Here is a 44684-nt window from a genome sequence, read left to right on the forward strand (position 1 = left end):
GGCCCCGGGGCCGACCGGGCGGTCGCCGAGTGGGCCGCGGCAGCGACCGGCACCACCGTCACCCTGATCGAGGAGAACGGCACCGCCCACACCTACCCCGGCCCCGCCGGCGAGAGCGGCCCGCACATCCGGCTCCGCCGCCGCGGCGGCGACTTCGTCCCGCTGGTCCCACGCACCCCGGCAACCGGTCCGGCAACTTCGCGGACCGCGCCGGAGGCGGGGTCGCGGACCGACGGCACCGGGCGGGGTGTCTCGACGGTGGAGGTCTTGTCGTCGGCGGATGTGGTTCCGGCGGTTGTGGAGGATGCGTCGTTGTTGTCGGTGCAGGACGCGGCGTCCGTGCCGCTGCCGCCGTCTCCGACCGCCGGCGATGTGTCGGGCGTCGTGGTCGAGGAGGACAGTTCTGGGCAGGATGTCTCGACGGTGGAGGTCTTGTCGTCGGCGGATGTGGTTCCGGCGGTTGTGGAGGATGCGTCGTTGTTGTCGGTGCAGGACGCGGCGTCCGTGCCGCTGCCGCCGTCTCCGACCGCCGGCGATGTGTCGGGCGTCGTGGTCGAGGAGGACAGTTCTGGGCAGGATGTCTCGACGGGGCTGGTCTCGTCCTCGGCGGATGTGGTTCCGGCGGTTGTGGAGGATGCGTCGTTGTTGTCGGTGCAGGACGCGGCGTCCGTGCCGCTGCCGCCGTCTCCGACCGCCGACGACCTGCCGGGCCTCCCGGGCGAGGAGGAGGCGTACGAGCTGAGCACGCTCTCCGGCCGGCCGCATCCCTCGCGGTCCGAGGCCGAGGCGCTGGCGCAGTTCCGGTTCACCGACGACACCGGCGACTCCGACAGCGAATCCGACTCCGCCGGTGACGACGGCACCCCTGGCACCGCGCACGAGGCATGGCTCGACCTGCTCTTCGGGCCCGCCGCCCGGCACGACTACTCGCCCGAGATGCTCGTCGGCACGGCGGCCTCGCTGCGGGAACTCGCCCAGGGGAACCCGGAGCCGTCGTCCGTGGACACCGGCGCCCGCGACGCACTCCACGACCTGACCAGGCGGGTACTGAACCGCGGTCCCGGCGACGCGGTGAGTGAGCGGCACCTTCTGCTCCTCGGGTCGCTGGCTCTCAGCGCGTCCCCGGCCGACCTGGCCGACGAGGACGCTCTCGCCTCGTACCTGAGGCGGCACGACACCGCCCTGGACAGGAGGACCGCGCTGGTGTCGGAGAACGGCACCGTGCGGAACTGGACCGGAACCGGGGACCAGGTGCCGCCCCTGGACTCGTACGCGGTGGAGGGGGAGGACGGCCGGGTGAGCACCTGGCCCGCGCCGTGGTCGGACCCGTACGTGGTCTTCGCACAGGAGAGCGGGGACTCGGTCCTGCTGAACACCCCCCGCGGAACGTTGACCCTGGACGACCTCGGGGAGTTCGTCCGGCTCGTCGCACGGGACCCCGCGCGGCCCGCGAACGCCGACCTCGTCCTGGCCTTCCCCCACCAGGACATCGCTGATCTGGCCCAGCACGTCGCCGACCTGACCGGCGTCAGGGTCTGGTACTCCGAGCACGCCCCCCGCCCGTCCACGGACTGGCGGACCGGCACCGACCGCATCACGGCAGGACCCGTCGGGGACGGTGTCGGCAGGGTGTGGACCTCCATCGGGCCGGGCCAGGACGCCCCCGTCCCAGGCGAGTTCGACGACCTCATCGGCCTGTACGAGCATGACTCCGACTCCGGCTCCGACGCCGGCTCCGACGCCGGCTCCGACAACGGCGACGCGCTGGCGGCACGCAGGCCCGACCCGTTGACGACGACGGACTACGGCGTCATGGACGACAGCGGCGAGGGCGTGCTGTTCCGCAAGCCCGGCGGATACGGGGGCGCCTGGCAGACTCCGAGGGCTCTGACCGGGTCGGAGGGCGCTCCCGAAATCGCCATGTCCGCGCAGGAGTACAGCAAGACGCTCGTCAACGAGTGGCCAGCCCTGCGGATCTCCCCCGACCGCACGCTCGCGGTCGAGGACGGCGCGTACGGGCAGCAGGTCTTCGCCACACCGGAGGCCGTCGCGAGCGCCTCCGTCAAGCTGGCGCGCGCGGGCCTCGCGGTGCGGCTGCGGGCCGACGAGGACCTGAGCATCATCCTGCCCACGCCCGACGGGGGCAGCAGGCGGCTGTTCCGCGTCACCCCTGCCTTCCTGACCCGGTCCGGCCGGTCCACGGAGGAGATCTGCCGGGACTTCGCCGACATGCTGGCCGACAACTCCCGCACGTCGCACATGGTCTTCCGTACCCGGGAAGGCGGCCCGGCCGTCACGGCACCGGTCAACGCCTCCGACGGGGCCGAGGTCACCGGCACCCACCACCTCGCCGACACGCTGGGCCACGTCGCGGACGGTGACGTACGGCCTGAATCGGCGGATCCGGCCTGGGCGGCCTCCCTCGTCCGCCAGGACGACCGGCCCACCGGCGGCGACGGCGGGCCGCTGCCCGGCCGTGCGTACGGCAGCGCGCTGAGTCTCCACCAGCCGGACGACCCACGCCGCGACGCCCTGTCGGAGGCCGCACGCCGGATCGGGGTCAACGAGCACGCGTGGGCCGATGTCGGCGAGGGCTACGTCGTCCAGTCCGTCGCTGCAGCCGGTGCCCAGGGCGGGCCGAGCCTGGAGCAGAACTACGCCAAGCCGCAAAGTGCCGTCGGCGGCTCGCACTTCGGCTATCACTTCGCCACCGTCGTCCTGGCCAGTGAGGACGGCAGCCACCAGATCTCCCTGGAGAACCACGCGCGCGCCTCGGTACGCAACAACCGGCACCGCCGAGCGGTCACTGCCAACCTCGACCATCTCGAGCTGGACGAGTTGCGGGAGAACGCGTCGCGACTGGGCCGGGAGATCGAGCGGCGCCAGGAGGCCGGTGACGACGAGCATCTCGCGGAACTGCGTGGCCACCGCGACCTGACCCTGGCCCTGGTCAGAGCCCACCAGGCCCGGACGGAGAAGCTGGCGGCTCCGGCCGGCTCTCCGGAGCGAGCCGCGGCCGAGCGCACGCTGGAGGGTGCCGTCCGCGCCGCCACACTGCGCGTCGGACAGCTCGAAGCGGTCATCCCCGGCAAGGACCAGTGGTACATGCGGATGTACGCGCAGCGCCCGGGCGAGTCGGCCCATGACACCAACGCGGAACTGCTGGGCGACAGGCACTCCGCCGAGGCCAATCCACTCACCGCCGTGGTGCTCCGCGGCCAGACGGCGCTGCCGGTGACGGTTTCCTTCGCCAAGGACACCCAGCGGACACCCGAGGGTGCGAAGCACCCCGTCCGCCATCTGGCCGGGATCGTGGCCAGGACAGGGCTGTGGAACGCCGCGAACGGGCTGCCCCTGCCGGACATCAGGATCAGCGGGCTGCGCGACGCCCGCCTGCTCGGCCGGGACCTCACCAAGGCGCGTTCCGAGGCGGTCGCGGCCTCGTTCCGGCAGGAGCTCGCCGAGGCCCTCGCGGAGTATCAGGAGGGCACCCCGCGGCCGCACCTCACCGTCGACCACTTCACCGTCGAACCGGTCGCGGTGCGTGGCCGCCGCCCCTCCACCGCGGGCAGCGCCACCGTGGACATCACGGTCGACGACCACCGGGGCGGACCCCGGCACATCGCCACCCGTGGTCTGCGCGGAGCCGCCCTGCCGGGAGGTCTGCCAGGCGGTTCGCGCGACGACGGTCTCGACCCGGTGGCGGAACAGTGGCCGATCGGCCGCCCGGTCACCGTGATGCGGCCCCGCTTCGGCGGCGTCGACCCCGCCTTCGTCGTGCCCGCGGCCGACGCACCCGGGGGCGCCCTGCCCGCGGCCGGCGTATCCGCTGGTGTTCCCGCGACCGGCGCACCCCCCGCCGGCGAACCCATGGACACCGGGACCGGCAAGGGCAAGGCCCCGGCCGCCGGCACCGCGGACGGCCCACCGGCCTCCGCGGACGCGCGGCCGAACCAGTGGTTCACGTACACGCGCTCCGCCGAGTCCCGCTCGGAACCCCTCCGTTACGAGGTCGCCGACACCGGGCACATCAGGCTCCCCGGAGGGGAGGAGATCCCGCCGGCCGGATGGGCAGGGTTCGGCCACGACTTCGTCCACGGGACGACGGGCGCGATCCTGCGGGGCGACAGCGGCTGGATCGGCCGCGTGGACAACATGGACACCCTCGCCCTTCTGATGGCGGACCTGGACGACGGCTCCGAGCCCTATCGAGTCGTGGCGGACTCCTCGGGCCTGTACCTGGTGCCGGAGGACGACGGCGAGACGGCCCTGCGCATCCCGCTGCGGGAGTCCACCGCAGCTGAGTCCACACCGCCGCTCCGCGCACCCCGCGCCCGCCTCGACGACCGGCCACGCGTCGTCGTGCGGTCGGCCTTCGACGTGCGGCGCTTCACCCACGGCGGCGAGACCGTCACCGACCTGACCGTCCGACTCGCGTTCCGCCAAGGAGCCGGGCAGGCCGGCACCGACACCGTCATGGCGCGGGTCCTTCAGGGCGTGGAGGAGTTCTACAACGGCCCGAGGCACGAACTGCCCGACGGAGACCGGCTGCACGTCACCGTCGAGCCGGTCCAGGCTGACGGGAACCCCCATCTGACGGTCGATCTCGTCGGCCGGGACCAGCGGATGAACCAGCGGGCGTGGTGGGCAGACGCCGACCCGGTGGAGTTCGCGCACGAGCTGGCACACCAGCTGTTCCTGCGGGACGAGACGCGCGACGCGAGCAACCCCGAACGGCTCCACGCGCCGGGCAGCCTGCTCGGAGTGTTCGACGAGCAGGCCCCGGACGGCCTCGCACAGAGCGGTCTGCGGCCGCGCCACCTCCAGTTGTGGGCGGCGGTGGCCGGAGACCTCGCACCGCACACCCCGCCGGAGGGGGCGAGCTGGGACGACGCGCGCGCGAACGCGACGGCGGAGCGCCGGGAGCCGGTGTGGGTCGACCCGGTGTCGCTCCCCGCGGCGTCCCCGCAGACCGGTCCGGACGGTACGGTGCCGCCCCCGCTGCCCCCCGGCCGCGCCCTGCCCCCGCTGGTGGAGGCGGCCGACGAGTCGGAGGCCGGCTCGGACTCCGAGGACGCGGACGAGCGCCCGCTCTGGGCCGAACCGGCTTGGCTGGACTCGGTGTTCGGCTCCCATCGGGACGGCATTCCGCGCGCCCGCCTCCGCGAGACCTCCGAGGCGCTCTACACCCTCGTCCGGGCGGACGCGGACGCGCACCCGATGTCGCAGACGTTGCGCGACGGCCTGAAGCGCGTCACCCGGCGGGTCCTGCACATGGGCAACGGGACCCGGCCAGGCCCCGCGGACTTCCTGCTGCTCGGCTCGCTGGCGCTCGACGCCTCGTCGGACGACCTCGCGAGCGCCGACGACCTCGCCATGTACTTCGTCGAGCGGCAGATCGAGACCGGGCGCGGCGCCCTGGACGAGAGCACGCTGCTGCGCGACGACGAAGGCAACGCCGTCGGACGCGACTTCAGCGGGCCGGGGAGGCCCACGGGACCGGGGGAGTCCGACGGACCGCGGCAGGCCGCCCCCGAGCTGGAGTCCTACGCCGTGCGGGGCCGCGGCCGGGTCGTTCCACGGCCCGCTCCCTGGCAGAACCCGTACCTCGTCGTGGCCGGACCGGCCGGCCGCGCAGTCGAGGTGTCCGCACCGGGGCTGACCTTCTACCTGGACAGCCCCGAAGAGCTGGCCATGCTCATCTCGTACGACTCCCGGCGGCCCCGTGGCGCGGACATCGTCCTGGCACTTCCCGCGGAGCATGCCGCGACCGTGGCCTCCCTCGTCGCGGGGACGACGGGCCGGCGCGTCTGGTACCCCGAGGCGCCGGTAGGCGTGGCCACGCATCCGACGGCCGGGACCCGCCACCTGATGCTCGACCTGAACGATGGCAGCACCGGAGCGGGATGGGTTTCGGCCGAGCCGCCCGCGGACGGCGGACTGCCCGGAGCAGGCGACACCGGCAGCGACACCGGCAGCGACACCGGCAGCGTGTCCGGCCAGGACAGCGACGACGACAGGTCCAGCGGCGACGGGGACGCGGAGTTCGACCGCATGGTCGACCAGGCCGTCCTCGAACGGCAGATCGACGGGCGCCGCCCCCGCCCGCTGACGACTCGCGACTACGGCGTCATCGACACGCACGGTACCGGGGTCCTGTTCACTCAGCCGCTCCCTCGGGCCGTCGGAGAGGTCCCGGTCGGAGACGTCACCGGCCCCGACGGGCCCGCCCTGTTCCTGCCGCGCCAGGAGCACGGAACCGTCCGCATGGCCGACCGGCCGCCGCTGCACATCTCCGAAGACCGGACGCTGGCGATGCTCGCCGCCGAGGACGGCACGACCGGATGCGGCCGGCAGGTGTACGCCACGCGTACGGCGATCGAGCGCTCGTCGGCGCGGCTGGCCGCTGCCGGGGCGGGGATCCGGCTGAAGAGCGACGTCTCGACGGGCGTGCTGCTGCCGAGGGAGGACGGGTCGTACGGCGAGCCGCTGTTCCGGGTGGAGCCCGAGTTCCTGACGGCTTCCGGCCGTTCGGAGCACGCCTTCACGCGTGACTTCGCCCAGATGGTGGCCGGCGCGGCGACCGCACCCCTGTCCCACATCGCCTTCCGGGACCCCACCGGCCAGGTCCTCTCCACCGCCCCGGTGAACGGGCTGCACGGCCGGGAGGTCACCGGAACCCACCACCTCGCCCAGGCACTGACAGAGGTGGCCGAGGGCACCCGCTCCGCCGACGACGTCACCCCCCGCTGGGCAGCCCGCCGGACCGGCCGGGACAACCGCTTCACCGGCGGTGTGGTGGGCGCACCCACCCCGGGCGAGCGTTACGGCCGTGCCCTGAGCTACCAGCCGCAGGACAACCCGCAGCGCACCTCGCTGGCCTCGGCCGCACGGCGCATCGGCGTCAACGAGTACGCATGGGCGGGGGTCGGCGAGGGATACCTGATCCAGTCGGTCAGCACCACGAACGACAGCGGCGCGCAGCTGTTCACGCACAACCACGCCAAGCCGGGCGACCGGGTGGGCCCGCACGCCCCGTACCACGTCGCGCAGGTGGTGCTGGCCGCAGAGGACGGCACCCACCAGATCACGCTGGAGAACGAGACCCACTCCTGGAGCGAGATCCCGGACGCGCTCCTCGACGACGTCGTCGAAGAGAACCTCGACCGCTACGGCGAGGACGAACTCACCGGGCTGGCCGGCGGAGCCGAGCAGCGTGCCGCCGAGGCGCGCCGGAGCGGCGCAGGCGAGGCGGAGACCGACCGCCTGGAGAGCTTCGCCCGGGTGGCCAGGGCCCTCGCCGACGTCCATCGGGCCGAGCAACTGCCGTGGTACTTCGACGAGGACCGCCCCGAGCACGCGCTGGCGCTCCGCGAGGCCGCTCAGGCACGCTCCCGCGCGAAGGAGCTGATCCGGGCCGCCGCGCCAGTGATGGACAGCAAGGACCTGTGGTCCTTCCGGGCGTACAGCAAGCGGCCGGGCGAGTCGGCGCACGAGATCAACGCGGCACTGCTTTCGGAGTCGTCGCCCGCAGTGGCCAACCCCCTGACGACGGTGGTGCTGCACGGCCACACACCGCGTGCCCACCAGCGGACGATCCGCTTCGACGAGCGGCAGCACACCCTCTCCGACGCGGACGGCACGATCGACGGGCTGGCCCAGTCGCTGGCCCGCGCGGGGCTCTGGAACCGGACCCACGGTCTGCCGATGCCGGCCGTCACCCTCACCGGTCATGGCAACCGCTCGCGCACCAGCGGCCAGGAGCGGGCGGACGCCGTGGCGAAGGCGCTCGCCGCCCGGCTGGCCCAGGTCCTGGACGCCTTCCAGACCGGGATGAGCGGGCCGCGTGTCGGAGTGCGGGACTTCAACCTCAGTAAGTTCGCCAAGCGGGTGCGCAGCGCCACCGACCCGGCTCAGGGGCGTGTGGTGACGATCGAGATCGATGACCACCGCGTGGTGCCTCCGGGGCCGGCGGGGTACGCCACACCTGTCGAGGAACCGGCCCGGCCGGTGGAGCCCGCACCCACCGGGCCCACGACGGCCACCGAGCTCACGGCCGGCGGACCGACGGCGGCCACCGGGCCGGCGGTGGCGCCTTCCGTGACCGACGGGCCCGCGCCCGCAGGGTCCCGACGCACCACCGGGCGTGCCAGGTCCCGGCCCCCGGGCCGTTCCGCACAGCCGAGCCCGGAGCGCAGGAACAGCGAGGCACCCCCGTGGGTCCTGGCACGCATCCGGTACGCCGAGGAGTCCGTCGCCTTCGACAGGCGGCTGGGCGAGTACCTGGCCGAGCACGACGCGGTGACCGCCGAGTTCCGGAAGATGGCGAGTGCCGCGTGGGCGGCGGCGCGCCAGCGGTATCCGCGCGCGCTGGGGACGTTCGGTGACACCAGCAAGTTCAAGGCGGGTGTCGTCGGCACGTCCCGCGAGGCGCTCCAGCGGGTGGTGCGCAGCGGCAACCTGCGGGAACTCGTGGCCTTCCTGTACGAGGGGATCTCCAACGATCTCGTACCGGAGATGCTCGGCGGTGCCGAGGAACAGCATCCGGAGATCGCCGCGGAGCGGCCGAGCCGTCGGCAGCGGGAGGTCTACGCCGAGTACATGCGGCGGGCCATGGAGATCCAGGCGTCGGAGATGTCCCTTGCGGAGAAGGAGGCAGCGGTCGCGGAGTTGCCGCAGCCCGTGGCGAACCCGGCGAGTCCGGACGGCGCGCGTCCGCCGTTGAGCGCGGCGGAGCGGCGGTTCGGGGTCGACGGGGCCGGGCTGACCTGGATGCCGGCGACATCGGTGTACGACATCGCGATGAGCGCCGACTTCCAGGGGCGCTCCGAGGACTCAGGCGGTCTGGTGGCGACCGGCACCGCCGGGTCCACGTACCGCTTCGTGCTGCACGCCGTCCGGATGCGGGAGCAGTGGGGCGTCGACCTGGACCTCGGACTGATCCGGGCCGGGATGATGGCCATCTCGCTGACGGTCGGTCACCACACCGCCCACGAGGTGATGCGCGGCGCCCAGCTGGCGCTCAACGACGTACCCGGACACGACCCCGCCCTCGACTACACCGACAACTGGGGCCGGTACTGGAACATCCATCCGTTCGGCGAGCAGGAGCTGCGGGAGAACGTCGCGCGGAACGGGCTCTTCCCCGACGAGCACGCGCGGGCCCTGCTGGACGAGCTGGAGCCGAATGCAGCCGTGGGCACCGTCACGCGTGAGGGCGGCTCCCGCACCGGTCTCCCGCACCGGCCGGGACCGTCCCGCCGCCCGATCCACACCCGGCCCGTCGCGGCCCGCTCGAACCACCCAGTTCCCCAGATGCCGAACCCTTCCGGCGCTCCCGCCACGCACCGGGGCACCGCCTCCACACCCCAGGGGGTCTCGCCCCAGGAAGTGTCGCCCCACGAGGCGGAGAGCCACCGCGATGCGGTCCTCGACGCGCTGTACGGCCTGGGCGCCCTGAACGGCGTCGACCGGACGCGGGCCGCCAAGGCGCTGGAGCGGCTCGACCGGCTCCGGGTGGCGGACCCGGAGCTGCGCGGCGGCTTCCTGGACCTGGACGCGCTGGTCCGCCGGGTGCTGCTGCTCGACCCCTCCGACACGGTCAGTGCCTCGGCGCGCGGCGCCCTGGTACGGCTGGTGACTGCCCCGTTCACCGCCGGTGCAGGCACTCCAGCCGCGCTGTCCGCCCACTACCTGGCCCAACGCGGCGCGTTCCAAACGGACTTCCGGCTCACCGACGCCCAGGGCCGTCCGCGCGGGTGGAACTGGCTCGGCCGACCCCTGCCCGCCGACTTCGATCCGGGCACCACCGGCCGGATCTCGCGCGCCCCCGACGGCACGACCGGCCACAGCGCGCCCGAGACCGCGCCGTGGCTTCCCACCCCGGGCCACCCCGACCCTTACCTCCTGCTGCTCACCGGCGGGTCCGACGGGGTCGTGGTACGTGGGCTCGGCGGGTTCACACGCTCCGTGCCGGCCGTGGTCTTCCACGAACTGATGGCCCTCGACCGGAACCTGACGGGCAGGCAGGGTCCGCTGCTGCTCCACGTCGCCCGGTCCGCCGCCGCGTCACTGGACCTGCCGCGCGGGCTCTCCGACCGGCTCGGCCGAGAGGTGTGGGCCACCACCGGACGGTCGGTCATCGGGCGTCTCCCCGGGGTCCCGGACCGCTCGGTGGTCCTGCTGCTGGACGAGGATCGGCAGGCGCCCCGGGGCCAGTGGTTCGCCAACACGCCCGCCACCCCCGCCGCGGCGCCCACCGCACCCGCTGAAGCGCTGGACGACCAGATCAGCGCACTCTCCATCGCTCACCACGGCCACCGGTCGACGGGCTACATCTCGATGGACCTCGCCGATTCGGACGACGGCGGCTGGTCGCGCACGCTGACGCACAGCCGCCTGGGCACGGTCACGACCTACACGCACCAGCGCACCGCCTACGACGCCCCGGGCTCCGCCTCCCTGGTGCCCTGGGCCGAACTCAACCTGCCCGCCCCGTACTTCCCCAACAACCACGGTCTGCCGGGCACCGTCACATGGCACACCCCGGACGGGGAGCGGACGGACGACGGGCCGCAGTTCGCCCGCAGGCTCGCCCGCCGCCGCAGCCTGGCCTCGCTCGCCCCCGAACACCCCGTGGTGCTGCTCGTCTGCTACGCGGCCGCGTCCCCCGGTATCGGCGAGATGCCCGGGCTCCACATAGACGGCCCCCCGCCCTTCACACCCGACCCGCTCGCGGCCGTCGCGGTCGGCCAGCACACCGCCAACGAGACCGGCCGCACGGTGTTCGCGACCACTCTGATGAACGCCGCCGTGCAGTCACGGCAGGGCGGCCAGGAGGCATACATCAGCCTCCACACCGACGCGCGGGGCCGCGCCTACCCGTGGGTCATGTTCCGGCCGGAGCCCACCGGGGACGCACTGGACGGGCGGGCCCGCGACGCCGGGCTGCACCACGGCCCCGGACCCGCGCCCGAGGCGGTACAGGAGCGGACCCTGCGGCTGGTCCGGGCGCTGCGCCGGATCTTCGGCTCCACGGTCGACGAGACCCCCGGGTATCCGGTGCTGCTGCGCGGCATCGGCGCGCTCGACCTGATGCGCGAGACCGATCCGCACCTGAACCGCGACGGCGCGCGCACGTTCACCCTGGACCTGTACGAGCAGCTCCTGACCCGGTACCACGGGGGCGGTCTCCTCCCGCCGGGGCAGGCCCCGCAGGTCACGCCGGACAGCCACCGGAGGCTGCTGGCGGAGGCGGCCCATCGCTGGGACACGGGGCCACGCGGCCCCCTGACCGACTGGATCGCGCTGCCGCACCTCGTCCACATGCTGACGGACCTCGCAGCCACTGCCCACCGCGAGAACGTCGCCCGGCAGGTCCTGGGGCTGGATCTCTCGGCGCCGGTGGGTGAGACCGAGTGGTCGCGGCTGCTGTGGGCGTCGTTCAAGGTCGCCTTGACGACTGCCCATGTGGATCCCGGTGCGTTCGCCGCCGCCGTGCTGCACCTGCCCGCCCCCGACCCGGCGCGGTTCGGCGAAGCCGTCCTCGTGGCACGGCAGGCGGCGGCCGTCGGCCGCGACCCGTGGCAACTGAGTGAGGTGGCCGCCCACCACCTGGAGCAGCAGGGCGCGCTGGAGTCCGACCGGCTCCTGACGGACGACGACGGAGAGGCATGGGGCAGGGCGCTGGACGGTACCTCCTGGCCGCAGGGCACGTTCGACCACAGCGTCGTGACCCTGCTGGGGCACTTGCCCGACGGCTCGCTCGTACCCGTCGGCACCGAGCCCGCCCCCTGGGCGGCCGACCCGCACCGCCCGAGGCCCTTCGTCTACGTCGCCGACGGTGACGTAGACGGGCTGCGGATGCGGGGACCGGTGCCGCCCGGCGAGTTCGGCGAACTGGTCTTCCGCGACCCGGAACTGCTGGCCGAGGACGGGTACGCGGAGGTCATCGCGGTGGTACCGCACGGCAGGCCGTCCGGCGCGCGGCCGGCCGAGGGCAGCATCCCGGGCGAGGGCGCCCGGAACTCGGCCCGCAACTGGTGGGCCACCCACGGCGCCACCACGCTCCACCACGACGCGGCGACCGGGACCTACACCGTCGCCGTGCTGCCGGGCCCGGACGGGCAGCCGGCCACGGCGGGTGGCTGGGGGCGGATCACGACCCCCGAAGGCGACAGCTCCGCCACCACGGCGACGGCGACCAACGCGCACTCGTCCCGTGCGGCCCTGGCCGACGGCGCCACCACGGAACTCGACACCGCCTGGCGGGACCACGCACGGGCGCTGACCGCGCTGGACGGGACCGCCGCCGAAGCCGCGACGACGGAGCGGAGCAGCGGGTACGAGACGGTGGTGGCGCACGCCTGGGCCGGGGTCGACGAGGCGCGTCGCCGGCTGGAGGACGCCGAGGCGCGGCTGTGGACCCTGGGCGTCGCTCCGGACGCGCTGGGCACTGCGCGCGGAACACACCGGAGCGACGGCTCCGGCACCGGTGACGCGGCCCCGGCCGTCCGGAGGGACGCCGCTGAACGCCGGTGGATCGCGGAACAGGTGACCGAGGCCGACCTGCCACCCGTTCCGCTGCGGCCCGCCGAGGGCGAGACCGTCGGCTCGCGGGAACTGGAGGCCGCGGGCATCACGCTCTCCGTCGGCCTGCGGACCGAGATGATGCTGCGCGGCGACGACCGGCTGCCCGCGGACGCGCTGTACCCGCTGGACCTGGTCCGAGTGTGGATGGCCCGGCCCGGCGCCTGGACGGACAGGATGGACGCGGTGGCCGCGAGCGCGTCGCGGCGGCTGTGGGCGCAGGCGTACACGCGCTTCGCTGACTCGGCACCCGAGGGCGCGGACGGGGCGGGCACCGCTCGTGCCTGGGACGCCGCCGTCTCCCTGGTGCTGCCGGCGGAGCCGCACGACGTCCTCGCCGACTCCCGTTACGCCGGTGACGGCTTCCGCGACGCGGTGCGCCGGGTCGCGGGCCATCTACTGAATGCGGGCACCGACACCGGGGCCGCACCGGCCTCCGCCACGGAGCTGGCCGACACGCTCCGCTCCGGCCTGGGCCTGCGGCAGCGCTGGACGGCGCCCGTCGCGGAGACGGTGCCGGTGGCGCAGTCGGGGACCGACGCCGACATGCCCGACGCCGACATGCCCGACGCCGACATGACTGACCGCCACATGGCGATGCCGGACGACCCAGCGCTGGGCACCTTCGACTTCGGCGATCCCGGCGATCTCGGTGACTTCGACCTGTCGGACTGGGACGGCCTCGACATCGGCGGGTTCGACTTCGACCTGACCGGAACAGACATTGCCGACCCGGACACGACTGGTCCGGACGCGACCGACTTCGACATGACCGATCCCGATCCCGAGCCGACCGGCCCGGAGCCCACCGGCCTGGACATGACCGCGCTGGACACGAGCGGTGGGCAGCCGGTGTTCGCCGCCCCGGTGTCCGCCGCATCGGCCCGGCCGCTCTCCCCCCTGCCCCGGCTGACGCTCGTGACGTTCGCCGAGGGGGAGACCCGCCCCTCGGCCGACGCGCAGGAGAGCGTCGGACACCTGGCGTTCCAGGTGGCGAAGGCCGGTCTGCGCAACCTCCGCACGCGGGTACCGCTGCCGAGGATCGACATCGCCGGGTACGGCGCCGACGCCCGCGGGGCCGGCACCGCGCAGCAGCGGGAACTGGCCGCCCGGCAGCGGGGCGACCAGCGCGCGCGGACCGCGCGCGATCTGCTCGTCCGGAAGCTCGACGAAGCGCTGCGTACCCTCCGGGGTGACCTGCCGGCAGGAGGGCCGCGACTGACTGCGGAAGACTTCAAGATCACGGCGCGCGGCCGGTCGCGCATGTCCGGCCAGGGCGGCACCGCGAGCGTGTCCGGTCCGGTGAGCCGCGCGGACCTGGGCCGGCAGGCCACCATCGCTCTGACCTCGCCCGGGCGCGCGGCGGCGGTGGAGACCCTGGACGCGCTGCGCCGTGACGACCGCGCCCTGCGCGCCGGGGCGTTCGATGCGGACACGGTCGCCCGGCGCATCCTCCACCTCGAACCCTTCGTGGTCGTCGACCCGGAGACGCGCAGGGACCTGTACGCGATGGTCGAGCGGGCACTCGTGGCCGGGCGGGCGACGAGTTCGGCCGCCCTGGCGGCCTTCGCCCTCGCGGAGCAGGGCGTTCTCGCCGCGGACCGCAGCCGGTACGTCACCCTGGGTGGAGACCGGGTGGCCGGCCTGAACTGGGCCGGATCCGACACCGTCGAACTGGACAGCATGTTCATCGACGACCTCCAGGCCGATCCGGCCGGAGGTTTCACCGCGACGGGAATGCCGGGCTTCGCCCCGTGGACGTGGACCGAGACCCCGTACGCGGTCCTGGCCGACGGGCGCCACGACACGGTGACGGCGCGGCTTCCCGACGGCACGACGCGGGACCTCGGCCCCGACGTGTTCGCCGAACTCGTCGCGGCGGACCCAGTGTTGCAGGGCTTGCCGTCAGGGGTTCCGATCGTGCTGGCCGTCCCGTTCGCAGGTGACCGGTACCTGGAACTGCCGCGCACGCTCGCGGAGCGCACCGGACGCACCGTATGGGCACACAGCGGTCTGGCGCGGCGCAACCCGGACCCCGCAGCGCAGAGCACCATCGCCGTGATCCGGCAGGCCGGACTGCCGCGCGGTTCCTGGGTCCAGGTCAGGCCCGGCCTCGCACCCGACGCGGACGACGGCGCCCCGGACTGGCACCGTGACGTGCTGACCCAGCCCGTCGTCAGTGCCCTGACAGGGCAGCAGATCGGCCGCAGCCTGCACGAACCCGGCGAGCTGGCCGATGCGCGCGAGGACCACTTCAGCCGTCTCGACCGGATGACGATGTACGTCCACTTCAACAGCGCCACCGGCACGTACTCCGCCAAGCTCCCACTGGCGGACCCCGGACCGAAGGACAGGGCGTACCACTTGGCGGGCCACGGCCTGCCCGGACGCCTGATGCTGCCCCTGACCGGCGGCGGGTCGAGGACGGCCGGCCGGCAGGAGGCGGGGGAGTGGCTGCGGCGGCGCAAGAGCCTGTCGAGCCTGCCACGGGACCACTGGATCGACATGGTGGTCTGCTACTCCTCCGCTCCGCAGGACAGCGCCGTGCAGGACCTCTCGCAGGCCGGCGACTCCTTTCCCGTACCGTTCGCCGCCGATCCGCTCTCGGACGACGCCCTCTCCCTGGGGCAGCACCTGGCGAACGTCACCGGACGCGTGGTCCGCCTGTCCCACGCGCTGCAGGGGGCTTTCACCCATCAGGGAGACCCCGTACGCGTGCTGTTCACCGACGCGCGGGGCCGCCGGTGGTGGTGGGAGACCAGCCGCCCGGAGCCCGGCGAGGCCGAACTGGACCGACTCGCGGAACATGCCGGATTCGAGAACGAGCCCTCGCCGCGCAGCCGGGCCGAGCTGCTGCGTCTGGTGCGGGCACTGAAGCTGCTCCTCGGGCAGGACGTGCAGGACGACGCCGAATTCGCGACCCTGGTCCGTGGAGCCGGCGCGCTCGCCGACATGTGGCGCGCCGATCAGGACCTCGGCCGGACCGGCCCGTTCTCGCTGGACTTGCTGCGCCGGGTGGTAGCGGCGCGCCCCGAGGCCGTGTCGGGCGTGGACCGGCAGGTCATTCGCCGGGTACTGGCCTCCGCCGTTCAGGCGTGGCAGCAGTCAGGGGCCTCGCTGCCCGTCAGCCGGTTCGTTGCCCTGCCGGTGCTGCACTCGGCAGCCCGCTGGCTGAAGGACACGGCGGCGGTGGACGATGCGGCCGTCGCCGCGCTGACGCTGTCCGGCCCGGGCGAGGTGAGCGCGGCCGAGCGGGCCCGGATGTTCTGGGCGCGGGTCAAGGCCGAGGAGACACAGGCCGGCCCGGCCGCGGACGCCCTCACCGCGAGGGTGCGGCACCTCGACCCCGACGACGAAGTGAACGACGCGCTGCGCGGCGAGGCTCTCACGGTGCTCACCCGGGGGTTCGCGGTGGGCCGGGACATGAGCGACCCGGACGTCGCCGCCGCGTACGGTCTGGAGGCGCGCGGAGCTTTCCGCTGGTCCGTGCCGACCACGACGATGGGGTCTGCCACGGGCGGCGGCCGCGACTGGACGGACGGGTCCGTCATGCGGCCCGCACTGGGCACGTTCTGGACGCCGAGTGGGCTCGCCGACGCTCCGTGGGCCGGGCAGGACGTGTACGGAAAGGACAGGCCCGTCCCGCACCTGGTGCTGGCGTACGTGGACTTGCAGGACACCGACCGCCTCCACTTGAGCTTCGGCGGTGCCTCCTATGAGGTGTCCGCCGCGGAGTTCGCTGAACTCCTCGCAGCCGACCCGGTGTTGAGCCGCATGGATCTGACGGCCCCCGTCCTCCTGGTGCTGACCGGGATCGACGGGCCGGCGCCCGGCCTCGCGGACGTGGTCGCCCAGCGGCTGGGCCGGAGTGTGTGGTGGAGTCCGTTCCCGGCGGACCTGTCCGGGACGGACGGCACGGGCAGGCCGGTGCCCGCTCTCGTCGACTCGCTGCTCACCATGACCAGCCCGACGGCCGCCGACTGGCAGGAGGCACGGCCCGTAGACCCGACCGCGGCCGAGGAAGGCCCGCGCCCCGTCGAGCCGCCGCTGCCCGCGGGACAGCGGCCCGACCCGGTGCGCACGGCAGATGACAGCCCCGCGCCTGGGGACGCTGCTACGCCCGGGAATGGCCCTGACTGGGCCTTCGCCCCGGCGACCGCCGCGACCGCCGCGACGGCCGGGACGGCCGGGACCGCCGCGACCGATCAGACCGAGGCGACCGTCGCGACGGATACGGCCGGTGCGCCGGCCTTGCCCGTCTCCTCCCCGGCCACGTCCGAGTCGCGGTCGACCGCTTCTTCACCTCCGCCCGCTTCACTTCCCTCCGACCCACTTCCGTCCGAGGACGGCCTCGATGCCGCATCGGACCCGCTGCTGTCCGGCTCCACGCTGATGACCGACGCCCAGGGCACGCCGCACGGCCGGGACTGGACCGGCTCCGGCATCACGCACGTCGAAGCCTCGCGGATCCGGCTCCACGAGCAGCGGGGCGGCAAGCTGCACACGGTCGCCGAAGGGGCGTCGCCGTGGGGGGACACGGCCTACGTGGTGGCGGCCGAGGGCGGTTACGACGAGGGTCTGTTCGCCGTCGGCCGGGAGCTGGGCCCGCAGGCTGTGGCGGACCTGCTCGCAGCCGACCCCCTGCTGCGGTCGCTGTCGCGTGACGTACCGGTGGTGCTGGTGAGCCCGTACGCGGGTGCCCGGTACGGGCAGTTGGCGCGGGCCGTGGCGGAGCGGCTTGGCCGCAGAGTCTGGGCACCCAGCGGCGACGCACGCCTCGTCGGCCCCACGAGCGAGGACACTGCGATCGAGGCCACCGCCGACTTCACCGCCGCCGAGGCTGCTGCCGCCGGTCCTGTCCCGTACGTGCCGTCGCTCATCGACTCCGACCCTGACGACGCGTACGGCGACTGGGTTCCGTTCGATCCTGCGTCGGACGGGGCAGGGCGGATCCCGGGCCGCGAGTGAGTCACGGTGGACGGAATCCCGTTCCGGGACAGCGACGTGGACACCCGCCCGCTGGTCGGGTTCGACCACCGATTCGAGGGCCGCGAGTCGATGCCGGACGACGGACGCAGGCGGCTGCGGGAGCGACGCCTGAGGCTCTATCGAGGCATGCGGGAGCGTGCGCATGTGCTCCGTCTCGGCGACACGTTCCATACGGTCGGTGCCGAGGAGACCACCCCGGACCCGGAGGCGCCGGTCTGCACCGAACTCCTCAGGCGATACGAGCGGGAGCGCGCCGAACTCGTCGCAGGGAGCTGGATCCCGAGGGCGAGGCGCAGTAGATGGAGGCGATGCTGCGGACCCCGCTGCGGCCCCATGAGCCGGTACTGGGACGTTCATCCGCTCACCGAGCAGGAGCTACGAACCTTTGTCGCCCGCGAAGGACTGTTCCCGGACGAGCACGCCCGGGCGCTGCTTGCCGAGTTGGCGGCCGCACGGGCGTACGGGTCCGGGAAGGCCGCCGGAGCGGGGGGCAACGACGAGGGGCCCCGACGGCGATGAGATGTTTTCGTGTCTACCCCACGAGCCGGGCATCCGCGCGCGGCATGACTGTCTGGAGTGACCGCATGCCGCCTTCTGGAAGCCACCCGGACGACGCCCGCGGGCCGATGCCTGCCCTCGGAGCGATGTCCGCCTCCCGCACGGCACCCGCCTACGTGTCCACGCGTCCTCCCGTGATCCTCCCGCGAGAGGATCCGGACTCTCCGGTTCCGCCCGAGGACATCGCCGCAGCGGCCCGTACCGTCCCCGACCTCCGGCTGTCGGTGACCGACCGGCACTGGCTCGGCGAGACGGACGGCGAGCCCGCACCGCCCTGGGCCGTACTCGGCCGCTGGCGCGGCGAGATCGTCGCGTGGCAGACCAACCCCGACTACCGACCCTCGCCTGCCGCGTTCGGCTGGGCCGCACCGGTCACCGACGCCGACGCCGCGGTGCATCTGGGCGCCGGTTACGGTGTGGTCCGTGGGCGTGGCAGAGGTGCTCGCGGAGGCAGGAACGGTAGCTGTCCGTGTGGCCGAGGACGGGGAGCCGGTGTGGACGCGGGCAGTTGGTGGTGCGCTCGCGATGCCCGTTTTCCTGGTGTCGACGTAGGAGTCGGTGAACTGGTTGCCTGTGTATGTGACGGTGTCGCTCCTACCTCCTCGACCGGTTGTCCCGGCCGGGACGTGTTGTTCCTCAGTAGCTCGCCCCGTTGTCCTGCCCGTTCCGGTGGACGGTCTGCGGGCATGGTGGGCGGATATGACGGGTGAATCCGTTCCGGGTGAATCCGTTCCGGGTGAACCCGACCGGGCAGGCCCAGCACCAACCCTGGTACCAGTAAGTGAGGACGAGATGAGCGAGACCGGAGCCGAAAGCCCCGCCGCCCCCCGAAACCCCGTACCACCCGAGGAGTTCGTCCGGGCCGCCAGGCTGGCACCCGACCACTGGCTCTACCTGGCCGATCCCGCCTGGCAGGGGGAGGGCCCGCCGCCGGCGTGGGCCGTTGTCGGCCAGTGGCGCTCCGACTCCGAGGGCGAGATCGTCGAGTGGGAGGACAACGAGGACTACAAACCGTCGCCCGAGGCGATGGGGTGGCCCGAGCCGGCCGACGACGTGGACCGCGCGATCCAGCTCGCCACCACCGGGTACGGCCGGGCGGAGGACGTCACCGCAGCCCTGGCTCGGGCCGAGGTCGCGGTTCTGCTCACGGCGCAGGGTGAGCCGGTGAGCGCGTCGGCGCCCGACGGAACGGCGGTGGTGCCTGTCTACACTTCCCCCCGCTTTCTCCGGGCCGTCGGACAGCTGGGGTTCGAACGGCTGCCGGTCGCGGACCTGCTCGCCCGGATTCCTCCGGGCTGCAGCCTGTGCGTCAACAGTTCGGCCACGGTCAGCATGGTGCTGCCCACGGAGGGACTCGCCGATGTGCTCGGTCCTGCCCCGGCAGCTGAACGGTCCCGGTCCGGCATGGAGGGTGTCGCGTGATCCGGTCTGACCGGGTCGCGGGGCTGTCAACACCCGCTCGGTCACGTAGTCACTCGTCGGGCAGCGACGGGGACACCGGAGGTGCGGTTTGGAATCAGACCTGCCGGACCGGGACGGCGTGACCTTCGCCGGCCGTCCCGCCGAAGAATCGGACAAGTCCGTCGTACAGGTGGTGTGCCCACTCCAGCGTGCGTGCCTCTTCCCGGTCGGAGCGCGTCGCTGGGCTCCGGTTCGGTGGCCTCTCACCCTTCCGGACGCCCTCCAAGTGGTTCCACGCCCAGATGTGATCCCGGTCGATCTGCTCCGACTTTGCCGCCGTCAGTGCCCTTCGTGCGGCGGCTGCGCTTCTGTTGGTATGACGGCACGGCCGGCGTTCACCCTTGTACGCGGGGACATCACCGAGCAGCACGCCGACGTCCTGGTCAACGCCGCCAACTCCTTTCCTTCTCGGTGGTGGTGGGGTGGACGGCGCGATCCACCGGCGCGGTGGACCCGAGATCCTTGCCGCCTGCCGCGACCTGCGGGCCTCGCACTACGGCAAGGGACTGCCGACCGGGCAGGCGGTGGCGACGACGGCCGGCCGGCTGCACGCGGAGCACGTCGTCCACACGGTGGGCCCGGTCTGGTCGCGTACGGGGGATTGTTCCGTGTTGCTGGCCTCCTGCTACCGGGAATCCCTGCGGGTGGCCTCGGAGCTGGGAGCCCGGACGGTTGCCTTTCCGGCGATCTCGACGGGCATCTACGGCTGGCCGCTCGAGGCGGGGCGCGGATCGCTGTGCGTACGGTCCGCGAGGCCGCGTTCCCTCCGGTCGCCGAGGTCCGGTTCGTGTGTTCTTCGACGAGGAGGCGTACGCCTGCTTCGACGAGGCACTGACGGCGTGGACAGGGATCCGTATTCCCAGCCGGGCGTGCACGGGGATGACTACGGTGTCGTCCATTCATCAGCGCCGGCCCCGAATCAGGTCTTGCGGGTGGTCGTCTGGACGGGCCGAGCGGCAGATGACTGGGTCCCAGTTCACCGGCAATGGATCTGGACCCTGCGGGCAGGGAGGGAGCCTTCGCCGGTGAGTGCGGCGGCCGCTGGGTCGCGCGGTGAACCCGTATCGTCCTCACAGTCTCGCGCCACCTGGACCGGGGCGGCTACCGCTGAGTGCGGTGTCGCGCGATCCACTCCGCCAGGGACAGCAGGGTGGCCTCCGCACTGCTTGCCATGTGGTCCCGCAAAGCATGGAGGTCCGCGGGTGCGTTGCCCAGGAGCGGGTCGGTGCGCAACAGGCGCCAGGACTGCTGGACGATGCTGCCAACGCCCTGCTCGTAGAGGTGCCAGTTCCAGCGAACGATGCCTTGCTCGGCTCCGCCGACGACGAAGGCGAACGCGGAACCTGGATCAGCCTGGACCACCTCGGAGTGGGTGACCCATTCGCGCCCGTCACGGCGGTTGCGTCCGCTGAACCGTGCGCCGACCCATGGGCCGTCTCCCGGCTCATAGCTCACGGCGCTGGCGCTAGGGCTCCACGTCTCGATCAGGGACACGTCGCTGATCAGCTGATACACGGAGTCCGGCGTCGAGTCGACCCAGCACCGCCTGGTGAAGGTGAAGGGTGTCAGATCGAGGCCGGCCAGCGGATCTCGCCGGTTGGGGGCGGTGCTCTCGAACGTCGTAGTGCTCACAGGGCATCCCAACAGATGAAGACGACAGAAGGGGGGTGTGGGCCTCATCATGAGGGCCGGTGCGGGGAGCAGCCAGACCCTGCGGATCCGTACCCCAGCAGGGTGAGGCGCGGCTCAGGATCTGCCGCGCATACTCGGTTCATGGACAAGCACGGGCAGCTCGCCGCATTCCTCAAGGCACGCCGGGGCCTTCTGCGTCCCGAGGATGTGGGGCTGCAGACCTACGGCGAGCGGCGCCGGGTGCCGGGGCTGCGGAGGGAGGAGCTGGCGATGCTCGCGGGCATCAGCGCGCCGTACTACACCCGGCTCGAGCAGGGCCAGTCACGCAACGCCTCGCGCGAGGTACTCGATGCCATCGCGACCGCCCTATGCCTGGATGAGTCCGAGCGGGCCCATCTGTACGAACTCGCCCGTGCACCGAAGCGGGGCAAAGCCGCACCCCGGCCCCGTCCCGAGCGCGTCACCCCGGCTCACGGCGCGCTGCTCGCCGCACTCGAAGGCACCCCCGCCATCGTCATGGGCCGCCGCAGTGACGTTCTGGCCTGGAACACGCAGGGTCACGCGTTGTTTGCCGGCCATCTCGACCGGGGCAGCCCCGCTGAACCGGGCTGTCGGCCGAACATGGCCAAACTGGTGTTCCTCGACGCTCACACCCGCGACCTCTATACCGATTGGCCCGCCAAGGCCAAGGCCGTGGTCGGCAACCTGCGCCTCACCGCCGGCCGGTACCCGGAGGATCCTCTGCTGGCCGGGCTCGTCGGCGAGCTGATCATCCGCAGCCCGGAGTTTGCCACCATGTGGGCCGATCACCGGATCCTGGCCTGCGATGCCGCCGACTACGAGATACACCACCCCGCGGTCGGGAACCTGACCGTCACCCAGCAGACACTCCAGAGTCCGCGAGGAAGCGGACCGGCCGTGGTGATCGCCACGGCCGCCCAGGGGTCCCCGTCCGCGACGGCCCTGGCTCTCCTCGCCCACGTCGGCGGGCCGAGCGAGGCAGCCCTGCCCCGCAAGGGCGCCGAATCCCGTCACTCCTGACCCAAGAAGCCCCGCTTCGGGCCCTGCTGCGGCCCAGGACGCCCGAAACGATGGGGTTCGCGCTCCCTCACGGTCGGCTAAACCTTGCACGTCCGGTGGCGCGGGGTCCGGGGACGGTCGCCGTCTGCCCCTGAGGGCCGGTGGCGGTGCGCTGGGGAGCGTGGCCTCGTTCGACGTGCCAGCGTCTTTCAGCTGCAGCGAGGCGATGACCTCGTCGAGGGTGGGGAACTGGATGTCCTGGCCGGTCCGCCAGGACCAGGGGCCCAGGGAGGCGTGTTCGATCACGATCAGCAGCCCGCCGGGAGCTACGGCCTGGGCGGCCCGGCGCAGTACGTGTGCGCGGGAGATGGCGATCAGGGTGTGGAAGTAGGTGGCGGTGACCAGGTCGTAGGCGCCGTCGGGGAAGGTCGCGGCCAGGTCGTGTCGCCAGGTGTGGACCCGGTTGGTGACGCCGGTGGCCGCGGCGCCCGCGCTCACGCGGCCGAGGGCGGTTTGTGAAACGTCGACAGCCGTGACGTCCCAGCCTTCGGCGGCGAGCCGGAGGGCGTCGCCGCCATGGCCGCCGGCCTGATCAAGTACAACGGTGACATCAGCCGCATCCGCCCGGTCCGCTGCGACCGCCTGCGGTCCCAGGCCGGCGAACATCGCTGCCAGGCGGCGCTCACGTTTCCAGCGGCCGGATGCGGCTCTGCCGCGGTACGAGGTGAAACACCGACCGCCTCGGGACGCGTGGTTCCACAGGCGCGGCCCAAACCGTCGGCGCACACTGGAGTGAATGCGGGACCCTCTCCGTGAGGTGATGCCTATGAGCCGCGTCCTCTGCTCGGGCTCGGCCTTCCTGCTGGCGGCGGCCGTTGCCGTGGCAGGGCTCAGTGGCTGTGGCTCCGAGGGCGACGAGACGCCGCAGGGGGCCACTCCGACGGTCACTCGGACGCAGACCCGGACCGAGACCCAGGCCCTCACCCCTGAGCCAACGCCCTCCCCGGCACCGCCCAAGGCCACTCCCACCCCGCCTCCGCCCCCAGCCCCGACCACGCCGGAGCCGCCCGCCCCCACCGGCGCAGCCTCCACCGTCGAGGCGTACTTCGATGCCATCAACGCGCGCGACTACCGACGGGCGTGGGACCTCGGGGGCAAGAACCTCGGCGACCCTTCCTACTCGTCCTTCGCAGCGGGGTTCGCCGATGTTGAACGCGACACCGTTCACATTCTTGATGTCACGGGAGGGAGCGTGACTGTCACGATCGATGTACTGCGGCCGGATGGGACCCAGCAGTCGTACGAGGGTACTTACACAGTCAGGGGCGGGATCATCGTTGACGCCGCCATACGCCTCGTCGAGGCTCCGGCGCCGCCGGACGAATCCGAGAGCACCTACCCGCCCGGTCCGCCCGCGGGTGAGCCCGACGTCGACTGCGAGGACCTTTCCGGTCCCGTTTGGGTCGGCCCGTCCGACCCGCACAACCTCGACCGCGATGGTGACGGCATCGGTTGCGAGGCCAACTGAGGGGATGCGTCGCCGGTGCCCGAGCGGCGGGCCGTCACGCTGGGATCGGGAGCACGACCGGATCTCGCCGCGCGCCCGCGCCTGGAGCGCGAGGTGAATCAATGGCGACCGCAGATCCGGGCGAAGGCACGACATACGGCCGCGACCTCCGACGGCATCGTCATCGGCACCCGCGCCCGCATGGGCCACGACGCGCGGATCGGCTCGACGCGTTCGGACGACGTACCCGGCTGACGGCCAGCCCCGGGGTGTCCCGGGCAACTCGCCGCGATGAGGCATCCGGTGGTTCCAGCGGGGCCGGCGCAGCTCGGTGCTGCCCAGGTCACAACGAGATCATGCGGGCGATGAAGAACGCGGCGACGATGACGGCGCCGATGATGATCAGCCACACCCAGATGCCCGGATGTTCCCACAGGCCGCCGTCGGCACGTTCTTCGTGCGCCTCAGCAGTGGAGCCTTCGGCAGGCGGTGTCTCCTCGGGAGGCACGAGTGGATCAGTCATACCCCCAGCTTCGCGGCAGTCGCCGCATCACGCATCTGCTGCTCGTTTGTCCGCGGCGACACGTGCTGCGAGCCGGTGGGATGAAGCTGTGGGCGTCCGGCGGCGGCGTACACCTCGATCTCCATCCCCCGTCCGGGACTGGGGACGCCCGACACACGGAGGTGCGATCTCTCGGTTTGGTGTTGGTAAGAGTCGGTGCTGATCGTTCTGAGCGGGGTTCTTGGGGCTGGTCAGTGGTCGTGTGTGGGCGAGGGTGTCGCTGTACAGACCCCATTCCGGCCGACCGCCTGCCGGCTATGCAGCAGACCCTTGAGCGACCCCCGACCGGGTCCCTATGGCCGGGCCGGGGCGGCCCCTTACTTCCCGTCAGGGTGCCGCGGGGCGGTCAGGGTGCGGCAGGGGCGAAGGACAGTATGCGGGCCTCCCGCCAGGGCTTCCGCTTCTCGTCCCCGCTCACGATCGTCGACGTCAGGACGAGCCTTCCGTCGACGTATGCCGTGTGCCCCATGGACATCTCGTACTCGTACGGGGCGGTCGCCACCGGGTGCTTCACGACGTCCTTCTCCGTGCCGGCACCGCGCGGGCCCATGACGAAGGTCCGGCCGGGGCGGCTCGAAGTGGCACCCTCGTAGATGAGCATCGACTTGCCGTCCTCCGCGCGGAGCGGATACAGCCTGCGCAGCTCATCGGACTTGACGCCCCACAGGAACTTCCCGGTCTTCAGGTCGTACGCGCCGACCTGGTCGGTGGCACCCAGCATGATGAGGCCCTTTCCGACGCCGGAGCCCCGGCAGGGCTGGATGTTTCCGCCTGCGTCTCCGGCGCACTGCTCGAAGCCCTTGTCCCGGGCGTCGAAGGTGGTGCGGTGCTTGCCTCCGGGGTCCAGGACCGTTATCCGCCAGTCGCTCGCGCTGTCCTCGTTGTTGTAGGTGGTGAAGACGACCGGGTCCATGGAGATCAGACTGCCGAAGCTCCAGCCGGTCTTCATCCGGTAGCGCCACAGGACCTTTCCGGAACGCGGGTCGAGCTCGCGCACCTGGCCGTAGTTCTTGCTCCGGTCGATGGCGATCATGCAGTCGGAGCTGACCAGCAGCCGGGCAACGCCGCCCGCCACGTCATCGGGGACGCACTTGTTCTTGTTCTCCCGGGGGATCTCGTAGAGCTTGCTCCCGTCGTCCATCCGGTAGGTGATGGCCACCATGTTCCGGGCGACGGCCAGGGTGTCGCCGCTGATGGCGCTGTTGACGATGAACGTGTTGTCCCGGTCACCGGGCTCGTCGAGCTCTTTGCGCCATCCCTGCTCCCCGGTCTTCAGATCGATCATCCGCATCTGGTTGCACTGGTTGCCCCGATTGTTGTCCGGCCTCTCGTGGTGGAAGACCACGACCCTGCCGTCGGGCGTCGGGTTGGCCGGTGTCTCGCACACGGAGGAGGGCAGCGTCACGTTCCAGACCTCGGCGCCGTCCGAGAGCCGGTAGGCCGTGACCTTCCGGTGCAGGGCCTGGACGGCGGTGTCACCGACGATCCACAGGTCGTGGACCTTGTTGATCTGCTTGGGCAGGTCGGTCTTGTCGTCGACGATCCACGCCGCCGACTCGCCCGGTTTCCGGGCGGCGGCGACCTCCTTCGTCGTCGGAATGTGGCTCAGCTCCGGGCCGCCTGCCGCGGGGGAGCCGGACGGGGACGCCGATCCGGAGGGGCCGGGCGACTCCTTCGCCACGGGCTTCGCGGGCTCGTCCCGCCAATGGTCGGAGAGCGCGTACGCCCCTCCCGCCACGACCACCAGCACCAGCGCGACGACCGCGGCGACGACCGGCCCCCGGCCGAACCGGTGACGCGGCGGAGGTGTGGGTACGGTCGGCGGCCCGAACCCCTGGGGCCCGCCCTCCGAGGCATATGGGTTGCCGGGAACGGGCTGGTGCGGCGGGCCCTGGGCGTACCAGGGCTGCTGCGGGTCGGGCATGGTCTTCCCCCTGAGACGTCACTCGGCTCGAAGACTTCTCCTCGGGCATCGGTCACTGGTGGTGGACGCGCCGCGCACCGATCCAGTTCCCGCCGCAGTGCCCCGGGACCTCGCAACGGATGACGCCACGTCACGGGACCGGACCCGCCGCTTCCCCTGCACGGAACGGCCGCCCGCTCTCAGCCCTGCCGCGTGGCGTAATCCTGCGCCTTGCGCAGCGCCTCGGGGGTGCAGCGCCTGCGCCTCCCCGGCAGCCAGCAGCGCGGAACAGGGTGCGTTGGGCCGTCAGGCCCCGAACTGCAGGGCGGCGGTGACCTCGTGTCGGGCCGGTGAACGATCTCGACAGGGTCCCCGGAGCGCACAGCGCCCGGTTCGATCACCCGCAGATACGCGCCGGTGGCGCCCTGCTGGGTGAACCGCCGGACCACCCCGGCTCCCCGAGATGATGGGCGAAGGTCGGCTGCGATCTCTCGGTTTTGGGACGGTGGGGTGGGAGACAGCGGGGTCTGGGTGTGTTGTTGCTGCTCATGGGTTGTTTCGGGGTGTGGGGTCACTGTCCTGGGCGTGAGAGATCCATGGGACATCGCTGTCGTGGAGTGTTATCGCGTGAGGGGTGATGCTGTCTCAGTTTCGTGAGTTCTGATCCGCTGGTCGATGGGTGTTGGTGTGCTCGGGGGTGTGGATCAGACATGGCAGGGTCCGACTCCGGAAGGGGCGGGTGGTGATTCGAGTGGGGCTTTGCCGGCTGTGTCGGTTCGGGCGTTGCGGGGGCCTGTGGTGCGCCGTCTGCTGGCCCTGCGGCGGGAGGGGAAGCTCACCACTGGGCAGGTGAGGTCGGCGGCGGGCGTGCTGGGGGTGCGGGAGCGTGCGGTGTGGCGGTGGCTGGCGGCCGCCGAGCGGGACGAGGCCGCGGCCACCTCCCACCACTGGTGCTGCGCAAGGACGGCGCGGTGGAGGAAGTGCACATAGGCGGGACACTGGTCGGCGCCCTGCCCGACCCGGACTTCCACCAGACGGAGATCCGGCTGGCGGCCGGCGAACTACTGCTGTTGTACAGCGACGGTGTGACCGAGGCGAGCGGCGGGCCGACGGAGCAGGAGATGTACGGCGAACGACGGTTGATGCGCGACCTGGCCGCCTGCCTCGGCATGCCGGCCGGCGCGGTCGCCGAGCGTATCGACCTGCGCAGCGGGCAGTGGCTGGCCGGAGGCGACCATGACGACCTCGCCGTTCTGGCCGTGCAGGCTGCGGCCCCTGCGGCGCCGACGGACGGGGGGCAGTCGCAGTGACCGCCGAGCGCTCCGACGCCATCGAGAGTGTCCGCACGGCCTTCGACGACCACCTGGCCCGAGCGGACGAGACCGCCGCCGTGGCACTCGTCCTGGAACTTCTCGCCAGCGGCGTCAGCGCCGAGGACGTGCTGCTCGGCCTGATCGCACCCGCCCAGGCAGCGGTTGGCGAGCACTGGGTGACCAACGAGTGGAGTGTGGCCCAGGAACACGCGGCCACCCATGTCAGCAACCGGGCAGTCTCCGCACTCGCCGCCGCGACAGCGGTCCCCGACCATCCTCTCGGGAGCGTCGTGGTGGCCTGTCCGGACGGCGAATGGCACACCCTGCCCGCCCACATTGTTGCGGAGGTGCTGCGACTGCGCGGCTTCACGGTGCGGTTCCTCGGTGCCGGGGTACCCACGGCACACCTGATCTCGTATCTCCATCAGAACGGCTCTGATCTGATCGTCCTGTCGTGCATGCTGGCGGTGCGCCTGCCCCGGGTGTACCACACGATCGAGGCGTGCCGACTGGCGCGTGTCCCGGTCATGGTCGGTGGCGCCGGCTTCGGACCGGACGGCATCTGGGCCCGTGCGCTGGGTGCCGACCTCTACGCGCGCACCGCGGTGGACGCCGCGGACCTGCTGGTGGGACAGTGGCCGCCGCCGCTGTCCGGGGAGCCCGCACTGGACCACCTGGCTGACGGGGAGTACACCCAACTCGTCAGCCGTCGCGGTGAGCTTCTGCGGCACCTGGCCGACCACCTGCGCCGGCACTTCCCGCCGATGGGCCGGTGCGCCGACGACCGGTACGAGGCCGCTGTCGAGGACCTGGGGTTCCTGGTGGATTTCCTCGCCGCGGGTGTCTTCGTCGACGACCCGCGCGTGTTCACCGACTTCCTGCTGTTCCTCGCCGGTGTGCTGGCCCACCGCGGTATACCGCCGGCCGGCCTGGACCTGGCGGTCCAGGCCCTCTGCGAGCCGTTGAGTGATCTTCCCCGCGCCCTGACCCATCTGGCCGCGGGCCGAGGACGACTGGAGCGGGCCGGACACACCTGGGCGGACGCCTGATCCCTGCGGCAGATTCGGGACACGCACGCGTACCGGGCGATCGGCTCATCCGGTGATCACCGGCGGTGGTGCCGCTCGGGCTGGCGCTTGCCGGACGCGAGCGCACCTCCTTCCGGGACTGTGCCGAGGCACCGGACCGTGCGCTAGCTGTCCTGTCCCGGGAGGTTGTGGACAGTGGCGATGATCATCTTCGGGGGGCCTTCGGCAGAGGGCAACAGTCATGCCGGGCCCAGAGGCCAGCGGTCGCGTTGCAGGACCGCGAAAGAGTTAACGGGCCACATCAGCACCGCAGGGGATGGGGGGCGAACTCGCTCTCGGCGCGCGGACCGTCCCGGAGAGCGGCGGGTGCGGCGGCGGGTGCGGCGGTTCGTTGTGCCACTCGTGTGGCTTTTGGCGGGGCAGCGACGTGATTGCCGTCATCCCCACCCGGACGGGACGACCATGCAGACGTACTGCGGCGCCGACCCTCGGGAGGAATTTTGAGAAGAGAGGACGGCACACCGGTGGCCACCGGTGTCACCGCCGAACGCCTCGCCGGGCTCCGTGCGTGGAACGTGGGGCTCACGCTGCTGCACCTGGTCCAGGCCCTGGCGATCCTCTTCCTCGCCGGCAGCTTCTCGATCACCGTCACCTCCTCTCTGCCCGAGGGGCCCCCAGGGACGAAGGCGCCTGCCCCCGAAGCACTGTTCGACGTGCCGATCGGCTGGGCCGTCGCCGTCTTCCTCACCCTCGCGGCACTGGACCACCTGCTGACGGCGACGGTGTGCCGCGGCACCTACGAACGCGACCTCAGACGCGGCATCAACCGATTCAGGTGGCTGGAGTACGCGCTGAGCGCGACCCTGATGGTGCTCCTCATCGGCTTCTACTCGGGCATCACCAGCCTCAACGCCGTCATCGCCGTGATCGGCGCCAACGTCGGGATGATTCTCTTCGGCTGGATCGAGGAGGAGATGAACCCGCCGGGACGGGTGGTGACCACGATGCTCCCGTTCTGGTTCGGGACGCTGGTCGGTGTGACGCCGTGGCTCTCGATCACGTACAACATCGTCGCGACCGGGGCCATCCCCGGCTTCGTGTACGGGATCGTTCTCGTCCAGGCCGCCCTCTTCTTCAGCTTCGGTCTCAACCAGTGGCTCCAGTACCGCGGAGTCGGCCGGTGGTCCGACTACGCATACGGGGAGAAGGCCTACCTGGTTCTCAGCCTCGTGGCGAAGTCACTTCTGGCCTGGCAGATCTTCACCGGCTCGCTGGCCGGCTGAACCTCCTTCGTCCGGGGTGGTTCCCCGGCCCCCACGCCACGCGACCGCCTTTCCACGCGTCGCTGTTCCGCCAGGGAGGACTCCTGACGCGGTGTCGCGGGTTCGAATCCTGCCGGAGGCTTGGAGAAGCAGCGGGCCCTGACCCCGTCTGCTGCTTTCTGCGGTGCGGGTTCACTGTCGCGGGGTGAGAGATCGGGATAGGTGCACTGTTCTGGGTGGTATCGCATGACGGGTGACGTTGTCTCAGGCTTACTTCACCCTCCGACCCCTCGCCCGCTACGGCACGGAACGCCTGAAGCGCCACTCGGTCGTCTTCAGCTGACAGGGCCCCGTATCCGTGGTCCGCGTCAGGCATGTTCCGGTCCGGTTGCCGGTCGTACCTCCTCATGGGAACGTGAGATGGGGGTTGACTGCTTGGTCGAGGTACGTCGAGGTACTGCCCATGGATGCCAAGATCGTCGAACGCAAGGGCCTCCAACTGGCGGAGGATCCCCGTCTCCTCTCCCCGCCCCGCGTGGACCAGCCGGTCTATCAGTGCGCCACCTCCGTGGTCGTCTTCGACTACGTCCCCGGTGCCGACGTCGAGGTCGAGGTCGACGGCGTCGGCGCACCGGTGGTCAACGGTGGCTGTCCCTGGCCCCTCGGCGTCACCGTGCCCCTGCCTGGCGCTCTGGCGGCGACCCAGGAGGTGCGGGCGCGGCAGACGACTGCGACGGCGCAGAGCGACTGGTCCGCCCCGGTGACGGTCCGTGACCACACCGTGGACTTCCCCGCGGGTCCCCCGCGGCCGCAGATCAATCCCGCTCCGGTCCATGCCTGCGGCGTCCGCACGGGTGTCACCAATCTGCTGACCGGCGGGAACGTCTGGATCACCGCTAACGGCACCGAGGTCGGCCGGCAGGATGGCTGCGGGCCGGTACAGGGTGTGGACGTGAGCCCGGCGTACGCCCTCGCGCAGCAGGCACGCGCCTGGTTCGAGTTGTGCGGGGACCCGAGTCCGCCGTCCGTCGGGCACAACGCGCTGTTCCCGCCGCAACCGCTGCCCGCGCCGACCGTCGACTCGGTCTACGGGAGCGACCCCCAGCAGGTGGTCGTGCACGGCGTCGTGAACGGTGCGAAAGTCACCGTCTACCGTGGGGGCACGCCACTGGGTACCTGGGGCTGTTGGGGCGGGACGCTGGCCGTCGGCGGACTGGGCCCGTTCACGACTGCGGAACCGCCAAGCGCGACGCAGGCGATGTGCCCGGAGGACCCGCCCAGCCTGCCGGGTATCGGGACGGTGCTGCCATGTTCCAGTCTGCCGCCGCCTCAGGTCGGCCCGGTGCAGGCCGGGGACGCGCACATCACGCTCTCCGCGTTCGTCCCCGGTGCGGTCGTCCGCGCGTGGCTCGACGGAACGCTCGTGGGCGTCGGCGGCGGACCGATGGTGACGCTGACCAAGACCGTGGCCCATGGTGACACCCTGCACGTGGTCCAAGACCTCGGCGGCTGTTACGGCCTGTACGCCGTGGAGATCCGCGTGGCCTGCGTGGACCCGCCGAGCGCGGGAAACCCGTCCTGGCTCGACCTGTTCCCGGTGGGCCGGCTCGAATACGGCGTCGGCGGCAACAAGGGCAGCGTCTACTATCCGGCTCAGGACGACGGCGTGAACCAGCCGTTCAACCAGCGGCTGTCGGCGCTGGGGCGGGTGCCGATTGTCTTCATGGCGCACGGCATGCACTCGGCCTCTGACCCGAGCTACCTCGGTTACGACTACTTCCAGCACGACCTCGCGAAGATGGGCGTCATCGCCGTGTCCATCGACTGCAACGCCCTGAACAACGGTGCCAGCGGGTTCGCCAATATCGAGGACCGGGCGGACCTGATCATCGAGAACATCAAGCACTTTCAGGCGGTCGACGCCGATCCGGGTTCAATGTTCCACCACAGCATCGACTTCGGCCGGGTGGGATTGATGGGCCACTCCCGGGCCGGGGAGGCGGTGGTGATCGTCCCCAGCCTCGTCTCCCTCCCCGGCGTCACCATCAGGTCGGCCCTCTCGCTGGCCCCCACCAACTGGGCGAACTACGACGGTCTGCCGAGCGTCCAGCCCGCTCCCAGCCACGCGTTCATGACTCTGCTGCCGGCGGGCGACGGCGACGTATCGTCCAACAACGGCGCGCAGTTCTACGACCTGGCCGCGCCCGGGCCGTTCAAGTCCCAGCAGTACGTCGACTTCACCAACCACAACTTCTTCAACCGGCAGTGGCTCGATGACGACAGTCTGTGGACGCCGCCTCAGCCCGCGGTGATCGACCGGGCGGACCACGAGCGCATCCTGGCGGCGTACGGCTGTGCCCTGTACCGGTCCACCCTGCTGGGGCACGGCAGTGCCACCGCGTATCTCGACGGTTCGGTGCTGCCCGCAGGAGTACTCACCCACTACGTCCACCTGGCCTTCGCGCGACAGGACGTGCTGACGGTCGACAACCATCAGGACGGGAACACCATCGAGAAGAACTCCCTGGGACGGCCGACCGCGCAGTTGTCCGGTCTGAGCGCGGACGAGTTCCCCTTCCAGCAGGTCCCCGGGGCCTTCAACGACTCCTTCTACGGTGAGACAACCGGCATGGTGGCTCTGGCGGGCGCCGGTGGCCGGACCTTCCGGTCCGAACTCACCGAGCCCACCGATCTGGTGGGCACCGAGCTGTGGATCCGTGCCGCCGAGGTGACGGACGGATCGCAAGTTCCCCCGGGTGCCACCGGGTTCGAATTGGGCGTCGAGGACACGAACGGCAACCGGGCCTGGTTGGACTCCGACGTGGTGGGCGGACTTCCGCGTCCGTATCCGCGCAACCCGGGTCTGATCAAGTCGATGCCGACGACGCTGCGCTTCCATGCAGGATGCTTCGGCAGGGAGGAGCGGCTGCGGCTGGACGAGATCGTGGCCGTCCTCATCCGCTGCAACCGCGAGGACGAGCGAGACCTCGCCTTCGACGATCTCCAGATCGTCAAGTAGCCGAGCCCGCGCCCCGGGACGGAGAGGAGGCGGAACATGTCAGTCGATGCCGGTTCCGAACTGCCGGGTCGTTCCCGGCCGGACTGGAACCTCCCCGACGTGCTGGACATCCGGTTTCTCGGACGCCGGCTCTACGAGAGGCGCCCGCCGCGCAACTTCCGGTCCGCCCTGGCTGACCGCACCGAAGCGGTCGAGTTCCTGGTCACCTTGAGTGGCCCGGTCCCTGCCCGCGCCCTCGGCCCCGCCCTGTTCATCGGAGACGTCCGCGTCGTCGAGTGCTCCCCGGCGACCGAACCCGGAGCCGGGGCTGAAGGCGAATACCGGCTCCGCTTCCAGTACACGGATCCCGACCGCCTTGCCGAACTGGCCTCCGGCACCCCGATCACCTGGGGCTGGGCGGACACCCCGGACCCCGACCGTCGCACCACTGGCTTCCGCTACACCACCGAACCGGACGCCTGACTTGGAGCACGGCCACGGGCCGGGAGGTCGTTGACCAGAGCCAGGGCTGCCGTCAGACCGGTGGCAGATCGTCCGGATCCGCATCCCGTGCAGGCATCAGCTCGAACCCTGGTCTGCCCGCGCTTTGTGCCCGGCGGGCTTCAGGACCGGCGGGGCCGCTTGCCAAACCTACCTATCGATAGGTAGGTTTTAGGTATGGGCAATGTCGCCACCTCATCCATCCGTGCCGTCGGGCTCGGCCGGGACTTCGGAGCATCCGGCTCGCCCGCCCCGGCGCCGACGGCGAGACGCTCACCCTGGCCTCCGCCGGCCTCCGCCGGCCTCCGCCGGCCTGGCCGCCGCGGTCGGCCTCCACACCGGCAACAGCTCGGCGGTCGGCTCCGTGACCCTCGTCTTCTTCCCACTCTCCTTCTTCACCGCCACCTTCGTCCCGCGTGACCAGCTCGGCGGCTGGATGGCCCACGCCGCCGACATCAACCCGCTCACCCCGCCGCTGGAAGCCATGCGCAGCCTGCTCACCGCACCCTGGAACGAGCAGAACCTGCTGCCGGGCGCCCTCGTCGCTCTCGCCATCCTGGTGGCGGGCGCCGCCGCGGCCCACCTCACCCTGACCCGCCGTACCCGTACAGGAGTCTGACCACCATGCCCCGCCAGAGCGACACCCGCGCCCGTGCCCGCGACGAGTTCGCCCGCCGACTCGCCGACTACGGCTACCTCGGCGTCTCCCTCGACGACATCGCCAAAGCCGTCGACGTGAAGAAGGCCAGCCTCTACCACCACTTCCCCGGCGGAAAACCCGCCCTGTTCATGGAGGTGGCCGACCACTACACCAAGGAAGCCTCGGCCCTCCTCCAGAGCGCACTCGCCACCCCCGGCACCCTGCGCGACAAGCTCCTCGCCCTCGCCGCCTCCTACGCCCGGGGCACCTACAACTCCGCGCTCAGCAACCAGATCTACTACGCGACCCGCCACCTCGAAGAGGACCAGCGCGCCGAGGTCTCCCACGCCTACGTGCGCGGCCTCATCCAGCCCGTCACCGACCTCATGGTCCAGGCGGTGGCCACGGGCGAACTGCGCGAAGCCGACCCGGGCTTCCTCGCCACCGCCTTCATGGAGCTCGCCGCCACCGTCCACCCCCCACAGGACGACTGCACCCCGGCCACCACCGACCGCCTGGCCCAGGACGTCGTCGACCTCTTTCTGCGCGGAGCCGGCCCGGACACCCCCTGACCCGAGCCCTCAGCCCTCAAGCACCCGGCCATGACACCCTTTTATGGATCATGCGCGGCGTCCGTGCGCCACCAGTTTCGTGAAGATCCACCCGGATGTGCGGATGCGGGGTGCATGTTCGGGCGTGGCGGTTCTGTAACCGCTGACACTGCCATGCACGGGGAGGGTGTCGACGGAAGCGCGGATCGGCGTCGATCCGCTCTGGCTCCACCGCGGCTCCGGCCAAGGCGAGAAGCGACTGCGCCGGCAGGTCCGCAAGCCCAAAGAGGTGCGGGCCGCCGACGGCCGAGGAGATCGCCCAGCTGAAGACCGGCGTCGAGGTGCTGGTCGGCGCCCTGCACCAGTCGATGACGGAGAACCGTCTGCTGCGCCGGCAGCTCGCCGACCGCACTGGCGTGGTCCGCACGCTGCCCACGCAATCCCGCATCGGACACACCACACATCCGCTGTATCCGACCTCATGCCCTCCTCGGACTGCTGATCGTCTCCCGCGCCGGGAACGCGGTCGGCATCGGCTGTCCGCCGCCTATGGCGCGCTGCCTACTCCTGATGACCCAGCCTCACGATCACGGTCGGGTCGCCCCCGCTGAGCGCCTTCGGTGATCCGTCAACCGTTTACTCAGAGGGGAAGTTCGGTGATGCTGAGGGCGAAGTCCAGGTTTCCCACCCCGTGGTTGGCGAGGCCTACCGTGACCACCCCCGCTCCTTCCAGCCAGTGCGCCATTTTCAGGCCGCCGACGTCCAGCGGGCGCAGCCCGAGGCTCTCGACGAACGCCTCCACACTTGCCTTGGCCTGCGCATTGTCGCCGGCGATGAAGACGTCGGGCCGCCCCTTCTCCAGGACATGGCGGAAGACGGTGTTGAACGCCTTCACCACGCTGGCGCCGGCCGGGGCCGCTTTGGCGACTTCCTGCGCGATCGAGGTCTCCTCCCGGTGGGCCAGCCCGTCGAACGTGGAGTTGAAGGGATTGCTGATGTCGACGATGACCTTGTTCGCGAGAGCGTCTCCGTACTGGGTGACGGCCGGCATGACCCCGCTGTGCAACAGGGCCACGATGACGATGTCCCCGGCCGGGGCGGTGCCCCATTCTCCGGTCGTGGCGCCGTCGCCGAGCGCCTTGGCCAGGCCGGCGGCCTTGGACTGATCGCGGCCCATGACCTCGACGGTGTTGCCGCCCGCTGTGGCCCGCGCGCCGATGGTGCGGGCCATGTTCCCGGTGCCGATGATGCTGATGCTGCTCATGAGATGTCCTGCCCTGGTTGTGTGTTGTCCGGTTCAGATGGCGGTGGTGCCGCCGTCGGCGACGAGTTCCATGCCGTTGACGTAGCTGGAGTCGTCGGAGGCGAGGAAGAGGGCGGCGGTGGCGATTTCGTCGGGGCGGCCCATCTGGCCGCGGGGGATGAGGGACTCGAACTGGCGCTTGGTGGCCTCGTCGAAGAGTTCTTCCTGCTTGGCGGTGGCGACCTGACCGGGGGTCAGGACGTTGACGCGGATGCGGCGGTCCTTGAGCTCGTTGAGCCAAATGCGGGCCCAGGCCTGCTGGACGGCCTTGCTGCCGGCGTAGACGCTCCACCCGGGGAAGGCGCCGAGGGAGGCGTTGGAGCCGGTCATGAGGATGGAGCCGCCGTCGTTGAAGAGCGGGAGGGCCTTTTGGACGGTGAACAGGGTGCCGCGGGCGTTGAGCCCGAACCAGGTGTCGAACTGGGCCTCGGTGATCTCGCCGAGCGGGGCGGGCTCGCCCCCGCCGGCGCTGGCCCACAGCACGTCGAGGCTGCCCTTCTCCCGCTTGACGGTGTCGTACAGGCGGTCCAGGTCGTCCAGGTCGGCGGCGTCGCCCTGGACGCCGGTGACGTTGCGGCCGATCTGCTTCACGGCCTCGTCCAGGGCGTCCTGGCGGCGGCCGGTGATGAAGACGTGCGCTCCCTCGTCGACGAACAGCTTCGCGCCGGCCAGCGCCATGCCGGTGGTGCCGCCGGTGATGACCGCGACCTTGCCGTCGAGCTTTCCCATGGTCATTCCCTGGGTTGGTGGTGCCGTGTGTGCCTGAGGCGACGGTGCTAAGTACACCGCTCTGTGTGCTTAACGTGCGCGGCGGGTGGTCAGGGCGCAAGCTATGTACACCGGTCGTTACCTAGCCGCGGTACGATGGAGCCATGACGGAGTTGGAGAAGGGCCCCACGGGCCGCCGCCGCGGCCGGGGCGCCCGCGAGCGCATCATCAGCGCGTCCCAGCAACTGTTCCGCGAGCAGGGCATCAACCGCACCGGCATGGACCAGCTCTGCGCGGCGGCCCAGGTGTCCAAGCGCACGGCCTACCAGCACTTCACCGGCAAGGACGAACTCGTCGCCGAGTACCTGCGCCGGTTCGACCCCTCCGTTCTGTCCGGCGTGTTCGACCGCACCGACCTCACGCCCCGCGAACGGCTCCTCGCCGCCTTCGACATCCCCCCCACCACGCCCCTGTGCCCCTACATCGCCGCCGCCGTCGAACTCCACGATCCCCAGCACCCCGCATCCCAGTACGCACGCGACTACAAGAAGGCCGTCGCCGCGCGGCTCGCCGACACCGCCCGCGAGGCCGGCGCCGCCGACCCTGAACAGCTCGGCGAGCAGCTCGCGCTGCTCATCGACGGCGCCGCTGCCCGCACCCGGGTCCTCAACGCCGACGCCTTTCCCACCGCCGCCGCCATCGCCGCCGTCCTCATCGACAACGCCATCCCCGCCACAGCCGGCGATGACCGGCGACCGGAGGAAGTGTCAGGCTGACTTGGCACTCCCCGGCCGGGCTGGGGCATCAGGAGTGTCCGCCCGAGGAGGGCCACGGGGTTTGTTCCGCAGTCCTGAACGCTGCGCAACACCGGGTACGGGGCGGGGACCGCATACCGGGCCGGAGCGGTTGGCCGCGTTCCGTATCGCGAGACGGCCTTCCCGCGGTGGCTGGGCCGTGTGAGAATCCCTGCCATGCAGCGCCAGCTCATTATTAGCGGCAGCGTGCTGGCACCGAGTTGACCTGGGGGCGATCCCTCCCAGGCGGCCATCGCCCGCACGCAGACCTCTCGCATTTCGCGAGGGGTCTTTTTTTGTTTTGCCATCAGCGACCTGACACAGCGGCCTCACCAGGCCCAGCAGCCCAGGACAGGGAAAACCCGCCATGACCCATGACGCCTTTCATGTCTTCGACACCACCCTGCGCGACGGAGCACAGCGCGAGGGCATCAACCTCACGGTCACGGACAAGCTGGCCATCGCCCGGCATCTCGACGGCTTCGGCGTGGGATTCATCGAGGGCGGCTGGCCCGGAGCCAACCCGCGGGACACGGAGTTCTTCTCCCGCGCGCAGCAGGAGCTCACCTTCAAAAACGCACAGCTCGTCGCCTTCGGCGCGACCCGCCGTCCGGGCGCGCGAGCCGCCGATGACCCACAGGTCAAAGCGCTCCTCGACTCCGGCGCCCCCGTCATCACGCTGGTCGCCAAGTCGCACGGCCGACACGTCGAACTCGCCCTGCGCACGACCCTGGAGGAGAACCTGGAGATGGTCCGCGACACCGTCTCCTTCCTGCACGAGCAGGGGCGTCGGGTCTTCGTCGACTGCGAGCACTTCTTCGACGGCCACCAGGCCGACCCGGAGTACGCGAACTCGGTGGTCCGGGCCGCATCGGACGCCGGCGCCGAGGCCGTCGTCCTCTGCGACACCAAACGGCGGCCGCCTGCCCGCCCAGGTGCAGGCCGTCGTCTCCACCGTGCTCGCCGAAACCGGCGCCCGGCTCGGCATCCATGCCCAGGACGACACCGGCTGCGCCGTCGCCAACACCCTCGCCGCCGTCGACGCCGGCGCCACCCACGTCCAGTGCACCGCCAACGGCTACGGCGAGCGGGTCGGCAACGCCAACCTCTTCCCCGTCGTCGCCGCACTGGAGCTCAAGTACGGCATGAAGGTACTGCCCGAGGGCAGTCTGCGTCAGATGACCCGTGTCTCGCACGCCGTCGCCGAGATCGTGAACCTCCCACCCTCCACACACCAGCCGTACGTCGGTGTCTCCGCCTTCGCCCACAAGGCGGGACTGCACGCCTCCGCGATCAAGGTCGACCCCGACCTGTACCAGCACATCGCCCCCGAGCTGGTCGGCAACACCATGCGGGTGCTCGTCTCCGACATGGCGGGCCGCGCGTCAGCGGAGCTGAAGGCCAAGGAACTGGGTTACGACGTGTCCAACGACCACGAGTTTCTGTGGCGGCTCGTGGAGCGGATCAAGGAGCGCGAGCTCCAGGGCTACACCTACGAAGCGGCCGACGCCTCCTTCGAGCTATGGTGAACAGGTCGGCCAGCGCGTCCAGGTGGCGGCGGCGGAACCGGGAGATGGACCGGAAGCCCGGGGCCTGGTCGGCGGCCAGGAACCGGAACGCGACGTCGTCGGCGCACTTGCGCTCGATCGCCCGCGATGAGCGCACCCCGGTGGTGTAGCCGTAGATCAGCAACCGCAGCATCAGCCGCGGATCGTAGGGCGGATAGCCGCGCTTCTCGGTGTAGTCGGCCAGGACCGGCCCGAGGTCCAGCACCTCGTCGACCAGGTCGGCGACGAACCGGGCCAGGTGGTCCTCGGGCAGCCAGTCGTCCAGCGACGGCGGCAGCAGCAGGACCTGATGCGGATCGAACGCCCGAAACGTCTTGCCGACCGCCGCCGCAGGGCCCTGCGGCCGCTTCTTCTCGACCGGCTCGACCTCGAACAGCCCATCCCCACCACTCATACCGCCATCATCACGCATGAATGATGACGAACCACAGGCAGGGTGCCGGTTACTGAGACACGCTCCTAGCCCTACCGCCCGGTGTGCCAGTGCCTCCACCTGGACAGTGGTCGTAGCCGGCCCGGCTCCCGCCTCGGATACCGTGTTCCTCCACGGGGTGCCATAACGGATGTGACGCCCCCCACCGGAGGTAGTCAGCGTATGAGTTCAAAGCGCAGCAAGAATCCAGCCCTGCCCGTACTTGACGACGCATACCGACTCGCGTCGGTCAAGGACGCCGAAGAGTCCACCCGTGACTTGGCCGCGCGGCTGGCCACCACCGAACTGCGCCGCGTTTCCCACCCGGGCCGGGTCACCTGGGAGCCCACCGATCAGGCCGAGCCCGTACCGGTCCCGCCGACTGTGGTCGACGGTGACGGGGACCTGTGGCTGCGGGACCGGGGCACTGGCACCTGGACCATGCCCGAGTTCAACCCGAAGGAGTTCCCGGCCCGCTGTGGCGAGGTTCTGACGTGGAACCAGCTTGCCCGCGAGTTCGGCCCGCTTACCGCACTGGCCGACGACCGCCGCATCGGCGGCGGCCGGCGCTGACCGCGCAGCCTTCTGGGATGACCGCGCCCCTGAAGCGCCCGTTACGGGTAGCTGGGAGCTCCAGCTCACCGCCGAGCTCGACGATGGCGGCGAGCAGGTGAGCGTGGTGGTGGCGTGCGACGGCCTCGAGCAGCGTGGTGCGGGCCTGGCGCCACCCGATGCCCTCGGTGCGGCCGGCGTCGGTGGACCAGCCGGGTAGCGGTCGGCCTTCAGTTGCCGTGGTGAGCGCGCGGGCCCAGCTCGCCGATCGACTGCTGCCAGTCGGCCAACTGCCCGAGCAGGCCGCGCACCAGCTCGTCGACGGCGGCCGCCGGGCCGGCGCCGAAGGCCCGCGCTTCGGCGGCGGCCTCGGCGAGGACGTCTTCGTCCAGGTCCGCGCCGGAGGGCCACGACATCAGGGACGAGGACGTGGCCCGGCTCTCCCCGCTCAAGCACAAGAACCTGAAAGTCCTGGGCCGCTACAGCTTCACCGCCTCACCCCCACCGACCACTGACAACACCAACAGCCAGGATCAGCCGTTAACTTGACACACCCCCTGTGGGACGACACCGACTCCGACCTCACCATCGTCTTCACCGGCGGCAACGGCTGCTTCGAGATGCTGCAGGGCGAACCGATGCTGGAGTCCCGCGTCTACGCATGGCAGGAGATCGACCGCATGCCGCTGGACGAGGTCCTGGCCGTCGTCCCGGCCTTCCACCCCGCCCGGACGGACGCGGACACTGAACTGATCGCCTTGTGCGACCGGGAAGCGGCCCACGGGAACTTCCGGGCCTGGGCGAAGATCACCCACCACCTCACCGTCAGGATGAAAGAATCCGGACGCGCACACGTGGACGAGGAACTCCTGCACTGGGCCTACAGCAAACTGAGCCACCGCCGGGCGGTCTGATGCTGGACTGCCCGAACCCGCCTCCGGTCACGGTGATCATCGACCCGCACGACGACGTGGTCCACACCCGCGCGGCCCTGGCATCCCACGCCCCGCACGAAGGACGCCTCACCGTCCACCCCACCCCGGGCGTCGACTCGGCCGTCGCGCTCGCCCACGACATCCTCGCCGCCCTGAACAAGCCCGTACCCCTGAACAGCCACCGACCACTCGACCCGGTCCCGGCCTGGACGACCGCCGCCGCCTGGATCCTGGCCACCCCCATCACCCACCTGACCTTGCTGCGCGCCCACCTGCTCACCCCGCACCGCTTCAAAGACCTCCTGGCCCTGCACCGGCGCACGGGCATCCGCCTGGTCCTCGTCTGCCACCGCCGGGCCATGCGGCCCTTCTTGGAGCCCGAGCTGCAGCAGGTGGAACACCACATCGCCGAGGCCTCAGCCCTGCTGCCCGAAGCCGAACCGGCCGCCCCGCAGCCGCAGACGCCCCCGACTGATGATCTGCGGATTTTTGTCGGTGGTGGTTCGGCATGGTGATGTCAGTGCGGTGGGTGGTGGGATTCTGCCGTTCAGTGGGTTGCCGTGAGTGACTTCTCTGCTGTCATGGATGCCGATCTGATCGCTGCGAGTGGGCGAGGCTGTCACCGGCGTTGTCGCGACGGGGCTCAATGACATCGGGGTGTACGTACACCTCGATGACGATCTGGGCCGATACCTCGGCTTCCTCCGGGTTCCCGAGATGTCCTGGACCCGTTTCGACTCGGTGGACGACATTGCCCCGGTCGGTCGGGAAATCCGCGCCGAGATCATCAGCATCGACTTCGCACAGGAGCAGGTGAGCCTGTCCATGAAGGCACTGCAGCCCGATCCCTGGCAGCACTATGCCGATACCCACAAGGGCGGGGACACGGTCTCGGGAACGGTGACCAAGCTGGTGCCGTTCGGCGCGTTCGTCCAGGTGGAAGAGGGCGTAGAGGGCCTCGTCCACCTTACCGAATTGGTCGATCACGACGTCGAGCACCCGCAGGAGGTACTCGCGGCCGGCGACCACGTCCGCGTAGCCATCCTTGACGTGGACCGCCAACGTCGCCGCATCAGCCTTTCGCTCAAACGCGCCCAAACGGAATGAGGGCAGCGGTCCTGCATGAGCCCTCAACGATCACGCCCAGGTGCGCCTCGCCTCCACTGCGCTGACCCTCAGCGCGCGCTGAGAGGAGCCGTTGGCGCGCCTACGCAGCTACGAGCTCTGACCGAGCAAGGCGCGGCGCCAACGCGAGGGCCGCATCGCCGGCGCCCCCCCAGGCCGAGTTGCCGCGCCGCGAACGCCGAGGCGGACGCGGACCGGACGATTCCCGGGCGCTGCTGCTCCTGTGCTGCCACCCAGCGTTGTCGGAGACGAGGCCGAGCATGTCGACGCCACCAACTGGCCGCAGATCCTTGCCCTGTGCAGCCTGTTGGAGCACCTCGCGCCGAACCCGGTGGTCACCCTCAACCGTGCGGCCGTCGCGATGGTGCACGGCCCCGCCGCCGGGCCCGACCTGCCGGCGACCCTGGACTCCGACTGGCGCACCGCACACCACCATCGCCTGCTCGCAGTCCGCGCCGTCTCCTGGAACAAACTCGGCGACCACGAGGCGGCGGCCCACGCCTACCGTGAGGCGGCTCGACGCACCAGCAGCACATCGGAGCGACGCCACCTCACCTCCCGCACGGCCCGCCTCACCCCGGACAGGACTGATCAGCAGAGGCAAAGCGCCGACGTACTACTCGTGCACCACCGCCGTGCACGTTCAGTTGTACCCGCCTGTGCACTTTGCGGGCTCTGGCAAGATCACATCGACGGCGGCTGGCTCATGAATTAGCCCACCGCCCCCAGCCACAAGGGAGACCGAACCCGTGAAGCAGCGCGTCCGCGCCATCCTGATCACCCCTGACAACACCACCCTCCTGATGAAGCGAGTCCGCCCTGGACGAACCCCCTACTGGGTGGTCGTCGGAGGCGGCGTCGAAGAAACCGACGCCAACCACGAGGCCGCACTCCTGCGCGAGATCCGTGAAGAGATCGCCGGTGAGGCGGAGATTGTGCGCCCGTTCCACCAGCTGAAGAACCCATCCGGCGAGACCGAACACTTCTACCTCGCCCGCATCAAGACGTGGAACTTCGCGGACCGCAGCGGCCCCGAGTTCCAGCGGGACGACCGCGGCGAGTACCTCCTCGAAGAGATCCCCCTCACCTCCGAAGCCCTCGCTGCCGTGAACCTGCTGCCCGAGGAAATCTCCGTCGTACTGCGCGAGGTCCTCGACCACGGAGAACTGCTCGCCCCGGTGTAGCTATGCCAGGGCATACCAAGGCACCGACGGCTTGCCCCGGCGGTACTCGGTCCCGACCACGCTGCGGCGCAGGCAGCGTGTGCGGCGGCCGCTCCCGCAGCGACAGCAGAAGGTCGCGGGCCGCGATCGCGTCACCGAGGGCGCGGGTGCCGGCCGCCGAGCCGGAGACGGGTGGTGGTGGCGGACGCCACGTGGTACGCGCTTGATCTGCGGGACGCGGCGCGCCTCGGGCAGTGTCGGTGAGGTAGCGCGCGACCCTTTCGGTGTTCGCCAACTGCGCGGGCTCGACACGGCTGACGTACGGAACGGCGTCGTCGGGCGTGCCGAGGACTGTGAGGCTGCTGATCCGGTACATCGAGACCTCGGCGGAGCTCGCCGAGATCGTGAAAAGGCCGACGGGCTTTCCGCTCTGGTCGACGGGGATCCAGCCCGCTGTCTCCTCTGCCTCTTGGAGCAGGTCGAGCGCGGTGCTGCGGCGGCCCCCGGACGCGGTCGTGTAGGCAGCGGTCATCAGCAGCAGACGCGGGCGGCCAGAGTGTCAGCCTGCGGGCCACCCGCCAGGAAGTCCACGGCGGCTGCGCTGCGGCCGGCACGGCGTATGGTGATGGCCAGGACCCGCGTCGCGTCGCTGAGGGGACGCGGATCGCCGCTGGCCCGGGCGGCGATGAGGGCGCGGTCGGCTGTGGCCCACGCAGCCTCGGAGTGCTGTTTGACGGTGAGTTCGGTGGCCAGGACATAGGCACGGGCGACGGCCGCCTGCGCCCGCTCCCGTGTGCGGCCGGAGGTGGCGTCCCGGGTCGCCTCTGCCGTGGCGATCAGCGGGGGAAGGGCACTGCCGCCGGATGAGGCCGCAGTGGGTGACGGAGCTGACTGTCCCCATGCCAGTGGGGCGATGTGCGTGACGGGAACGGCCCGCAGGGGCAGAGGCATGTTTTTCTCGCTTGGCCCGCATCTTGTTCCGCCGGATGTTCATCGGGCCGCCTGCGCGCCGACGTAGGCGGCCATTTCCAAGGCCACGCTGCGTCCGGTGACTGTCGCGAGACCGGTGACGATTCCGCAGTTGGTGTTTGCTTCCCAGATCAACATGCCTCGGGCTGTGTCGGCGATGTCCACGCCGGCGATCTCCAGCCCGCACGCGGAGGCGGCGTGTATCGCGATCCGCTTCATGTCCGCATCCACCGGACGTGCCTCGAGTTGGGCACCTGGAAGCCCTGAATTCGTGCGGAAATCCCCTGCCGGCGCTTGGCGTCGGTAGCAGCCGACTACACGGCCCCCGACCCACAATTAGCCGCCAGTCCGTGCCCCCGGTCTCCAGGTAGGGCTGGGCCAGCAGCGGTTCTCCGCGTTCCGTGGCCCGGCTCAGCACGGTTAGGAGCTGCGCCTGGTCCCGGCAGCGCACGACGCCCTGCCCGCTGTGCCCCGCCAGAGGTTTCACCACGACATCGTCACCGAGAGCTTCGAGTACGCTTTGAGGTTCCGTTCCGGGCGGCATCAGCACAGTGGGCGCGGTCGGCAGCCCGGCACGCAGCAGCAGCTGGGTGCACAACCATTTGTCCCTGCCCGCACGGTGGCTGGCCGGGCTGTTCACGA

At 71.2% G+C, this 44684-nt stretch carries 27 protein-coding genes and 8 pseudogenes (1 of these 35 running past the window's edge); 23 read left to right on the forward strand and 12 right to left on the reverse strand.

The window, feature by feature from the left end:
- The 4 genes and pseudogenes from F0344_RS34080 to F0344_RS34090 all read left to right on the forward strand — a co-directional run.
- Positions 1-17556 (forward strand): annotated as a pseudogene (locus F0344_RS34080) (lonely Cys domain-containing protein); its annotated part reaches 8046 nt to the left of the window's first position; the annotation flags it as partial.
- Positions 17557-17562: 6 nt separating this feature from the next.
- Entirely contained in the window at positions 17563-18096 is a 534-nt protein-coding gene (locus tag F0344_RS36360) for a hypothetical protein (protein WP_258050218.1), read from the forward strand.
- Between the two features lie 831 nt (positions 18097-18927).
- A complete protein-coding gene (locus tag F0344_RS34085) occupies positions 18928-19557 on the forward strand; it encodes a type VII secretion system-associated protein (protein WP_185296830.1) in 630 nt (209 codons plus the stop codon).
- A 355-nt stretch (positions 19558-19912) separates the two neighbouring features.
- A pseudogene (locus F0344_RS34090) lies at positions 19913-20430 on the forward strand (O-acetyl-ADP-ribose deacetylase); the annotation flags it as partial.
- A 267-nt stretch (positions 20431-20697) separates the two neighbouring features.
- Here F0344_RS34090 and F0344_RS34095 read toward each other — a convergent pair.
- Entirely contained in the window at positions 20698-21228 is a 531-nt protein-coding gene (locus F0344_RS34095; protein WP_258049534.1) for an SRPBCC family protein, read from the reverse strand.
- Positions 21229-21369: 141 nt separating this feature from the next.
- Between F0344_RS34095 and F0344_RS34100 the strand changes: the two genes are divergently transcribed.
- Positions 21370-22269 carry a helix-turn-helix domain-containing protein gene (locus F0344_RS34100; RefSeq protein WP_185296828.1) on the forward strand — a complete coding sequence of 300 codons (900 nt, stop codon included), beginning with the start codon at positions 21370-21372 and terminating at the stop codon, positions 22267-22269.
- A 327-nt stretch (positions 22270-22596) separates the two neighbouring features.
- Here the strand turns inward: F0344_RS34100 and F0344_RS36365 are convergent.
- Positions 22597-22914: pseudogene (locus tag F0344_RS36365) on the reverse strand (SAM-dependent methyltransferase); the annotation flags it as partial.
- Positions 22915-23074: 160 nt separating this feature from the next.
- Between F0344_RS36365 and F0344_RS36370 the strand changes: the two are divergent.
- On the forward strand, positions 23075-23776 hold the full coding sequence (locus tag F0344_RS36370) for an excalibur calcium-binding domain-containing protein (RefSeq protein WP_258049533.1): 702 nt from the start codon (positions 23075-23077) through the stop codon (positions 23774-23776).
- A 54-nt stretch (positions 23777-23830) separates the two neighbouring features.
- Positions 23831-24001, forward strand: a pseudogene (locus F0344_RS34115) (telomere-protecting terminal protein Tpg); the annotation flags it as partial.
- A 97-nt stretch (positions 24002-24098) separates the two neighbouring features.
- Here the strand turns inward: F0344_RS34115 and F0344_RS34120 are convergent.
- The 3 genes and pseudogenes from F0344_RS34120 to F0344_RS36375 form a co-directional block, all read right to left on the reverse strand.
- Positions 24099-24278 carry a DUF6480 family protein gene (locus F0344_RS34120; protein ID WP_185296827.1) on the reverse strand — a complete coding sequence of 60 codons (180 nt, stop codon included), beginning with the start codon at positions 24276-24278 and terminating at the stop codon, positions 24099-24101.
- A gap of 385 nt (positions 24279-24663) precedes the next feature.
- Positions 24664-26241 carry an outer membrane protein assembly factor BamB family protein gene (locus tag F0344_RS34125; RefSeq protein WP_185296826.1) on the reverse strand — a complete coding sequence of 526 codons (1578 nt, stop codon included), beginning with the start codon at positions 26239-26241 and terminating at the stop codon, positions 24664-24666.
- A 179-nt stretch (positions 26242-26420) separates the two neighbouring features.
- A pseudogene (locus tag F0344_RS36375) lies at positions 26421-26698 on the reverse strand (MOSC domain-containing protein); the annotation flags it as partial.
- Positions 26699-27191: 493 nt separating this feature from the next.
- Here F0344_RS36375 and F0344_RS34135 point away from each other — a divergent pair.
- The 7 genes from F0344_RS34135 (at position 27192) to F0344_RS34165 (ending at position 34534) form a co-directional block, all read left to right on the forward strand.
- Positions 27192-27530 carry a SpoIIE family protein phosphatase gene (locus tag F0344_RS34135; RefSeq protein WP_185296825.1) on the forward strand — a complete coding sequence of 113 codons (339 nt, stop codon included), beginning with the start codon at positions 27192-27194 and terminating at the stop codon, positions 27528-27530.
- Complete coding sequence (locus F0344_RS34140) at positions 27527-28582, forward strand: cobalamin B12-binding domain-containing protein (RefSeq protein ID WP_258049532.1); 1056 nt, start codon at positions 27527-27529, stop codon at positions 28580-28582. The genes F0344_RS34135 and F0344_RS34140 overlap by 4 nt, the downstream gene beginning before the upstream one ends.
- A gap of 503 nt (positions 28583-29085) precedes the next feature.
- Positions 29086-29844, forward strand: coding sequence for a heliorhodopsin HeR (heR, locus tag F0344_RS34145; RefSeq protein ID WP_185296824.1), 759 nt, complete (start codon positions 29086-29088; stop codon positions 29842-29844).
- Between the two features lie 442 nt (positions 29845-30286).
- The gene (locus F0344_RS34150) at positions 30287-32842 is read left to right on the forward strand and encodes a hypothetical protein (protein ID WP_185296823.1); all 2556 of its coding nucleotides are present in this window, start codon (positions 30287-30289) and stop codon (positions 32840-32842) included.
- A 36-nt stretch (positions 32843-32878) separates the two neighbouring features.
- On the forward strand, positions 32879-33304 hold the full coding sequence (locus F0344_RS34155) for a hypothetical protein (protein ID WP_185296822.1): 426 nt from the start codon (positions 32879-32881) through the stop codon (positions 33302-33304).
- A 382-nt stretch (positions 33305-33686) separates the two neighbouring features.
- A complete protein-coding gene (locus F0344_RS34160; RefSeq protein ID WP_258049531.1) occupies positions 33687-33941 on the forward strand; it encodes an ABC transporter permease in 255 nt (84 codons plus the stop codon).
- Between the two features lie 5 nt (positions 33942-33946).
- On the forward strand, positions 33947-34534 hold the full coding sequence (locus F0344_RS34165) for a TetR/AcrR family transcriptional regulator (protein WP_185296821.1): 588 nt from the start codon (positions 33947-33949) through the stop codon (positions 34532-34534).
- 619 nt (positions 34535-35153) lie between these two features.
- Here F0344_RS34165 and F0344_RS34170 read toward each other — a convergent pair.
- Both F0344_RS34170 and F0344_RS34175 read right to left on the reverse strand, forming a co-directional pair.
- Entirely contained in the window at positions 35154-35777 is a 624-nt protein-coding gene (locus F0344_RS34170; protein ID WP_185296819.1) for an NADPH-dependent F420 reductase, read from the reverse strand.
- A gap of 33 nt (positions 35778-35810) precedes the next feature.
- Positions 35811-36545 carry an SDR family NAD(P)-dependent oxidoreductase gene (locus F0344_RS34175; RefSeq protein ID WP_037738440.1) on the reverse strand — a complete coding sequence of 245 codons (735 nt, stop codon included), beginning with the start codon at positions 36543-36545 and terminating at the stop codon, positions 35811-35813.
- Positions 36546-36688: 143 nt separating this feature from the next.
- Here F0344_RS34175 and F0344_RS34180 point away from each other — a divergent pair, with 143 nt between their 5' ends.
- The gene (locus F0344_RS34180; protein WP_185296818.1) at positions 36689-37300 is read left to right on the forward strand and encodes a TetR/AcrR family transcriptional regulator; all 612 of its coding nucleotides are present in this window, start codon (positions 36689-36691) and stop codon (positions 37298-37300) included.
- A 385-nt stretch (positions 37301-37685) separates the two neighbouring features.
- Positions 37686-38841 (forward strand): annotated as a pseudogene (cimA, locus tag F0344_RS34185) (citramalate synthase); the annotation flags it as partial.
- Here the strand turns inward: cimA and F0344_RS34190 are convergent.
- A pseudogene (locus F0344_RS34190) lies at positions 38816-39262 on the reverse strand (transposase); the annotation flags it as partial. The pseudogenes cimA and F0344_RS34190 sit on opposite strands and share 26 nt — an antisense overlap.
- Before the next feature lie 219 nt (positions 39263-39481).
- Between F0344_RS34190 and F0344_RS34195 the strand changes: the two are divergent.
- Positions 39482-39871, forward strand: coding sequence for a hypothetical protein (locus F0344_RS34195; protein WP_185296817.1), 390 nt, complete (start codon positions 39482-39484; stop codon positions 39869-39871).
- 209 nt (positions 39872-40080) lie between these two features.
- On the opposite strand, the gene F0344_RS34200 is transcribed toward F0344_RS34195, so the two are convergent.
- Positions 40081-40302, reverse strand: coding sequence for a hypothetical protein (locus F0344_RS34200; RefSeq protein WP_185296816.1), 222 nt, complete (start codon positions 40300-40302; stop codon positions 40081-40083).
- A gap of 93 nt (positions 40303-40395) precedes the next feature.
- On the opposite strand from F0344_RS34200, the gene F0344_RS34205 reads away from it, so the two are divergent.
- The 6 genes from F0344_RS34205 (at position 40396) to F0344_RS34230 (ending at position 43594) form a co-directional block, all read left to right on the forward strand.
- Complete coding sequence (locus tag F0344_RS34205) at positions 40396-40764, forward strand: hypothetical protein (protein ID WP_258050219.1); 369 nt, start codon at positions 40396-40398, stop codon at positions 40762-40764.
- Positions 40764-41300: a hypothetical protein gene (locus F0344_RS34210; protein WP_185296815.1), complete on the forward strand. Its 537-nt coding sequence runs from the start codon at positions 40764-40766 to the stop codon at positions 41298-41300. The genes F0344_RS34205 and F0344_RS34210 overlap by 1 nt, the downstream gene beginning before the upstream one ends.
- Before the next feature lie 91 nt (positions 41301-41391).
- On the forward strand, positions 41392-41892 hold the full coding sequence (locus tag F0344_RS34215) for a S1 RNA-binding domain-containing protein (protein ID WP_185296814.1): 501 nt from the start codon (positions 41392-41394) through the stop codon (positions 41890-41892).
- Between the two features lie 241 nt (positions 41893-42133).
- Positions 42134-42625: a hypothetical protein gene (locus F0344_RS34220; protein WP_185302427.1), complete on the forward strand. Its 492-nt coding sequence runs from the start codon at positions 42134-42136 to the stop codon at positions 42623-42625.
- 34 nt (positions 42626-42659) lie between these two features.
- A complete protein-coding gene (locus F0344_RS34225; RefSeq protein WP_185302428.1) occupies positions 42660-43094 on the forward strand; it encodes an NUDIX hydrolase in 435 nt (144 codons plus the stop codon).
- A 320-nt stretch (positions 43095-43414) separates the two neighbouring features.
- A complete protein-coding gene (locus F0344_RS34230) occupies positions 43415-43594 on the forward strand; it encodes a hypothetical protein (protein WP_185302429.1) in 180 nt (59 codons plus the stop codon).
- A 10-nt stretch (positions 43595-43604) separates the two neighbouring features.
- Here F0344_RS34230 and F0344_RS34235 read toward each other — a convergent pair whose 3' ends face one another.
- The 3 genes and pseudogenes from F0344_RS34235 to F0344_RS36970 form a co-directional block, all read right to left on the reverse strand.
- Positions 43605-44024, reverse strand: a complete 420-nt coding sequence (locus tag F0344_RS34235; RefSeq protein ID WP_185302430.1) for a hypothetical protein — start codon at positions 44022-44024, stop codon at positions 43605-43607.
- Between the two features lie 39 nt (positions 44025-44063).
- On the reverse strand, positions 44064-44378 hold the full coding sequence (locus F0344_RS34240; protein ID WP_185302431.1) for an ATP-grasp domain-containing protein: 315 nt from the start codon (positions 44376-44378) through the stop codon (positions 44064-44066).
- Positions 44379-44385: 7 nt separating this feature from the next.
- Positions 44386-44682: pseudogene (locus F0344_RS36970) on the reverse strand (ATP-grasp domain-containing protein); the annotation flags it as partial.
- Between the last annotated feature and the right edge of the window lie 2 nt (positions 44683-44684).

The organism is Streptomyces finlayi, from assembly GCF_014216315.1.
In the GTDB taxonomy this organism is placed as follows: domain Bacteria; phylum Actinomycetota; class Actinomycetes; order Streptomycetales; family Streptomycetaceae; genus Streptomyces; species Streptomyces finlayi_A.

What these genes read in the sequence shown, in the direction of transcription:
- F0344_RS34085 (WP_185296830.1), top strand. Translation starts at nt 18,928, where the DNA reads ATGAGCGAGACCGGAGCCGAAAGCCCCGCCGCCCCCCGAAACCCCGTA.
- F0344_RS34100 (WP_185296828.1), top strand. Translation starts at nt 21,370, where the DNA reads ATGGACAAGCACGGGCAGCTCGCCGCATTCCTCAAGGCACGCCGGGGC.
- F0344_RS36370 (WP_258049533.1), top strand. Translation starts at nt 23,075, where the DNA reads ATGAGCCGCGTCCTCTGCTCGGGCTCGGCCTTCCTGCTGGCGGCGGCC.
- F0344_RS34120 (WP_185296827.1), bottom strand. Translation starts at nt 24,278, where the DNA reads ATGACTGATCCACTCGTGCCTCCCGAGGAGACACCGCCTGCCGAAGGC.
- F0344_RS34125 (WP_185296826.1), bottom strand. Translation starts at nt 26,241, where the DNA reads ATGCCCGACCCGCAGCAGCCCTGGTACGCCCAGGGCCCGCCGCACCAG.
- F0344_RS34150 (WP_185296823.1), top strand. Translation starts at nt 30,287, where the DNA reads ATGGATGCCAAGATCGTCGAACGCAAGGGCCTCCAACTGGCGGAGGAT.
- F0344_RS34155 (WP_185296822.1), top strand. Translation starts at nt 32,879, where the DNA reads ATGTCAGTCGATGCCGGTTCCGAACTGCCGGGTCGTTCCCGGCCGGAC.
- F0344_RS34165 (WP_185296821.1), top strand. Translation starts at nt 33,947, where the DNA reads ATGCCCCGCCAGAGCGACACCCGCGCCCGTGCCCGCGACGAGTTCGCC.
- F0344_RS34170 (WP_185296819.1), bottom strand. Translation starts at nt 35,777, where the DNA reads ATGAGCAGCATCAGCATCATCGGCACCGGGAACATGGCCCGCACCATC.
- F0344_RS34175 (WP_037738440.1), bottom strand. Translation starts at nt 36,545, where the DNA reads ATGGGAAAGCTCGACGGCAAGGTCGCGGTCATCACCGGCGGCACCACC.
- F0344_RS34180 (WP_185296818.1), top strand. Translation starts at nt 36,689, where the DNA reads ATGACGGAGTTGGAGAAGGGCCCCACGGGCCGCCGCCGCGGCCGGGGC.
- F0344_RS34195 (WP_185296817.1), top strand. Translation starts at nt 39,482, where the DNA reads ATGAGTTCAAAGCGCAGCAAGAATCCAGCCCTGCCCGTACTTGACGAC.
- F0344_RS34210 (WP_185296815.1), top strand. Translation starts at nt 40,764, where the DNA reads ATGCTGGACTGCCCGAACCCGCCTCCGGTCACGGTGATCATCGACCCG.
- F0344_RS34235 (WP_185302430.1), bottom strand. Translation starts at nt 44,024, where the DNA reads ATGCCTCTGCCCCTGCGGGCCGTTCCCGTCACGCACATCGCCCCACTG.